This is a genomic window from Paractinoplanes ferrugineus (assembly GCF_016862195.1).
Taxonomy (GTDB): Bacteria; Actinomycetota; Actinomycetes; order Mycobacteriales; family Micromonosporaceae; genus Actinoplanes; species Actinoplanes ferrugineus.
Window position 1 is genome coordinate 1 of record NZ_BOMM01000048.1, and the last position, 52,839, is coordinate 52,839.

The window sequence follows — 52,839 nt, forward strand, 5'->3', positions numbered from 1 at the left end:
GCGTTAGAGCGCGGCCGGCAATGTCGTTCGTATGTAGTCGATAAGGTCGATCACGCACGCAGTGTCCTCGAATGGGATCAAGTCAGCGCGAAGCTGTGCCACGCGTTGCACCGCCCGCGCCGACGTAGTGCGAGCCGCCAGGTCGACCGCCTCGCGTCCTCGCGAACACGCTTCATCCACGCTCCCGGCGGCAGCCAACGATGAAGCAAACAGCGCGGTGTCGATGGCGAGCCGGCGCACCCGGCCGGCGCCAACACCAGCCACCGCCTGTTTGACCTCGTGCTGCGCGGTGCGATGCGAACCGAGGTCGAACATACAATGCGCCACCTCGTCCGACAGATAAGCCGGTGTGAAGTAGCCGATCCACTCCGGCCGCTCCGACCCCTCGCCCCGGGCGAGATGGCGTTCACCGGTGCGCAAGGCCGTCGAACAGCTCAACGCGTCACCGAGGCGGGCGTAGCAGCGAGCGATGACAGCCCACAGACACGCGTGAAGCACCTCCGGGGCCTCAGCGGGCAGCCCGCTACGCCCGATCTGCGCCATCCGCAGCCCATGGCTCGGATACCCACAATGCAGGGCGAGGTGGCCGAGGCTCACACCGAGCAGATACGCGCCGAACGTCCGGTTATCGCTCTCCATAGTCAGGGAAAGGGCATGGAGATAGTGTCGCTGCGCGACTCCGTCAGCACCGGAATCGACGGCTTGGTAGCCAGCCAATTCGCGGGCTCCCACCGCAATCCGGTAGACCTCACTCCGAACGGCCTCGCCATCATGCCAGCCATAGATCAGCCTGCGGACAGGAACGTCGATGAAGTCAGCCACCTGAGAATGGACTGCGCCAGCACCGAGACCATGGTCAAGATCGCGGAGGTTCTGCAGTCGCCGTGCGGCTTGGTCTACGTCACCAAATCCGATACTCAAAGTGCCGCGAAGCCCTGTGCGGGCCGGACGGCTGTCTCCGCGTAGCCACTGCTGCGCAGGCGCGTCGAGGGCGGCCGGCCGGAAGGGCACGTACGAGCTGGCGGGGCGATCCAGCGCAATAGCGGGATGGGAACGGTGAATAGCTTCCCGTGACAGCGGAGGCGTTATTTCACTAGGGCTACCCATGAATCCGACTGGACCCGCAACAGAATAACTCTCGGTTGGAGTTTCGCAGGGCGCAGCATATGCGGTAGGCACGTCAGCGGTCATCCCAAAATCGTCGACCGAGACAGCAGATTTCCGACGCTGTGTCGGAGCAGAGCGGGTGGGCCGCCGGCGCTCCGCGATCAAGCCGATGTCGGCTGCGTCCTTGACGCCTAGTACGGCGCAGAGCGCTGCGAGCCGCTCGGGGCACATCCCGCCGCCGATGCGTCCCTGCTCGATCCGCCCAATCGTGTTCTCATTCAAAGCCCCGTGCGTGCACGTCGCCAGGGCCGGTTCCCGGTTGGCGGCGTCCGCAACTTCCGGCCGTGACAGGTCCATACGCAGCCGGGCGTTCCAGAACAGCCTATTCGGAACAGGATCCCTCTTCGGCATTGCCGCGCCCCCGGTCGCCCCATCCGTGACTGGACCAGATCAGACATCATTCCAGCGCTTTACACCACGACGCAACCCAACATGTACGGCAGGCGGGACCTATCGCGTGAAACGACGCTGTCGTGACATACGCCGTCGGTCGGAGGCGCCGAAGAGTCGGCGCGGCAGAGACTTGCACGTTGATGCGCGAAGATGCGGTGCGGGCTCGATCGATCGGGTCCCCGGCGCCGCGCGGCTACTGTTCGCTGATGAGCGTGGAACCGAAGCGGGGCAGTGAGTGGACCGTTCATGGGGAGCGGGTGGTCGATGACTCGCGGCGGGCGGTGCTGAGTATCGCTGACGTGGAGCTACCTGATGGGGGCCGCTTCGAGCAGTACGTTTTGCGTATCCCGGCGGCGGCGATGGTCATCGTGCTCGACGACGACGAACGGGTGCTGATGATGTGGCGGCATCGTTTCATCGTCGGCCGTTGGGTCTGGGAGCTGCCCGGCGGCTATCTCGACCCGACCGAGGACTCCATGGCCTGCGCTGAGCGGGAGGTTGAAGAGGAGACCGGCTGGCGGCCGCGCAAGATGGAAAAGTTGATCAGCTTCCAGCCGATGGTAGGCACGATCGACCAGCAGAACATCGTCTACCTGGCCCGAGGCGCCGACTTCACCGGCGCAGAACCGGACATCAACGAGGCCGAGCGCATCGGCTGGATCCCACTGGAGGAGATCCAACAGCTCATCGATGACGGCACCATCGTGGGGGCTGGCTCCGTTTCTGGGCTGCTGGCGCTGCTGCTGCGGAAAGCGACCGGCAAACTCTAGGCGCTCGACAACACCGGCCGGGCGCGCTCGGTGAAGTCCTGCACTGCGGGGAGCCCGACGAACTTGGACAGGCGGTCGGCAAGGTCTGCCAGATAGTCGCGGGAGCGGGACGAGGACAGACCTTCGGCCGCTGTGACGGCGTCGATGCCGATGCGGGCTGCTTCCTCCGGCTCGCCGGTTTGGGCGTGGGCAACGGCGAGCAGGACGAGGTTGAATTGCCGTCCTCGTGCGTACTGCCGACCATCCATGTCGAGTGATCGGCCGGCGAACCGCACAGCGATATCGCCCCGCCCGAGAGCGGTGAAACAGTGGCCGAACTTGGCCGCCAGATACGACTCGTCGAAGTAGCCGATCCACTGCGGCTCGCTGGCCCGGTCAGCCCGGTCGAAAATTGTCTCGGCCCTGGTCAACGCTGAGGCACAAGCCTTCTCATTGCCTCCGACGGCGTGACCTTGTGCTTCGAGTACGGCCGACTCCGCCTCGATGGCGGCGATACCGGCCTGTGCCGCAGCGCGGCCGGCGGCGCGGGCCAGGTCCACCGCTTCCGCCGATGCGCTCAGGAACGCAGCCTGGTGACTCATCGCCGCCAAGATCTCCGCTCCCAGCGCCCGGTCACCGGCACCCGCCGCCAACCGCAGCGCCTGGATCAGGTAGCGCTGGGCCAGCCCGTGCATTCCCGCGTCGTACGAGGCCCAACCTGCGAGCTGCGTCGTCTCCGCGACTGCGGACCACAACTGACGGCCGATTGCCGCGCTGTAGCGACCGTTGACCAGGTCGGTGATCTCGGTGCTGAGGAACCGGACCAGGCTGTCCCGGACATGGCCGCCGCCGAACTGGTTGTCCAACGCCCGGTACGTCGAGGTCATACGGCGAACAGTCTCGACGTCGGCGGCACCGATCATCCGTTCACCGTCACCAGCTGGGTGCTCATCGAACGCCGACATCAGCCACCGCATGGCCGCAGGCAGAAACGCCGTCGCGTTGAAGCCCACCTGCCCCAACAGGTGCCGCCGCATGTCACTGTGCCAAAGGTCAACGGCGACGTCGATGCCGTGCCGCCAATCCAGCGCGAACTCCAGCCCCGACAGGGCGGCTTGGTGATGCTGGTGTTCGCGATCACCGGTTTCGGCGGTCTGACCGGCCTGCTCATTCCGCTGTGGTTCGTGCTGGCCATGGTCGGCCTCGCGATGCCGAACGCCCCGGCGATCGCGCTGTCCCGGCACGGGGAGGCCGCCGGCACCGCGGCCGCGCTGCTGGGCGCGGTGCAGTTCGGCATCGGTGCCCTGGCCGCTCCGCTGGTGGGCGCGATCGGCGTGGGCGCGGTCCCGATGGCGATCGTCGTGTTCGGCGGCATGGCCGCGGCGATGCTCACGCTGCACCTGGTCGTCCGGCCCCGGCAACTGCCGGTCGACCAGATCGACTCCGCGGTGGCCGTAGCGCACTGACACCGACGCGTTCCGCCGCGACTTCGCCGACCACGGTGAGGTCGGGGCGGCCGGCACGGTCCACCGCGCCGAGATGTCCTGGGGGAGCGAGCCCAGGCGTGAAACGAAGAGCCCGAGCCGGCGGACGGCCGGCTCGGGCTCCTGCCGGGTGAAGAGGATCAGAACGCGGTCATCGTGATGGTGGCCAGGCGCGGGTCACCGTCGTGGACCAGGGATTCCTGGTTCTGCACGTCGTCGAAGGCGAACGCGTACGCCTTGCCGTCGACCATGTTGTCGTGGATGACCTTGGCGTACAGGTCGGCCGGCTTGTTCTTGTAGAAGTCGGCCGCGGTGCCGCTCGGCTGGGTGTCAAGGGTGCCGAGCGTGCCCCGGGTCAGGGCCGCGCAGAGGGTGCGGGCGATCGGGCCGACGACCTGGTCGTTCGGGGCGCCCAGGGCGCCGTCGCAACCCCACACGTCGGCGGTGGAAGGCTTGGTGAACGAGGCCACCGGCTTGCCGCTGGTGTCGGTGAAGTTCATGACGTTGCCACTGGTCCGGCCGGTGAACTTGGTGTTCGGCCGGTCCCCGAACGGCACCACGGTGAGGGTCTTGCTCGCGTACGCGTTCCAGGCGCTGGTGATGTACGAGTCGTAGAACGTCGGGCTCATCAGGCCGGCGTCGGCGGCCTTGCCGGGGGCCAGCACGCGCAGCACGGTGCCGTCCGAGCGGGTGACGACGCTCTTCGCGAAGTCGGCGGAGGACTTGACGGCGTCGATGACGTTCTGCCGGCCGCCCGGCTTGAGCGTGCCGGTCGACAGCGTGCCGCCGGTGCCGCCGGTGACGCTCACCGTGTGCGGCACCGCGAACATGTCGACCTGCGAGCTGTTCAGGAACAGGCCGCCCTGGTCGAGGGTGAACTCGCTCCAGTCGAACAGGATGTCGTGGTTGGGGTCGCCGCCGGCCCACGGCGCGGGCTGCACCAGGCCGTCGGTGGTGAGGCGGAAGTCGAGTTTGCGCCCGAACGACATGTAGAGGCGGCCGGAAAGACCCTTCGGCATCTTGATCGTGGTGCTGCCGCCGTTGGCCGGGCCGGCGATCGACACGTCGGGGGCCGGAACCGGCACGGTCCCGCCGCCGGTCCACGCGGTGAACGCGCCGTCCTTGCTGACGTAGCCGAGCTTGCCCGTCGCCAGGTTGACGCCGAGCAGGTAGAGGAAGACCGCGTCGCCACGCCCGGTGTTGTTCTTGATAGTCACCGGGAGCAGGTCGGACGCGGGTGGCACGTCCTCTTTCGGGGCGTTGGTGGTGGGCGCGACGGTCGTCTTGGTCGGAGCCGGCGCGACCGTGGTGGGCGTGCCGGTCGTGGGCTTCGCGGAGGTCGGGGCGGTCGTCGGCGAGACGACCCCGTTGCAGGGCACACCGTTGATCTTGCAGTTGGTGGGCTGGCCGCCGGAGCCGACGAACCCGAAGGTCGCCTTGGCTCCGACGGCCAGCGTCCCGTTCCAGCTTCTGTTCGCGAAGACGACATGTCGCCCCGAGATGTTTGCCTCCGTGTCCCAGAAGCTACCGATCGCCGCACCCGCGGGCAGATCGAACTCCACCTTCCAGGCCGTCATGCCCGCCGCCCCGGTGTTGCTGACGGTCACCTCGTCCTGCCAGCCGCTGCCCCAGTCCGACACGGTGCGAAGGGATGCGGTCGGTGCCGCGGCCGAGGCCGGCAGGGCGATCCACGTCGTGGTCGCGGCCGCCACCGCGACCACGGCGCTGAAGATGAGAGTTCGTTTCCGCATCGTCGGGATACTCCAAAGGATCGGCTTGGGGGACTCGGCCATCCTCGGGAGCGGCCCGGCGACGCATCGAGCCGGAAGCGATCTTTTACGGTTCCGTTAAGGTCCTTCTGCCCGTTCAGCCGGGGTGGATTACCCGCGGTGCCACTTCTGGTTGGCGGTGCCCCCGCACTCCCACAGCTGCAGGCCGGCGCCGTCGTCACCGTTCCAGTCCTTGATGTCGATGCACTTGTTGGCCTGCGGATTCACCAGATCACCGGCGGCCGACAGGACGAACTGCTGGGCCGGGTTACCGCTGCAGCCGACGATCTGGATGACCGCCCCGTTGGCCGTCGAGCCCCAGGCGACGTCCATGCACTTGCCGTTGGACGTCTGCAACGTCCCGTTCACGAACGTCCACTTCTGCGCGCCGGTGCCGTTGCAGTTCCACATCTGCAGCGCCACGCCGTCGGCGAAGTTGCCGTTCGGCACGTCTACGCACTTGCCGTTCCAGTCGCTGATCAGCGAGGTGGTGCTGCCCCCGCCACCGCTCGTGGTCAGCGACAGTCCGTAGGTACCGAGGATCTCGTTCACCGGCTGGAACCACATCGTGCCGCCGGACGAGCAGTTGCCGCTGCCGCCGGACGTCACGCCCTGGGCCTGGTTGCCGGAGATCCACGACCCGCCGGAGTCGCCCGGCTCGGCGCAGGCGTTGCTGCGGGACAGGCCGGAGACGGAGCCCTGCGCGTAGACGATGGTCTCGTCGCGGCCGAGCAGGGTGCCGCAGCGCCAGCCGGTGGTGCGCCCGGACCGGCAGATCGAGCTGCCGACGGCGGCGTCGGCCGAGCCGGCCACCACCACGTTGCCGCCCGAGTAGTTGTTCACCCACGGCTGCGGCGTCCAGTTGCCGTTGGTGCGGATCCACGAGTAGTCGTTGCCCGGGAACGACGAGCCGGCGAACGTGCCCTGGCTGACGTTGTTGTAACCGAGCGTGGGACTGCCGGTGCCGCCGCAGTGCCCGGCACTGACGAAACCGCCGGCCACCGCGAAGCCGACCGAGCACAGCGTGTTGCCGTTGATCACGTACTGGTCGCCGCCGCGGATGTCGTACATCGGGCGCGGTTGCTCGGCGAGGGCCTGCACGGTGACCTCGGCGGCCCCGCTCGTCCGGGCGAAATCGGCGGCCGCCTCCTCCGCGCCCGGCTTCGCCAGGACCACCACCCGGTTGTCGGGGACATCCACATACCAACCCCGGACGTCCGCTTGCGCTGCGAGTGCCGCGTTCCGGTCCAATTTCGTACGGGTGGCGGCGAGCGAGGCGGCGTCATGGCGTACGAGGATCGGGGTCGCGCCTTCCGCCCGTACCGAAGCCTCGGACGCGGCGGAAGTCACCGCGACCGTGAGTTTCGACGCGCCGTCGGGGATCCACGCGCCCGCGAAGGCGGAGCCGAGCCGGGCGCGCAGCCGCTTCTCCACCACCGGCGCCGCCGCCTCGGTGCGCAGCCGTGCCGCGATCTGGCCGTCGTCGAGTTCGAGGTCGCGTCGCATCGCGGCGAGCATGCCCGGCGCGATGTCGAAATCCGCGGGAGCGGCTGATGCGGGTGTGGGGGACAGTGTGCCGGCAGTGATCGTGGCGACCACGATCGCGAGAATTCTTCGACGCATGGGGAGTCCTTCCAGCAGGGGAATGTGCGGAAGGAGAGCGCTCTCTTGATCGGAGTTTGTCTATCTCTGACAACGGTGTCAAGAAATCTTCGGGAAACCTGCCCGAGAGCACCGGAAGGTGCCCTCGCCGCCGATAGGCATCGCGTGCAAGGCTTGGGCTTTCCGGAAGATGGGGCACGGGGCATGGGCATGATCAAGGTCGTCGGACTGGTGTTGCATCCACGCCGCGACTGCGGGTCGGCGATCAACGCGATCGTCGAGTGGGCAACCCGGCGCGAGGTCACCGTCCTCGGGCTGCACGACGAGATCAACCGGATCGACTGCGACGCCGTCGCGGTCACTCAGGAGGAGATGGTCGAGCGGGCTCAGCTGCTGGTCAGCCTGGGTGGAGACGGCACCATGCTGCGCACCATGCGGGCCGTCGAGGGGCGTAAGACGCCGGTGCTCGGGGTCAACGTGGGGCGGCTCGGCTTCCTGGCCGAGGTCGACCTGCCCGACCTGCCGAACGCGCTGTCGGCGATCGACGGGCACAACTTCACCGTCGAGTCACGCACCGCCGTGCGCACCACCCTGCCCGACGGGCGGGAGGTGACGGCGTTCAACGACATCGCGATGGTGCGGGTGCCCGGCGACGGCCTCGCGGCGGTCGGCATCTGCGTCGAAGGTAAAAACTTCGTGAACTACGCGGCCGACGCGGTGATCGTGTCGACGCCCACCGGCAGCACGGCCTATTCGTTCTCGGCCGGCGGCCCGATCGTCTCGCCGAACGTCGAGGGCCTGATCGTCAGCGCCTCGGCCGCCCACTCGTCGTTCAACCGCTCCCTGGTGATGGCCCTGGCCGAACGCCTCGAGCTCAACGTGCTGCCGACCAGCGGCCGGCTCGCGATCGAGGTCGACGGGATCATCGAGGGCTACGCCGGCCCCGACGACAAGCTGGAGATCGCCCCGATTCCCACCGCCGCCCAGGTCGTCCGCCTCGGCGACACCTCGTTCTACGAGCGGGCCCGCCGCAAGCTGCGCGTCGAGGGCAGCGCCCAGGTCGGCCTGCCCGGCGCGACCGACGACGCCGTGGTGGTCGACAGCTTCGAGCGGCAGCGCTACGAGATCCTGCTCGGCGGCGAGACCGCCGGGGTGCTGCACTACCGGCGCCACGGCGGCCGGATCGACCTGATGCACACCGAGATCGAGCAGTCGTTCGCCGGTCAGGGCCTGGCGTCCCGCCTCGCCTCGGCCGCGCTGGAGGACGCCCGGGCCCGGGCCACCCCGGTCGTCGCCACCTGTCCTTTCGTCACCGGTTACCTGGACCGCCACCCGGAATACTCCGACCTGCTATCAGATGGGGCTTGACAGCATGGGCCATCCCGCCATCCTGACCGTCGACGACGACCCATCCGTGTCCCGGGCGATCGCCCGCGACCTGCGCCGTAAGTACGGCGAGAACTACCGCATCGTGCGTGCCTCCTCGGCGAGCGAGGCCCTCGACGCGCTCAAGGAGCTCAAGCTGCGCGGCGGCCGGGTCGCCGTGATCCTCGCCGACTACCGGATGCCGCAGATGAACGGCATCGAGTTCCTCGAACAGGCGATGGACCTGTTCCCCAATGCCCGCCGGGCGCTGCTGACCGCCTATGCCGACACCGATGCCGCGATCTCGGCGATCAACGTCGTCGACGTCGACCACTACCTGCTCAAGCCGTGGGACCCGCCCGAGGAGAAGCTCTACCCGGTGCTCGACGCCCTGCTCGACGCGTGGCAGGCCACCGGTGACCGCGAGGTGGCGGACATCCGGGTCGTCGGCCACCGCTGGTCCGAGCCGTCCTTCCAGATCCGCGACTTCCTGGCCCGCAACCTGGTGCCCTACCGCTGGTTCGCGGCCGACGAACCGGAAGGCCGCCGGCTGCTCGAGGCGGCCGACGCGGGCCCCGAAGCCATCCCGCTGGTGGTGACCGCCGACGGCCGCGCGATGGCCCAGCCCACCAATGCCGAGGTCGCCGAGGCGGCCGGGCTGTCCACCACCCCGGGGCGCGACTTCTACGACCTGGTGATCGTGGGTGGTGGGCCGGCCGGGCTCGGCGCGGCCGTCTACGGTGCCTCCGAGGGCCTCAAGACGCTGCTGGTCGAACGGCAGGCGATGGGTGGGCAGGCCGGCCAGAGCTCGCGCATCGAGAACTACCTCGGCTTCCCCGACGGCATCTCGGGGGCGCAGCTCACCGACCGGGCGCGGCGGCAGGCCGGCAAGTTCGAGGCCGAGGTGCTCAACACCCGCGAAGTCACCGGCCTGCGGCTGGACGGCTCGGCCCGCACGCTCACCTTCGCCGACGGCGGCGAGATCTCGGCCCACTCGATAGTGCTGGCCACCGGCGTCGCCTACCGTCCGCTGGTCGCCGACGGCGTGGCCCGGCTCACCGGTTCCGGCGTCTACTACGGCTCGGCCTCGACCGAGGGTCCGGCCTGCGCCGGTGCCGAGGTCTACATCGTCGGCGGGGCCAACTCGGCCGGCCAGGCCGCGCTGTTCTTCGCCCGCTACGCCAAGAAGGTCACCCTGCTGGTCCGCGGCGCCTCGCTCGAGGCCTCGATGTCCTATTACCTGATCCAGCAGCTCGGCCGGATCGACAACATCGAGGTGCGCACCGGCTGCGAGGTGATCGCCGCCCACGGCGAGGGTCACCTCCAGGCGATCACCATCTGCCAGAGCCCGGACCGCCAGGAAGTCACCGTCGAGTGCGGCGCGCTGTTCGTCTTCATCGGCGCCGAGCCGCGCACCGACTGGCTCGGCGGGACGGTCGCCCGCGACGAACGTGGCTTCGTCTTCACCGGGCCCGACCTGCTGGCAAACGGATCCCGTCCGAAGGGATGGGATCGGGACCGCGATCCGTTCTACCTGGAGTGCAGTGTTCCCGGCATCTTCGCCGCCGGCGACGTCCGGGCCAACTCGGTCAAACGGGTGGCCTCGGCGGTCGGCGAGGGCGCGATGGCCGTCACGCTGGTGCACCGTTACCTGGAGGGGCAGTGAGATGAGTGACACCCCGGTATTGGCCCCGTGCGAACCCGGCCTGCTTACGCCTGACGACCTGCGCACCCTGTTCCTGTTCGAGAAGCTGACCGACGAGCAGCTCCGCTGGATCTCCGACCACGGCTGCACCATGCACATGCCCGCGGGCGGCGTGGTGATCCGTGAGGGCGACCCGGCCACCCAGTTCTTCGTGCTGCTCAGCGGCACCATCGCGCTGTCCCGCCGGGTCGGCCAGGACGAGGTGCAGACCAACCGCACCGAGCAGCGTGGCGTCTACATGGGTGCCACCCAGTCCTACCTGCGCGACGACGGCGTGCCTCGCACCTACATGGGCGGGATGCGGGCGCTCGACGACTGCGACTTCTTCGTGATGAGCGCGGACGACTTCGGGCACATGATGCGCGAGTGGTTCCCGATGGCGATCCACCTGCTCGAAGGCCTGGTCATGGGGATGCGCACCTCGGCCGCCGCGATCAGCGAGCGGCAGCGCCTGCAGGCCCTCGGCGCGTTGTCGGCCGGCCTCATGCACGAGCTCAACAACCCGGCCGCGGCCGCCTCCCGGGCCACCGGGGCGCTCCGCCAGCGGGTCGCCGGCATGCGGCACAAGCTCGGCATGCTGGCCGCCGGCAAGGTGCCCGCCGACCGGCTCGACGCGCTCGTCGAGTTGCAGGAGGAGGTCATCGAGCGGGCCGCCAAGGCGCCCACGCTGACCGCCATGCAGGCCTCCGACCGCGAGGACGAACTCGGCGACTGGATGGACGAGCACCGGGTCACCGGCGGCTGGGACCTCGCCCCGGTCTTCGCCCAGGCCGGCATCGACGTCGACTGCCTCGACGACATCGTGGTCAAGGTGGGCTCGCCCGATCTGCTCGACCAGGCCATCCACTGGCTCGGCTACGCCCTTGAGACCGAGCAGCTGATGACCGACATCGAGGACGCCACCGGCCGGGTGTCGTCGCTGGTCAACGCGGCCAAGCAGTACTCACAGATGGACCGGGCCGCGCACCAGTGGATCGACGTGCACGGCGGCCTCAAGTCGACGCTCGTCATGCTCACCCACAAGATCGGCAACGGGATCGACGTGGTCAAGGACTTCGACCGCTCGCTGCCGCAGATCCCGGCCCACCCGGCCGAGCTCAACCAGGTGTGGACCAACCTGATCGACAACGCGGTGCAGGCCATGAACGGGGTCGGCACGCTGACGCTCAAGACGTACCGGGAGGACGACCATGTGGTCGTCTCCATCGGCGACACCGGACCGGGCGTGCCCGAGCAGCTCAAGAAGCGGGTCTTCGAGCCGTTCTTCACCACCAAGCCGGTCGGTGAGGGCACCGGGCTGGGGCTCGACATCTCCTACCGGATCGTGGTCAACGGGCACGGTGGCGACATCGTGCTCGACTCCAAGCCGGGGGACACCCGGTTCATGGTGCGGCTGCCGCTCACCGAGCCGTCCTCGGCCTGACGCCGGCCCCGCCCGGGGCGGTCCCGGTCAGGGACCGACCCGGGCCAGCAGGCCGTTGCACGCCACCTGCTCGACCGGGGGGCGTGGCTGCGGTGCGTCCTGCGGCCACCACTGCGACACCGACTGCACGCCCGGCTCGACCAGGGTCAGCCGCGGATGGTCGAACAGGGCGGCCAGCTCGGTGCCGGAACGGGCGGCGGTCTGCCGTTCGGCCGTCGCGCGGACGGCGGCGAACTGCTCCGCGCTCATGTATTCCAGGGTGACGTGGGTGGCGGCGACGTAGCTGCCCTCGGGCAGGGCGTCGATCAGCGTGGCGAGCAGCCGCTGGGGATCGTCGTCGTCGCGGATGAAGTGCAGCACGGCGATGAGCAGCAACGCGACCGGCCGGTCGAGGTCGAGCACCTCGGTCAGCTGCGGGTCCTCGAGGATCGTCCGGGGCTCGCGCAGGTCGGCCTCGAGATAGGCGGTGCGGCCCCGCGGGTCACCGGTCAGCAGGGCCCGGGCGTGCACCAGCACCAGCGGATCGTTGTCGACATAGACGATGCGCGAGCCGGGGTCGACCTCCTGGGCGATCTGGTGCGTGTTGGGGGAGGTCGGGATGCCGGTGCCGACGTCGAGGAACTGGCGGATGCCCTGCTCGGCCAGGAAACGGACGGCCCGGTGCAGGAACCAGCGGTTTTCCTGGGCGGTGAGCCGGATCGTCGGCATCTGCTCCTCGATGCGGTGGGCCGACTCCCGATCCGCCTCGAAGTTGTCCTTGCCGCCGAGCAGGTAGTCGTAGCGGCGAGCCGGATGGGCGACGGAGGTGTCGATCGGACCGGACTCCTGGTGACTGCTCATCGACCCTCCACTGTGCTCAGCCGTGGATCAACATCGTAGTACCCCGGCTCAGCCCTGCCGGGTGGGCCGGATGGTCAGGTCGCCGATCTCGACGTCGTCGGGCTGGTCGATGGCGAAGGCGATGGCCCGGGCCACCGCCACCGGGTCGATGCCGAGCTCGGCCATGCTGCGCCGGACCTCCTCGCGTACGGCCGGGTCGTCGACGGCGGTGTCGATGAGCTCGGTACGCACATAGCCGGGGGAGATCGACGTGGTGCGCAGGACGCCGTCGGTGTTCTCCTGGCGCAGCGCCTCCAGGAAGGTGCGGACCGCGTTCTTGGTGCCGGCGTACACCGCCTGGGTGGGAACGATCTTCAACCCCGACGTCGACACGACCGTGACCAGGTGGCCGCGACCCTGCCGGTGGAACGTCGGCAGAGCCGCGGCGATCCCGTTCAGGATGCCCTTGACGTTGACGTCCACCATCGCCGACCAGCCCGCCACGTCGAGCTCGGCCATGAGGCCGATCCGGGTGATGCCGGCGTTGCCGACAAGCACGTCCAGCCGGCCGAAGCGCTCGACGGCGGTGTCGACGAGCGCCCTGAGATCGGCGGGCTCGGTCACGTCGACCCGGATGGCGGCCGCGGTGCCGCCGTCCGCCGCGATCTCGGCGACCAGCTTGTCGAGTCGTTCGGTGCGCCGCGCGCCGAGCACGACGATCGCACCGAGGGAAGCGAGGTGGCGAGCTGTCGCCTCGCCGATGCCACTGCTCGCGCCGGTGATGGCGACGACCTTGTGGGCGATGGGCATAGCGGTCCTCCTAGAGTGGACACATGTCCGGTTACCCCGACAAGCATAGCGGACACATGTCCGCTTATCCGCCCCGGCGAGCTGACGCCCAACTGAACCGGGATCGGATCGTCCAGAAGGCCCGCGAGATGGTGCGTGAACCGGGCGAGCTCAAGCTCAACGCGGTCGCCAAGGCGTGCGGCATCGGCCAAGGCACTCTCTACCGGCACTTCCCGACCCGGGAGGACCTGCTGGCCGAGGTCTACCGCCACGAGGTCGACGAACTGGTCGCCGCCGCCCCGCTGCTCCTGGCGCGACACCAGCCGGTGGAGGCGCTCGCGGCCTGGTTCGACCGGGTGGCCGCCTACGCCCGGGTGAAACGCGACGTGTTCGCGGCCGTCGAGGCGGGCACCTGGCGTGACCTGGCCGCGCACAGCCTCGGCCCGATCGGCGAGGCGGTCGAACTGCTGCTGAGCGCCGGGCGTGCGGCCGGCCGCATCCGCCCCGACGCCGAGGCCCGCGACGTCATCGTGCTGATCAGCTGGCTGTCCCGGCTCGACGACGCCGAGCTGGACGCCCGCGGGGCACGGCTGCTCGCCATCCTCGTCGACGGCCTTCGCGCATGACGACGGCGGGCGTCGACAGCCTTCGCGCACGGAAAAGGCGGGCACGCGGCCGGGGCCGCGTACCCGCCTGATCAACGCACTCAGAGCAGGCCGCGGATGTAGGCCGCCTGGCCCGCGTGCTGCGCGTCGTCGTCGTAGACGCTGATCAGCCGGACCCCCAGGGTGACCGGCGGATCCCAGGCCTTGTCGACGACCCGGTCCAGGTCGGCGTCGGTGAGGCCGCTGATGAACTCCATCGTGCGGTCGTGCACCGAGCGGTAGTAGTCCTCCAGCACCTGGGCGCTCTCCGGGAGCACCGCCGCCACCTCCTCGGCCGAGTGACCGTAACCGGTGTCCGAGTCGTCGGCGGGCAGACCGAAGCGCTGCGCCCAGCCCCCGGTCGGATAGATCTGGCCGGTGCCGATCAGATCGGCCACGTGGTCGTCCTGCACCCGGGTCGCGTGCCAGATGAGCCACGCGATCGTGTTGGCGCCGGGAGCCGGAGCCCACCGCAGCTGATCGGCTGTCAGGCCGTGCACGGCGGTGTGAACCAGCTCGGGCAGGCGCCCGAAGGCGTCGGCCAGAATGTCCTTGGCGTCCATTCCCTACTCCGTCCCACTCGGGTTCTGCGTGTCCGCGCGCTGCGTGTCCGATTTCCCGGTACCCGCGGAGTCGCCGGTGCCGGTGCCGGACTTGGTGTCGCCGGCCGTGCCGTCGCCGGTTCCGGTGTCACTCGGCGCGGAGTCGGTGCCGGTCTGACCGCCGTCGCCGGTGGGGGACTGGGTGATCGGCAGGTCACCGGTCGGTGTGCTGCTCGGCTGATCGGGGTTGGGGGTGGTCGCGTTGTCGGTAGGCGCCGTCGACCCGGAGGGCGCCGGCGTCGGGTTCGTCGCCGGTTCCTTCGCTCCGCCGCTCTTGTCGGTGAACAAGCTGGTCAACGTGGCCCGGTCGCCGTTGCCGCCGCGGGTCGCGTCGGCGATCGACCGGCCCGCCACCAGCTCGGCGGCCGTCAGTGCCCCCATGGCCAGGACGAACAGTGCCCCGGCCACCATCGCGACCCGCTTCCAGCGGATCCGGCTAGGCGTGGACGGCTGCGACGGCTTCTCCTCCACCGCCGCCTCGACGGGCGGTGTGCCCACGGCTGCCGGCGCGAGGAACGTGCCCTCGATCTTCTTGCGGCCACGGTCGATCGAACGGTGGTAGATCTCCGTTCCCACCGAGCCGATCAGACTTGCCACCGCTGCGCCCGCGAGCGTGCCCGCCACGCCCAGGAACGACCCGATGACGGCCGCCGACACCGCTGCCAGCACACCGGCAATGGTCTTCGGGATGTCGATGCCGGACCAGATCCGGTCCGGTGCGTGCTCGGTCATGTCCTCCTCTGTCCTGTGGCCTCTACTCGGTTCTCCTCGACAAGGCTCCTAGCCTTTACCGCACGGCTCTTCGCTAAACCCCGACGCTCCGCCAGCACCACCCGCAAGGGGCGGACCACCACCCCTTCGGACTCCAGATGGAGCCGGGCCAGCCTGCGGTTACGTACGATGCCGAGCACCCCGACGAAGATCACGAGATACTGGACGGACATCGCGATCTTGAAGTCGGTGATGTCGTAGTCGGCCCGCCCGCCGGTGCGCCAGTCGAGGATGAGCCCGATCAACTCGATGCTGACGAGCGAGGCGACGAAGCCGCCTACGTTGACGACGCCGGTCGCGGTGCCGAGCCGGTTGGCCGGATTGAACGTACGCGCGTAATCGAACCCGATCATCGAGCCCGGACCGCCGAGCCCGAGCGCCAGCACCAGAAGCACCAGCACCGGCATCGGCGCGTGACCCGGCCAGGCCAGCACCAGGCCCCAGCCGATCGCGTTGATGGCGACGATGCCGAGCACGAGATAGGAGCGGCGCAGCGGGTAACGCTGCACGAGCATCCCGATGATCGGCCCGGCCGCCATGCCCACCAGCACGAACAGCGTGAGCAGGGCGCTCGCGGTCGGCCGGGCCAGGCCCTCGCCGGCGATCAGGAACGGGAAGCCCCACATCAGCGCGAACACCGTACCGGTGAACTGGGTGGTGAAATGGCTCCACAGCCCGAGCCGGGTGCCGGGGTGCCGCCACGCGCCGGCCAGATCGGTGCCGAGCTGGCGCACGGTGACCGGCGCGCCGCTGGAGATCTTGCGCGCCGGCGTGTCCCGCATCGCGGCGAACGCGACGATCGAGACGAAGACCCCGGCGCCGGCCGCGCCGAAGAACGCGGTGGTCCAGCCCGGACCGGCGAGCAACGCGGCGAGGGGTACGGCCGAGAGCACCTGCCCGGCCTGGCCGACGATCCCGGTCAACTGGGTCAGCACCGGCACCCGGCGGGCCGGGAACCAGCGCGGCACGAGGCGCAGCACACTGATGAACGTCATCGCGTCACCCGCGCCGACCAGGATGCGAGCGATCACCGCGCCCTCGACGCCGTGCGTGGTCGCCATCAGCCCCTGCCCGGCCGCCATGATCAGACCACCGCTGACCACCAGCCGCAACGAGCCGAACCGGTCGAGCAACAGTCCGACCGGCACCTGAAGACCGGCATAGACCAGCAGCTGAAGTACGGCGAACGAGGCCAGCGCGCCCGCCCCGACGTGGAACCGGTTCTGCGCGTCGAGCCCGGCCACGCCCAGCGACGTCCGGTGGAGCACGGCCACGACGTAGGCGGTGAGGCCCGCAGCCCACACCGCCCAGGCCCGCCAGCCGGGTCGCATGGACATGTCCTACCTTCCGCTCGCTCCTCACCCACGTACGGAAGCAAGCCTTCTCTTCCCGGGGTGGCCGGAACAACGAAACGGGGCCAAGGCCACACGTGCCCCTGGTCACCCCCGATCGAGTGACCGCCCGGCCGGCGCCGGGCCGGGCCCCTGGACGCGGCTGCGGCTTGACATTCCCGGTGGAGGCCCCACGGTTACCGGCATGACGATTCCGAAGGCGGGGACGGAGTGGCCGGGTGGGCGAAATGTGCGCGATCTCGGCGGCCGGGCGTTGCGCGGTGGCGGGCACACGGCTTTCGGGCGGGTGTACCGGTCCGGGGCGCCGGAGCACCTGACCGACGCGGGGTGGGCCGCGGCCAGGGCGGCCGGCGTGCGCACGGTGGTGGATCTGCGGAACGCGCCGGCCGAGACGCAGCGCACCGCGGACCACCCGGTCGTTGCCGCCGAGGCGCTGCGCGGGCTGGTCTTCGTGCCGGCGCCGACCGAGGATCCGGCCGATGCCGAGTTCCTCCGGGTGTGCGGACCCTATCTGGATCATCCGCGGTCCTGGTCCGACAACGTGCGCCTGGCCCCCGGCCGGGTCGCGGCCGCGCTGCTGGCGGTGGTGCGGGCCGACGGAGTGGTGCTCGTGCATTGCGCGGGCGGCCGTGATCGCACCGGGATGATCTCCGCGATGTTGTTGCACCTGGCCGGCGCGACCGAGGAGGCCATCATCGAGGACTACGCGGCCGGCTGGCGCGGGGCGGGCGCCTACTCGGGGCACGGATGGGTCTACGACCCCGACCGTGAGAGCTGGTTGCGGCAACGGCGCGGGCCGGTCGACGCCGAGCAGCTCGAGCGCGAGGTCGCGGCGCGGGTGCCGGCGCTGCGTGAGTGGGTGGCGACGTTCGACAGTTCGGCCCTCCTGGACTCCGCCCTCCTCGACCCGGACGACATCCGCGCTGTCCGAGCGTTGCTCGTGCCATGAGCTGCGGGGGGCTCCTGGGCGGCGCCGCAAAGTTGTCGTACCCGAGCCGTAAGTTGTCGGCATGACCGAGGATGCGCCCACCGAGACCGGTTTCGACGCTGCCGGCTTCGACGCTGCCGTCGAGCAGGCCCAGGCCGCCGCCAAGTCCTACTACGACACGGGCGACGTGCTGATCACCGACGCCGACTACGACGCGCTGCTCGATCGCATCACCGCGGCCAAGCATGCCCATCCGGATTGGGACGATCGAGGCGTCACCACCCGGGTGGCGGCCGGGGCGTCCAGCGGCGGAGATGTGCGGCACCCGGTGCCGATGATGTCGCTCGGCAAGGTCACCGGCGAGGACGAGGTCCGGGCGTTCGTGGCGAGCCTCGGCGGCGAGCCGTGCCTGGTCGAGGTGAAGCTCGACGGGCTGGCGATCCGGGTCGAATACAAAGCGGGGCGGCTCGCCCTGGCCGCGCTGCGCGGCGACGGCAGCACCGGGGAGGACGTCACCGCCCAGGTGCTGCGCGGGATCGCCGGTCTGCCGGCGCGGTTGGCCGAGGCGTGGACCGGTGAGGTCCGGGGCGAGATCTACATGACCGTCGGCGACTTCGAGACGGCCAGCGCCAACCGGGTCGCCGCCGGGGCCAAGGCGTTCATCAACTCGCGCGGGGCGGTGGCGGGATCGATCCGCAGCGTCGATCGCACCTACGAGACGCCGATGACCTTCGCGGCCTACGACATCTCCGGCGACTTCCCCGCGCACCGCGAGCGGATGGATCGCGCGGTCGAGCTCGGCTTCCCGGTGGCCGGGCAGCTCGCCACCGGCGAGGTTCAGGTGGCCGCCGACGCCGAGACGGCGCTCGCCGCCGTGGCGCGCATCGGTGAGTTGCGCCGGGGTCTGGAGTTCCCCATCGACGGCGCGGTGCTCACCGCCGATCTGGAGTCGACGCGGCGCCGGCTCGGGTCCGGCAGTCGCACCCCCTATTGGGCGGCCGCGTTCAAATATCCCGCCGACACCGGGTCGACGGTGCTGCGCGACATCGAGGTCCGGGTCGGGCGCACCGGGCGGATCTCGTTGCGGGCGGTGCTCGATCCGGTGTTCGTCGACGGCACCACGATCACCTATGCGACGCTGCACAACCCCAAGTTCGTCGAGGAGCAGGGTCTCGCGATCGGCCAGACGGTGGCCGTGTGGCGGGCCGGCGACGTCATTCCCCGGGTGACCGCGCCCATCGGCGAGCAGCCGCACGGCCTGACCCCGTGGACGCCACCCGAGACCTGCCCGCAGTGCGGTGAGCCGTGGGACAAGTCAAGCCTGCTCTGGCGCTGCCACACCGCCTCGTGCAGCGCCACCAACGCGCTCGAATACTGGTGCAGCCGCGAGGCCATGGACGTCGAGGGCGCGGGCGAGGCGCTCTGCGTCGCCCTGGTCAACGCCGGGCTCGCGACCGACGTCGCCGACCTCTACAAGCTCACCGAGGAGCAGTTGGCCGAGCTGCCGGTCGGCAACACCAAGGCCGGTGGCGTCGTGCTGCTCGGCAAACTCAACGCGGCCAAGGTCGTCGCCTCCCTCGAGCACAGCAAGACGCAGCCGTTCAACCGCGTCATCACCGGCCTGGGCATCCGGATGACCGGGCGCAGCGTCGGCCGCTGGCTGGCGGCCCGCTTCAAGACCATGGACGCCCTGCGAGCCGCCACCGTCGAAGAGATCGCCGAGATCGACAAGATGGGGCTGATCAAGGCCCAGCACGTCGTCGACGGCCTCACCGCCATGGCCGGCGTCATCGACCGGCTGGCCGCGGCCGGCGTCACCATGAGCGTGCCCGAGACCGCCGGCGACAAGCCCTTGGCGGACAAGACCTACGTCGTGAGCGGCAGTGTGCCCGGCTACACCCGCACCACCGTCAGCGAACGCATCGAACAGCTCGGCGGCCGCGCCAGCGGCAACGTCTCCGCCACCACCACCGCCCTGGTCACCGCCGAGACGACCACGGCCAAGGCGACCAAGGCGGCCAAACTCGGCATCCCGATCATCGACCCGGCCGAGTTCGCCAAGATGCTCGCCCCCACAGACTGAGCGCCCGCCGCCCGATGAAGGGTGGCCTGGTGACGCTCACCCGTTACCTGGCCGAGGAGCTCAGCCCGCGCGGCATCCGGGCCAATTCGGTCTCGCCCGGCTCGACCCGCACCCGCATCGGCGGCAACGCGTTCGAGCTCTACCCCGAGGTGATCCCCGGCCTGGCGGCGGAGACCGCGCTCGGCCGGCTGGGCGAGCCCGACGACATCGGCAAGGTCATCGCCACGTTGCTGGGCGACGAGGGTGGCTGGGTCACCGCCCAGGACATCGAGGTCTCGGGCGGCCTCAACCTCTGACGGGCCGCCCGCGTCACGGCGTCGCGGCCGGCGGCAGGCGGTAGGTGGAGACGTGTGCGGGCGAATCCGCGGTGAACGGGGCGCCGGCCCAGTCGGCGTGCCGGGACTCCAGCTCGAACCCGGCCAGCTGGGCCATCAGGTCGAGCTCGGCCGGCCAGACGTAACGGTGCGGCGACCGGAACAGCCTCGCCTGCCGCAACCCGTCGAACCAGAAGTGGTGCGAGACAAGACCTTGATTCAGTACGTCGTACGTGTGGACCAGCACGTATCCGTCCTCGGCACGATGCACCGAGCCGTCGCGGCCGGGCGGCAGCCCGCGCAGATCGGGCACGAACAGCTCGACCACGAACCGCCCGCCCGGCCCCAGATGCCGTGCCGCGTTGCGGAAGCACTCCACCTGCTCGGCCTGCGTGAGCAGATTGGAGATCGTATTGAAGACCAGATAGACCAGGGTGAACTCGCCGTCGACCCGGGTGGCGGCCATGTCCCCGATCTCGACCCGGAACGACGGCTCCTTTTCCCGCAGCCGCCCGGCCATCGCCTCGGACAGCTCGATCCCGGTGACCGGCACGCCGCGCGCGGCCAGCGGAATCCCCACCCGCCCGGTGCCGACCGCGAACTCCAGCGCCGCCCCGTCCCCGGCGAGCGCGGCAAGCCGATCCACCGCCGGATCCACCACCGACGCCGCGAACATCCCCTCGCCAGGCGTGTCGTACGTGGCGGCGGCTTCCTCGTCCCAGAGCATGCCGCCGACCCTACGGCCGGGCCTCATCGACGGCACCCTATATATGGGCCGCGGCCAGTTGATGCGCCGAACCACCGGCTCCGGGACGCGCGTTCTCGGCCTTGCTGAGTTCGGACCAGTCGAGCTGGAAGCCGGCGGCAGCGCTCAGCTGCCGCAGAAAAGCGCGCAGGGCGCGGCCATTGCCTTCATGGAACGGGTGCATCGAGTTGAGCTCCCCGTAGAAGTGGGCGAGGCTCGACAGTAAGGTCTCCCGATCGAGGCCGACGAGGTATCCCTCTTCGGCGAGTTCGGACAGGACGGCGCCGACCCGGTCGTCCACGAAACGCTATTTCTTCGGCGATGAGATCGTCGGCGGAGACAAGGCCCGAAGCTACGTCGCGAAGTCGGTCCTGCCACTCGTCGTCGAACTCCACACCTTCGAGAGCCGCGTTGGCGGTGGCAAGGGCGACCGCAGTCTCGGGGTCGGTCAACTGGCGCGAGTAATACCGTTTCATGAGGTCGGTGCTGAGCTTCGCGGAGGAAGACGCCGAGTCGGGAGGCGCGGCCCGGGGCAGCACGCCAGGGCAGTTCGCTGTGAGTCCTGCGGGACATTTCGACAGCGGAGAACTTGCCGTATTCGGCAGTGACCCGATCCACCGTCTCCAGCTGTGCCGGCGTCAGCCGGGCCGGATCTCCACCGATAAAGCACCGGGACGACGGGACCTTGCCGCCAAGCCTCGATATCTTCGTCGAACATCGGAACGCCATGACGCGCGAGGTGTCAACCCTGGCAGTAGTAAACGAGCTTCATGGTGGTGAGGCGCCCGACGCGGCCGATCAGCCCTTTGAACCGGATCCGGCGCCTGCCCGGGTCTGGTTCGAAGCCGACGCGGGGCTACAAGAGATATTTGCTGAGCCAGTCGATGGTCTCCTGGAGGTAGTCGGCCCGGGACTGCTGGTTGAGCAGTTGGTGGCCCTCGTCGGGGAACAGCAGATAGCGGTGTGGGATCTCGCGTGCTGACAGGGCGGCCGCGACCTGGGCTGATTCGATCACCGGGACGTTGGTGTCGTTCTCGCCGTGGATCAGCATCAGGGGTGCGCGCAGGTCGTCGATGCGGGTCATCGGGGACAGGTCGGCGAGCAGGGCGGCGTCGGTTTTCGGGTCGCCGTACTTGGAGACGGCGGCCGCGGCGATCCAGGGCTCGGTGTGCTCGTAGAAGGTCGCGAAGTCGGACATGCCGCACACGTCGATGCCGGCCCGGAACAGGTCGGGGAACCAGGTCAGGGCGATCAGCGTGAGGTAGCCGCCGTAGGACCGGCCCATGCAACCGATGCGGGCGGGATCGGCGACGCCGGAGAACACCAGGAAGCGTACGGACGAGCGCACGTCCTCGATCCCGGCGTAGCGCAGCCGGCCGTTGTCGGCGTTGACGAACGACCGTCCGAAGCCCGACGACCCGCGTACGTTCGGGGCGAACACCGCGATCCCGCGCGCGACCAGGGCCTGGAACAGGGGGCCGTGCCGGGGCCGCTCCTGGTCCTCGGGCCCGCCGTGGAACCAGAGGACGGTCGGGAACGGGCCGTCGCCGGCCGGGCGGAAGAGCCATCCGCTCAGCCCCAGCTCGTCGTGCGCGGAGTAGAACTCGAGGGTCGGCTCGACCGCGTCGGGGGCGGCCGGCGCCACCGACACCGGTTGCACGGCCCCGTCGGCGTAGACCCAGATGCCGCTGGGCTGTCCCGGCTTTTCCGCGGCGAAGCCGAGGGTCCGTCCGTCGGCGCTCCAGGTGAGGTCGGCGGCGACCAGTCCGGGCATCGGCACCGTCTCGCGGCCCTCGTCGCTGAGCGAGATCACCTCGATGGAGGAGGTGCCGCCCCAGACGTTCCAGAGCACGGCCACGCGGGAGCCGTCGGGCGCGAGGGCGAACGATTCCACCTCGGCCCGGTCGGAGGCGGCGAGCAGGCGGCCGGTGGTGACGAGCCGGGGCAACTCGTCGACCTCGGAGCGCATGATGATCCCGTCCGGGCCGAAGACGGCCTGCTCGCCGATCGCGACGAACCGGTCGGTGCCGGTGGCGAGGGAGCGTTCGACGACGTGGCGGGAGCCCCGGGGGCCCATTCGGAGCAGTGCCGTGCCGTCGAAGAAGTCGAGCAGGGTGATCAGCTCACCGGTGCCGACGACGGTGCGGGTGCCCGACGCCGGCTCGATGAGCAGGGCGGTGGTCAGGTTCTCGGTGACGACCAGCTGGGACCGGCCGGGCAGCCACCGCATGTTGTCGGCGGCGTCAGTGCCGAAGCCGGCCACCTGGTGCAGGCCGGAGCCGTCCGGCCGGACCAGCCACACCTCGTGGCGGGGTCCGCCGCCGGGGGCGGACAGGCAGGCGAGCCACCCGCCGCCGGTCGACCACAGCACCTGGGCGACCGGGGCGTCTCCGGTGTCCACCCGGAACGCCATTCCGGTGCCGACCTGCTGCACCCACACCTGCGGCCGGCCCCCGCGGTCGGACACATAGGCGCAATGTCCACCGTCCGGCGAGAGCGCGGGTGAGAAGCTGCCACCCGCCTCCGTCGGTAGACTTTCCGCCCAGCTCGTCGGCAGTACGCTGGCGTCCACTGGCCCTCTCGAATCCACTGGCCCTCTCAAATCCCCTTGTCCTGCAACCACATCTCCAGCAGGGCGAGCTGCCACAGCTGGTTCGCGCCGAGTGTCGTACGCGGCGTGTTGGGATCGGCGAGCAGCCGATCGACGTACTCCGGGCGGAACAGGCCCCGCGCCCGCGCCGCCGGTGCGAAAAGCGCGTCCCGCACCTTGTCGAGCATCGGTCCTTCGAGGTGCCGGATGCCAGGTACCGGGAAGTAGCCCTTCGTCCGGTCGATCACCTCATCGGGAACGACGCCGCGGGCCGCCTCCTTGAGCACTCCTTTGCCGCCGTTGGCGAGCTTCAGGTCGGGCGGGCAGGCCGCGGCCAGCTCGACGAGTTCGTGGTCGAGGAACGGCACGCGCGCCTCGAGCCCCCACGCCATGGTCATGTTGTCGACCCGCTTGACCGGGTCGTCGACGAGCATCACCTGCGAGTCCAGGCGGAGCGCGGCGTCGACGGCGGTGTCGGCGCCGGGCCGGCCGAAGCTCGCCGCGACGAACTCGCGACTGACGTCGCTCGCCATCAGCCAGTCGGGGCTGAGCTGTTGCGCGAGTTGCGCATGCGGCCGGTCGAAGAACTCGGCGGCGTACGCGTCGACCGCCCCGGACAGCGGCACGTCGGCGAGTGGCGGATACCAGCTGTAGCCCGCCAGGATCTCATCCGCCCCCTGCCCTGATTGTACGACTTTAACCGACTTCGACACATCTTCACTGAGCAGGTTGAACGCGATGCAGTCGTGACTGACCATCGGCTCGCTCATCGCCGCGACGGTGCGGTCGACCGCCGGCAGGAAACGATCCTTGCCGATCCGGATCTGGTGGTGCACGGTGTCGAACTGCTTCGCGACGATGTCGGAGTAGGCGAACTCGTCACCGCTCTCGCCGCCCGCCGCCTCGAACCCGATGCTGAACGTGGTCAGCCCACGCTGCCCCTGCTCGGCCAGCAGCGCCACGATATAGCTGGAGTCGATCCCGCCGGACAGCAGCACCCCGACCGGCACGTCGGCGACCATCCGCCGTTCCACCGCCACCCGCAGCTTCTCGTGCAGTGCCGCCGCCCACTCCGCCCGCGACAACGAGAGATGCCGGGTGAACGACGCCTCCCAGTACACGGTGTCGGTGAACCGGCCGTCCCGCTGATAGACCCGGACCGTCGCCGGGGACAGCTTCCGGATCCCGTTGACGATGGTGTGCGGGGCCGGCACGACCGAGTGGAACGTCATGTAGTGCTGAAGGGCCACCCGGTCGATGGAGGTGTCCACGTCACCGGCGGCGAGCAGGGCCGGCAGTGTCGACGCGAAGCGCACCCGCCCGCCGGTGGCGGAGTAGTAGAGCGGCTTGATGCCGAGCCGGTCCCGGGCGATCGTCACCTCGCCGGTGGCGTGCGACACGATCGCGAACGCGAACATGCCGAGGAAGCGCTTGACGCAGTCGGCGCCCCACCGGTGGAACGCCTTGATGATCACTTCGGTGTCGGACGTCGAGAAGAACCGGTAACCGGCCCCCTCGAGCTCACGTCGCAGCTCCTGATAGTTGTAGATGCAACCGTTGAAGACCAGCGTCAGGCCGAGCTCCGGGTCGATCATCGGCTGTGCGCCGGCGTCCGACAGATCGATGATCTTCAGGCGGCGATGACCCAGCGCGACCGGCCCCGAGGACCAGAGTCCGGAGCCGTCCGGCCCGCGCGACTCCATGCTGGGCAACATCCGCCGGACGGCCTCCTCATCCGCTGCGTTCCCGTCGAACCGGAGCTCACCGGCGATCCCGCACATGCGTCCTCCCCAACTTCACGACAACAACCAGGTGTCCTTGGAACCGCCGCCCCGCGACGAGTTGACAATCATGCTTCCGGCCGGCGCGACCCGGGTGAGGGCGGCCGGTGCCACCACCGACGGCGAGCCGGTACCGGTGAAGACGAAGGCGCGCAGGTCGACGTGCCGGGGTGTGAGCTGGCTCCCGTCGAAGACCGGCGCGGTCGACAGCCGCACCAACTCCTGGGCGACCCAGCGGTGCGGCGCCGTCCGGATCTGCTTGCGCACCGCGGCGATCTCCTCGGCCGAGGCGTGCGGGCCGATCAGGATGCGGTCCCCGCCGTACCCGTCGACCGGCTTGCAGACCAGCTCGTCCAGGCGGTCCAGGACGACCGCGAGCTGGTCGGGCAGCCCGCACAGATAGGTCGGCACGTCGGCCAGCAGCGGCTTCTCACCCAGGTAGTACTCGATCAGCCGGGGCACGTAGGCGTACACCGCCTTGTCGTCGCCGATGCCGTTGCCCATCGCGTTGGCCAGCACGATGGTGTCCGCGTGCAACGCGGCCACCAGGCTCGGCCCGAGCGGCATGCCGTCCGCGCCGGGCGCGTGCATCAGCGTGTCCTCGTCCATCCGGAGGTAGATCACGTCGACCCGGTAACGCTTGCCGTCGCGCAGCCGGTAGACGACGGTGTCGTCGACGAACAGCTCGGTGCTGCGGATGACCGGCACGCCCATCTCCTCGGCGAGCATCCGGTGCTCGAACCAGGCCGAGTCGTCCGGGCCGGTGCTGAGCACGACCACGTTCGGGTCTCCGCCGGCGGCCGGGCGGGCCGACTCGCGCAGGGCGCGCAGCAGCAGCGCCGGCGTCTCCTCGACGGAGATCAGGCCGGTCGGTTGCGGCAGCTCCGGCAGGACGCTCGCGGCGAGGCGGCGGTTCTGCATGGCGTACGCGATACCCGACGGCACCCGCAGGTTGTCCTCCAGCACGCACCACTGACCGTCCACGTCCCGCACCAGGTCGACGCCGGCCACCTGGGCCCGCACCCCCTGGTGCGCGATCAGGGCGCCGCTCGGCCGCAGCTCGGGCGAACCGTCGATGACCCATTCCGGGATGATTCCGTCGTGGACGGCCGCGCGTTCGCCGTACACGTCATTGACGAACCGATCGAGTGCCCGCACCCGCTGCACCAGCCCCGCGCCGAGCTTGCGCCAGTCCTCGGCGGGCACCACGCGCGGCACCAGGTCGAACGGGAACAGCCTGGTCGCGGCCTCACCGGCAACGCTGAACGTGACACCCCGGGCGCGTTGCTCGTCATCCTTGGTGTCCTCGCGCCGCCGCAGACCGGCCGAGCCGAGAGCGGTCAGAACATTCAGGACGCCGGTGTACGCGGGGGCGACCTCGCCGTCCGGGAAGGCTTCGTCGCCCTCCACCGCGTACGGGAAAAGGCCCGCCGGCACCACCTGGCCGACCGGCCCGATGCCGGTCGCCCCGCCGCGCGTGTCCGCCACGACCAGATCGACCACGTCGGAGATCCGGCCCCGCCGCGACATCGCCCGGCGCTGGCGGGCGGCCGAGCTGCCCCGGCTGAGCGCCCGCACCGACAGGTCGAAGACCTGATCCCAGTCACCCAGCTCCTCGAGCTGCGGCCGGAGCTCGCCGACCAGCGCCTCCACCGCCGCCGCGGCCGGGATCGGCGAGGGGGAGCGGGGCAGGTCGAGCAGCTCACCCTCGAGCCCGGACCGGGCGGCCCGCCACATCGCGGCCCGGTGCAGCGGCGGTCGGCTGACCGGCAGCGGCCGACCGGCTCGATGCTCCTCGCGGGCGCGCAGGGCAAGAGCGCGGAAAAGACCGGCGATGAGTACGACCGTGTCCACGTCCGGCGACGAGTCGGTGACCCGCAGCTCCACCGTCGGCACATGGGCCGACGGGCGGACGTCGAAATAGACCATCTTGGGGTCGGTGATCGTGCCCGACGCGATCAGGTCGGCGACCAGGGCGTCGTGCTCGGCGGCCGAATGCAGCACGCCCGGGTCGCCGGCGGTCGGCCAGCGCATCCAGACCAGCGACCGCACACTCGCGTAACCGGAGTCCTCACCCATCCAGTACGGCGAGCTGGCCGACACGGCGAGCAGCACCGGCAGAATCGGCATCACCCGCTGCGCCACCGCGACCGCCTCGTCCCGGTCCGGGATGCCGACGTGCACCTGAGCGCCACAGATCAGCTGCTCCCGGGCGAGTAGCTGATAGTCGTCGAGCATCCGGCGGTAACGCGACGTGGGCGTCACCGGGAGTGACTCCAGGTCGACGAGCGGAACGGTGCCGGTGGCGGCCAGGCCGAGCCCCATCGACTCGGCGACCGTGATCGCGGTCCGCCGCCGCCCGACGATCCCGTCCCGCAGATCGTCGAGCGTCGCGGCCACCGGCGTGTTCGTCTCCACCACCGAGCGGTGCAGCTCGGCCGAGAAGTGGTCCGGGTCGAGCCGGGCGAGAATCTCCGGCGCGCGCGGTACGAGCTCGCGGGTGGCCAGGTCGACGACGTGCAGCTCCTCCTCGACACCGAGCGTGAGGTCCGGGGGCGCGGCGGTGGTGCCCGCCGCGACCGGGAGTGACTCCGTCATGTAGACCGCCTAGTTCGTGTTGATGGCTGTCCCTCTGCCCGGAGCCTCGCCATCGGATGTGCCGAACACATGACGTGCCCATTTCACGCGTGGACCATTCATGACGTCGCCAACACACCCGCCCGCCAACCGGGGCCTTCGGCAACACCCTGTAACCTCGGCCCCGTTCCCGACCCAGCACGTGCGGAGGTCTTGATGAGCGGCAGTGTGGTCGTGGTCACCGGTTCGGCCGGCCTGATCGGCTCCGAGTCGGTGCGGCACTTCGCCGGGCTCGGCATGGACGTCGTCGGTGTCGACAACGACATGCGTGGCTACTTCTTCGGCAAGGACGGCTCCACCAAGTGGAACCTGGACCGGCTGACGAAGGAGGTGGGGGACCGTTACACCCACCACAACATCGACATCCGCGACCGCGACGGCCTGCAGAAGTTGTTCGCCGGCCTCGGCAAGAGCGTGGCGCTGGTCATCCACTGCGCCGCCCAGCCGTCACACGACTGGGCCGCCAAGGAACCGTTCACCGACTTCGACGTCAACGCCGTCGGCACCCTCAACATGCTCGAGGCCGTCCGGCAGAACTGCCCCGACGTCCCGTTCATCTTCACCTCCACCAACAAGGTCTACGGCGACCTGCCCAACTCGCTGCCGCTGATCGAGCAGGAGACCCGCTGGGAGCTGCCCGAGGACCACAAGTGGTACGGCGGCATCGACGAGACCATGTCGATCGACCAGAGCCTGCACTCCGTCTTCGGCGCCAGCAAGGTCGCCGCCGACGTCATGGTCCAGGAGTACGGCCGCTACTTCGCCATGCCCACCTCGGTCTTCCGCGGCGGCACCCTCACCGGCCCCGGCCACTCCGCCGCCGAACTGCACGGCTTCCTGGCGTACGTGATGCGCTGCGTGATGGAGCGGCGGGTTTATCACATTTACGGCTACAAGGGCAAAATGGTCAGAGATGCCATCCACTCGCATGACTTGGTGTCAGCGTTCGAGGCGTTTTACCGGGCTCCGCGAGTCGCCGAGGTCTACAACATGGGCGGCGGCCGCTTCTCCAACTGCTCCCACATCGAGGCCTTCAAGATCGCCGAGGAGATCACCGGCATCGAGGCGCGCACCGACTACGTCGACCAGAACCGGGTCGGCGATCACCAGTGGTGGATCAGCAGCACTACCCGTTTCGAGGAGCACTACCCGGACTGGAAACTGACCTACGACGTCCCCGCCATCCTCCGCGAGATGTACGAGGCCAACCAGGATCTCTGGAAGAGCTAGCCTTTTCGGCCTCTTTGCCTCTTTGCCCCTTTGCAACGCTCGCCGGTCGTGGTGACCCTTTTCCGCGGGAGCTGCGACCTAGGCGGCGGGCTGGCCGGGCGGCGGGCTGGGCGGGGTTACGGGCCAGGCCCGGCGGGTGCTGGCGCGGGGAGGCGCTGCGTGCCGCGCGAAGGGGGAGGGCGGGGTCTGCGCCGGCTCGGCGTGTGCCGCCCCCGGAGGTGGGACGCGCGAGGGCCTGGCTGGGTGGCGGGCGGGAGTTTGCTGTGGCTTGGCTGAGGAACCACGAGTCGGGCCGGTGGCCGGGCGGGCTTCCGTTACTTTTCGGACATGTCCGTCATGAGGGTTCTACGGCATGATGTTCCGGCGTCGATCGTGGTGTTCCTGATCGCGATCCCATTATCGCTCGGGATCGCGGCGGCGTCCGGGGCGCCGTTGCTCTCCGGGCTGATAGCGGCGGTCGTGGGTGGCCTGGTGGCCGGTGCGTTCAGTGGGGCTCCGTTGCAGGTCAGCGGGCCGGCGGCGGGCCTGACCGTGATCGTGGCGGGCACCATCGCCACGTTCGGCCTGGCCGGTACGGCGGCGATCGTGGCGGTCGCGGGCCTGGTCCAGATCGTGCTTGGCGTTTCCCGTCTCGGCCGGGCCGCGCTCGCCCTGTCGCCCGCGGTGGTGCACGGCATGCTGGCCGGGATCGGCCTGGTCATCGCGCTCAGTCAGGTGCACGTGTTGCTCGGCGGCGACGCGCAGAGTTCCGCCTGGCAGAACCTGCGGGATCTGCCCACCCAGGTCGTGGGCCACCATGGTGTCTCGATGGCGCTGGGGGCCGCGACCATCGCCGTACTCCTGCTGTGGCCCCGGATGAAACGCCTGGCCATGGTCCCGGCGGCGCTTGTCGCCGTGGTCGCGGTGACCGTGGTGGCCACCGTCACCGGAGCTGACGTGGAACGCGTCGACCTGCCCGACGAGCCCCTGTCCGCCCTGATCCGGCCCGCCTGGCCGGACGCCCCGCTGTGGGAGATCGGCGTCGCGGTCGCCACCATCGCCCTGGTCGCGAGCGTCGAGTCGCTGCTGTCCGCGGTGGCCGTGGACCGCCTGCACGACGGCCCCCGCGCCGACCTCAACCGGGAACTGGTCGCTCAGGGCGCCGCCAACACGGTCTCCGGCCTGCTCGGTGGCCTGCCCGTGACCGGCGTGATCGTGCGCAGCTCGGCCAACGTGGCAGCGGGCGCCCGCACCCGCGCCTCGGCCGTCCTGCACGGTGTCTGGATCGTCGTGGTGGTGCTGCTCGGGGCCGCCCTGCTCGAGGCCATTCCGCTCGCGGTGCTGGCCGCGGTGCTCGTCGTGGTCGGGTTGCGGCTGATCAGCCTGGCCCAGATCCGCACCTACGCCCGGCACCGCGAACTGCCCACCTATCTGGTCACGGCGGTCGGGGTGGTCGCCACCGACCTGCTCACCGGGGTGGCCGCCGGGCTCGCCTGCGCCGTGCTGCTCATGCTGTGGCGGCTGGCGCGCTGTGACATCCGCGTCTCGCCGGCCTGGACCGTGACGATCACCGGCACGCTCGCGTTCGTCGGTTCCGGCCGGCTCGCGCGGTCGCTGGCCACGCTGCCGCCGGGGGAGCACGTCACCGTCGAGCTGCACCTCGACTACCTCGACCACGGCGCGTTCCAGGTGATCGAGGACTGGCGGGAGGCGTACCTCAAGAGCGGCGGATCGGTCGACGTGCGAGAGACCCACGACGGTTGGTTCGCGCGCGCGACGGGCGGGCGCCTCGGCGCCGGGAAGAGCACGCCGCGGCGGTTCGGTTCGTGGTCGCAGTGGCAGGACCTGGACCGGCAGCGGCGGGACGCGATGGAGGCCGGGATCCACGAGTTCGAACGCAGCGTCGCCCCGCTCGTCCGGCCGCACCTCGCCGACCTGGCCCGCGACGGTCAGCAGCCGGAGCAGCTCTTCATCACCTGCGCCGACTCCCGCCTGGTGCCCAACCTGATCACCACCAGCGGCCCGGGCGACCTGTTCTGCGTGCGCAACATCGGCAACGTGGTGCCACCGCAGGGCGGCTCCGACTCGTCGGTCGGAGCCGCCATCGAGTACGCCGTGACGGTTCTGGGCGTCCGGACGATCACGGTGTGCGGCCACTCGGGCTGCGGCGCCGTACGCGCGATGATGGCCGGCGGCAACACCGGCGACCTGGGCCGCTGGCTGACCGGGTCGGCCACCGACTTCACCGGGTCGACCGACGAGCTGGCGTGCATCACCGCGAACGTCACCCGCCAGCTCGCCAACCTGCGCACCTATCCCGTGGTGCGGGACGCCGAGGAGGCCGGCGAGCTGGCCCTCGCCGGGATGTACTTCGACCTGGCCGAAGCGAAGATGTACGCGATCGACAGCCTGGGCCTACGCCCGGTCGCCGCTTGAGAGCAACTCCCGGAGCGACGTGGCCGGGCGGCCGATGAGCGTCTCCACATCGCTGGAGACGTGCGCCAGCTCCCCGGCCGCGATCGCGGTGTAGGTGCTGACCCACGCGTCGACCTGCCACTTGGGCGCCTGGTAGTGCTCCCGGGAGGCGTACGCCTCGGCAAGGCTCTCGTCGTGGTAGCGCACCGGCTTGCCGGTCGCCTCCCCGACGATCGCGGCGGCTTCGGCCAGGCTGATCGCTTCCGGCCCGGTCATCTCGTACGTCTTCCCGGCGTGCCCGGCCGGCTCCCGCAGCACCGCCACGATCGCGTCGGCGATGTCGTCCTGCGCGACGACGGCCGCCCGCCCGTCGCCCGCCGGCCCGCGGATGACCCCGTCCTCGCCGACCAGGAACGGCAGGAAGTCGGCGTAGAGGTTGTCCCGCAGGAAGGTGTAGTCGATCCCGCGGTCCCGGATGTGCTTCTCGGTGTGCCAGTGGTCGCGGGCGAGCGTGAAGGTGGCATCGGGTGCCGCGCCGGCGAACGACGTGTAGACCAGGTGCCCGACCCCGGCCGCCTTGGCCGCGTCGACGAAGCTGCGATGCTGCGCCACCCGGTCGGGGGTCTCCGCCCCCGACACCATGAGCACGGTCTCGGCCCCGTCGAGGGCGCGACGCACGCTTTCCCCGTCGGCATAGTCGGCGACCGCGACGTCGGCGCCCTGCGGGGCCCGGGACGCGTCCCGCACGAGGAGTCGGGGCCGCCCACCGATCCGTTGGGCAACCCGGCCGCCGAGGCGCCCGGTGGCCCCCGAAATAACGATCATTCCCATCCCCCCTTTCTACGCCGGCGGCGAGCTTCTCCTCCGTCGAGGTGGATTGAATCCAGGTAGATGGCATCTACCTCACGGGCTCTGGGCGGGCGCCTGTTCATCGGCCGGCGAGCTGAGCTGGCTCTCCTGCGCCGGTGAGGTGGTCTGGGGTCCGGACGACGTGGTGGCCGCATGGCCGGCCGGAGGTGCTAGGCGGGGCGGGGGCGGACGGTGTCGTCGAGGACCCGGGCGGTGGCCAGGACGTCGGCGAAACGGGCCGGGTCCAGGTCGAGGCCGGCCGGGATCCAGGTCACGTCGGGGCCGGTCATCGAGTGCAGGATGTCGTTCGGGGTCAGGCCCGCCTGCTGCAGGGCGCGGATCTCGCGCGGGTTCACGCCCGGGATCAGCGGGCCGTTGCCGAGGTCGGTTCCGTAGCGCACCTGGCCGCCGTACTCCAGGAAGCGCCGCAGGTTGGCGACGGCGGTGGCCGATTCCGGGGTCCGCTCGCCCCACCCGTGGATGTCGAGCGTGCTGATCCAGCGCATTCGTTCGGCGCACGCCTGCACCAGGGCGCGGTCCAGCGGCTCGGTCCACGGCGTGTGGGCGAGCACGTCGGCGCCGGCCTCGTAGGCGACCGCGACGGTGCCGGGGCCTTCGGCATGCACGACCACGGCCAGGCCGCGGTCGTGTGCGGCCTCGACGACCGCGGTCATCGTGAACAGGCGTAACTGGGGGCCGCCGGTGTGCGCGGTCACCTTGATCAGGGTGGCGCCGCCGGCGAACGCCTCGTCGACCGCCTCGGTGGCCTGGGCGGCGGAGTCGATCTCACGCCAGCTGCCGGGCGGCGCCCAGGCACGGTCGCTCGGATAGCCGCCGGGGGCGATCAGAAACGGACCGGCGTAGGTGATGCGGGGGAGGCCTCGGTCCTTGGCGGCGGCCAGTGCCGCGATCTCGGCGGGGTCGGAGCCGAGATCCCACACGCCGGCTATGCCACCGGCCCGGACCATGGCCAGGTCGACCAGGCCCGCGTGCACGTGGGCGTCGACGAGGCCGGGCAGCAGGGTGCCGGGCAGAGTGCGGACCGGCTCCGCCGCCGGCACCTCGGTGACCGGGGTGGCGGCGCCGCCCGGGTCGAGGCGCAGGGCCACGCCGGTGCGCAGCCGACCGTCCCACCACAGGGTGGCGGCCTGGACGTAGGAGGTCATTTCTCGAGCAGGTCGCGCAGGGCCGACAGGCCGCGGTAGACCTCGCCGAAGCTGGTCGACAGCGGGGCCGGGCCGATCCGCAGGCCGTCCGGGCGGCGGTAGTCGGGGATCACGCCGGCCGCCCACAGCGGCTCCAGCAACGCTTGGAAGCCGGGTTTGCGCAGCGTGACGTGACCACCGCGGCGCTCGGGCGCCCGCGGGCCGGCGACCTCGACGCCGAACGGCGCGAGCAGTTCGTCGGCCAGGTCGAGCGTGTAACCGGTGAGCAGCAGCGACTTCGCTCGCACCGCCTCGATGCCGGCCGCCGCGAGCATGTCCAGGTTGGCGTGCAGCGGCACCATCGCGAGGATCGGCGGGGTGCCGCTGAGCAGGGCCCGGCTGCCGGGCGCGGGCTCGTAGCCGGCGCCCATCTCGAACGACGCCCGGTGGCCCATCCAACCCTGGATCGGCTGCCGCAGGACCTCCTGCAAACCCCTCCTGAGGTACGCGAACGCGGGCGCGCCGGGTCCGCCGTTCAAATACTTGTACGTGCACCCGACGGCCAGGTCGACACCCCAGTCGTCGAGGTGGATCGGCACCGAGCCGACCGAGTGGCTGAGGTCCCACATGGTCAGCGCGCCGGCCTCGTGGGCGATCCGGTTGATCTCCGCGACGTCGGCGAGCCACCCGGAGCGGTAGGCCACGTGGCTGAACAGGACCAGGGCGGTGTGCTCGTCGATCGCGTCGGCGACCTGTGCGGGGTGGATGCCGGCGGCCGGGTCGACGGTGATCCAGACCAGTTCGAGGCCCTGCTCAGCGGCGATGCCCTCGAGGACGTACCGGTCGGTGGGGAAGTTGTCGGTGTCGAGCAGGACGCGCTTGCGGCCGGGGGAGCCGGCGAGCGCGGCCCGGGCCAGCTTGTAGAGCAGCACCGTGGTCGAGTCGGCGATCGCGACCTGGCCTGGGCCGGCACCGAGGGCCACTGATCCGAGTCGGTCACCGAGTTGGAGGGGCCACTCCATCCAGCTGTCCGTCCAGCCGCGGATGAGCCGGCCGCCCCACTGCTCCCGGATGAAGGTCCCCATCAGCGCGGCGGTCGCGATCAACGGCCGGCCGAGCGAGTTGCCGTCGAGGTAGGACACGACGTCGAACTCGTCCGGGGCGAGGAACTGATCGCGGTAGCCGGCCAGTGGGTCGGCCGTGTCGAGGGCGTCGGCTCGGGCGAGCAGGTTGATCAACTCGGGGCTCCGATCTCGGTGCGCACGGCGTACAGCTCGGGGAAGAATGTCAGGTCGAGGGCCGCTTTGAGGAAGTTGACCCCGCTCGAGCCGCCGCTGCCGCGCTTGAAGCCGATCGTTCGCTCCACCGTCTTGAGGTGCCGGAAGCGCCAGAGCTGGAAGTTCTCCTCCAGGTCGACGAGTTCCTCGCACGCCTCGTAGGCGCCCCAGTGCTTCTCCGGGTCGGAGTAGATCTCCACGAACACCGCGACCAGCTCCTCGTTGAACCGGTAGGGCGCGGTCACGTCGCGTCGCACCAGCTCGATCGGCACGTCGTAGCCGTGCCGGTGGAGGTAACGCAGGAACTCGTCGTAGACGCTGGGCGCCTCGAGGGCCTCGACGAGCAGCGCGCGGGCGGCCGGCTCGTCGTCGAAGATCCGCAGCATCCGCTTGTCCTTGTTGCCGAGCCGGAACTCGACCGCGCGGTACTGGTAGGACTGGAAGCCCGACGAGGTGCCGAGGAAGCTGCGGAACTCCGCGTACTCGCTCGGGGTCAGGGTGGCCAGCACCGACCACTGCTCGGTGAGCGTGCGCTGGATGTGCTTGACCCGGGCGAGGCCCTTGAGGGCCGGCCGCAGCTCATCGGCGGCGAGCTGGCGCTGGACCGCGCGCAGTTCGTGCAGCACCAGTTTGAGCCACAGCTCGGAGGTCTGGTGCTGGAGGATGAACAGCAGCTCGTCGTGGTGCTCGGGCACGCTCACCGGGTGCTGGGCGTCGAGGATCTCGTCCAGGTGCAGATATTTCCCGTACGAGAGATTGACCTTGAAGTCCCGGACTATGCCGTCTTCGAGGGGTCGTTGGTCACCGGCCATGCCCTGAAGCAGATCACACCCGTCAGACGTTGGCGAGGGAGCCGTCGGTAAGGATCGGACCCCAGTACACCCACTGACCGTCGTGCCTGACGAAACGGCTGCGCTCGACCATGTCGCCACGCTTGCCGTGGTCTCGGTAGTGGGCCCGGAACTCGACCACGCCCTCGGCGTCGAACATGCCGCCGCCTGTCGACTCGAGGATGTCGAGACCGACCCAGCGCAGGTGGGAGTCGGGTTCGACGAAGGCCGGCCGGGTGTCCGGGTGCCAGGAGCTCAGCACGTACGCGTCCTGGTCGAGCGCGAACGCCGAGTAACGCGACCGCATGAGCGCCTCGGCGGTGGCGGGCGCGTGTCCGCGGTGGGCGGGTGCGCAGCATTCGTCGTACGCCATGCCCTGATGCCCGCACGGGCAGGCGGTGGCCACCTTGGTTCGTCGCGACATGCCCTCGATTCTGTCAGCGGCGCACCGGCCGGGCCATGAAACCCGGCTGCAAGTACAACCGGCATAATCCAGCCGGACCGCAAGAAGAAGTTCGAATTTTGCAAGGAGCTGACGTAGGATTCCGCAGTGACCAAACGTCTTGCCGAGGTGGCGAAGAAAGCGGGCGTCAGCGAGGCGACCGTCAGCCGGGTGCTCAACGGGCGCAGCGGCGTCAGTGCGGCGACCCGGGCGTCGGTGCTGACCGCGCTCGATGTCCTCGGATACGAGCGACCGACGAAACTGCGCGGCGAGCGGGGCCGGCTCGTCGGTCTCGTCCTGCCCGAGTTGCAGAACCCGATCTTCCCGGCGCTGGCCGAGGTGGTGACCGCGTCGCTGGCGCAGCGGGGGTTCACGCCGTTGCTCGCGGCCCGCACGATCGGCGGGGTGCCGGAGCGTGACTACATCGAGATGCTGCTCGATCATCAGGTCTCCGGCGTCGTCTTCGCCGGCGGCTCGTACGCGCTGGCCGACGCCGAGCACAGCCACTACCGTGCGCTCACCGATCGCCGGATGCCTGTCGTGATGGTCAACGCCGGGGTCGACGACCTCGGGTTCCCGCACATCTCGACGGACGACGCGGTGGCCGTCGAGCAGGCGTACGGGCATCTGAAGTCCCTCGGCCACCAGCGCGTGGGCATGGTGATGGGCCCGGAGGACCACGTGCCGTCCCGCCGGAAGCTGGCCGCGCTCAGCAAGATCGCGGGCGACGACTGGCTGGTGGAGCGCACCAACTTCTCGATGGAGAGCGCCCGCCTCGCCGCCGGCCGGCTGATCGAGCGCGGCGTCACCGGCATGATCTGCGCGAGCGACGTGCTCGCGCTCGGCTCGATCCGGGCGGCCCGGCGGCTCGGCCGGGACGTGCCGAGCGACGTCTCGATCGTCGGCTTCGACGACTCCGCGCTGATGACCTGCACCGATCCGCCGCTCACCACGGTGCGTCAGCCGATCGAGATGATGGGACAGGCGGCCGTCGATCTGCTGGTCAACCAGATCGAGGGCAGCGGTGTGCAGCCGGACGAGTTGCTGTTCGAGCCGGAGCTGGTGGTGCGCGGCTCGACCGGGCCGGCACCGAGCTGACCAGCTGATACTCCGCATTGAGGGCGAGCCTGCGGGCTCGCCCTTTTTGTGCGGTACGTAAGTCGAGTTTTTTCTTCTTCCAGTCGGCTTCTTGCGGGTAACCGTTTGACTTTGTATCGTCACCTCCACGAAACACGACGGCGAGACCCAGGTCACACCGATTGCCGTCAGTGGCGAACGCGCAGCTCACCGAGGTCAGACATAAGAAGGGATGGACCGATGTCCGTACCGCAGTACCGGAAGGTTGCGACGCTGGCGCTCGTGGCCGGCCTGGGATTCAGCCTCACCGCCTGTTCCACCAAGGGCGACGACGGCTCCGGCAAGAACGCCGCCGGCAAGACCGTCATCACGGTCGACTGCCAGCCCGACGGTTCCCAGAAGGACCTGCTGAAGAACTGGAACGACGACGTCGCGGCGTTCGAGAAGGCCAACCCCGACATCACGATCAAGAGCGTCAGCGTCGGCCAGCAGTGCAACAACCCGCCGGACTTCACCGCCCGCCTCACCGGCGGCACGATGACCGACGTCTTCTACGGCTACATGACCGACCTGCAGCAGGTGCTCGACTCCGGCCAGGCGATGGACATCACCCAGTACGCGACCAAGGACAACGTCGCCGGCTGGGACAGCATCGACCCGGCGCTGAAGTCGGTGTTCACCGACAACAGCAAGATCTACGCAGTCCCGACGAAGAACTACTCGATGGGGCTGCTCTACAACAAGACCCTCTTCACCAAGGCCGGTCTGGACGTCAACAGCCCGCCCAAGACCTGGGCCGAGGTGCGCACCGCGGCCAAGAAGATCGCCGCGCTGGGCGGGGGCGTCTCGGGCTTCTCGGAGTACAGCGCCGGCAACACCGGTGGCTGGCACTTCACCGCCGAGCTCTACTCGCAGGGCGGTCAGATCCTCGCGGCCGACAACAAGAAGGCCGACTTCAACAACGCCCAGGGCAAGCAGGTCCTGCAGAACCTCAAGGACATGCGGTACGGCGACAACAGCATGGGCAGCCGTCAGCTCCTGCAGTGGGCCGACCTGCTGACCAACGCCGCGGCCGGCAAGGTCGGCATGTTCATCGGCGCGCCCGACGCCACCACCGCGATCGTTCAGCAGTTCCAGGGCAAGTACGACGAGTGGGCGATGGCCCCGATGCCCGGCCAGGACGGTGCCGCCAAGGGCACGCTCGGCGGCGGTGAAGGCTACTTCTTCCGCAAGGACCTCACTCCGGAGCAGGTCAAGGCCGGCCTGAAGTGGATCGCGTTCGAGAAGCTGACCCCCGGCAAGGGCCAGTTCGACTACGCCCGGGCCAAGCCGCAGAACCAGCCGGTGGGCCTGCCCCAGCCGCTGCTGTTCACCACCGGCAGCGACGCGCAGAAGCAGGAGCTCGAGGCCCGCAAGGCCAACCAGAACGTGCCGAGCGAGAACTTCGCGCTCTTCGAGGCCACCCCGGTTCCGATCAAGGGTGAGCCGGCCAACGCGCAGGCCATCTACGCGGTGCTCGACAGCGCGATGTCGGGGGTCCTGACCAACCCCAACGCCAACATCGACGAGCTGCTCAAGACCGCCGAGACGAAGACCAACCAGCTGCTGGCTTCGAACGGCTGATGTTTGCGGGGGCCGCGAGGCCCCCGCAGCTTCTAAGGAGTTTGCCTTGGCGACCATGACCATCGCCCCGGAGACCGGGCGGGCGCAACAGCAGCCGGCGAAGACCCGAACCCGAGGGGGCCGCAAGCTGCGGGACAACCTCACCGGCTACGCGTTCCTGATCGGGGCGATCTTCTGCTTCGCGCTGTTCTCCTGGTTCCCGATGATCCGCGGCATCGTGATGAGCTTCCAGCACACCAAGCGCGGCGTGACGAGCTGGGTGGGCCTCGACAACTACGTACGGATCGTGCAGGACCCGAGCTTCTGGACCGCGTGGAAGAACACCTTCTACTTCACGGTGCTGGCCCTGATCCTCGGCTACCTCGTCCCGTTCGTCGTGGCGATCGTGCTGAACGAACTGCGGCACGCCAAGGGCTACCTGCGGATCCTGGTCTACCTGCCGGTGATGCTGCCGCCGGCCTCGGCGCTGTTCCTCTTCAAGTACTACGCGTACGACCCGAGCGACGCCGGTCTGTTCAACGCGATCCTGAAGTTCCTGCATCTGCCCACGTCGGAGTGGATGCAGTCGCCGACCATGACGATGCCGGCCATGGTGCTCGCGTCGACCTGGATGAACATGGGCGGCGCCGTGCTGATCTATCTGGCCTCGCTGCAGAACATCCCGGGCGAGCTGTACGAGGCGGCCGAGCTCGACGGGGCCGGCATCCTGCGGCGCATCTGGAACGTGACGATCCCGCAGACCCGGCTGATCCTGGCGCTGCTCGCGATGCTCCAGATCGTCGCCACCATGCAGGTCTTCATCGAGCCGCTGATCCTCGCCAACGGCGCCGGCACCCAGGACTCGGCGACCTCGGTGGCCTACCTGATCTACCAGCACGGCTTCTTTCAGAACGATCTCAACGGGGCCGCCGCCCTGGGCGTGATCATGCTCCTGGTGCTGGCCGTCTTCTCCGCGTTCTACCTGCGGCTGACCACGAAAGAGGACTGAGGAAGATGTCCCGAACCCTCATTTCGCAGGCCCAGCTCCGGCGCGGCCGCGGCCGGATCCTCTACTGGTCCGTCCTGGTCGGCGTGCTCGCCGTGTGCACGCTGGTCTTCATCGGGCCGCTCTACTGGATGGTCACCGGCGCGCTCAAGAGCGGGCAGGAGATCGCGCGGACCCCGCCGACGCTGTTCCCGCACGACCCGCAGACGCGGAACTACACCGACGCGTGGAACAACCTGAACCTCGCCAAGCTGATGTTCAACACCTTCTACTACGCCCTCGGCGCGGTGTTCTTCCAGCTCGTCTTCGACACTGCCGCGGCGTACGCGCTGAGCAAACTGCGCCCGGTCTTCGGCAACGTGGTCCTCGGCGCGATGCTGGCGACCCTGATGATCCCGGCCATGGTGCTCATCGTCCCGCAGTACGTGACGGCGATCGACCTGCCGTTCGTGCACGTCAGCCTGATCGACTCGCCGTGGGCGCTGTGGCTGCCGCTGGTGGCGAACGCGTTCAACATCTTCCTGCTCAAGCGGTTCTTCGACTCGATCCCGGAGGATCTGATCGCGGCCGCCCAGGTCGACGGGGCGTCCCCGCTGCGCACGCTGTGGTCGATCATCCTGCCGATGTCCCGGCCGATCCTGGGCGTGGTGTCGATCTTCGCGGTCACCTACGTCTGGAAGGACTTCCTCTGGCCGAAGCTGGTCATGCCGTCGCCGGAGACGCGCACGCTCAGCGTCGGCATCTACGCCTTCTCCGGCGGCACCCCGATGAACGTGGTCGTCGCCGCCTCGGTCATCGCCGCCATTCCCACGGTGATCATTTTCTTGATCTTTCAGCGGAACATCATGGCCGGGCTGACCTCCGGAAGCCTCAAAGGCTAAAAATCAGCAGAATCTGGGTCCTTTTAACAAGAGGGCCGACTCACCCATGCGAGAAAGCAGGTGCTCGTGTCCACATCCGAGTGGTGGCGTAGCGCGGTTATCTACCAGGTGTACCCGCGGAGCTTCGCCGACGCCGACGGCGATGGCGTCGGCGACGTCGACGGCATCCGCGCACACCTGGGGCACCTGCGGGACCTGGGCGTCGACGCGATCTGGATGAGCCCGTGGTACCCGTCGCCGATGGCCGACGCCGGCTACGACGTGGCCGACTTCCGCGACATCGACCCGGTGTTCGGCACCCTCGCCAAGGCCGAGGCGCTCATCGAGGAGGCGCACTCGGTCGGCATCCGATTGATCGTCGACATCGTGCCGAACCACATCTCCAGCGAGCACCCGTGGTTCAAGGCCGCGCTCGCCTCGCCGGACGCACCGGAGCGGGACTACTTCTGGTTCCGTCCCGGTAAGGGGGCGAACGGCGACGAGATGCCGACGAACTGGCGGGGGGAGTTCGGCGGCACCACCTGGACGCGTACCCCCGACGGCCTTTGGTATCTGCATCTCTTCACGCCCGAACAGCCCGATCTGAACTGGGACCACCCCGACGTGCGGGCGGAGTTCGAGAGCATTCTCCGATTCTGGTTCGACCGCGGTGTCGACGGCATTCGGATCGACTCCGCCGCACTGCTCTTCAAGGACAAGACCCTTCCCGAGGTACGCGAGGGGGAGCCGCACCCGTTCCACGACCTCGACGAGGTGCACGACGTCTACCGGGCGTGGCGGCGGGTCGCCGACGAATACGCCGGCGACCGCGCCCTGATCGGTGAGGTCTGGATGCCGGAGGTCGAACGGTTCGCGAACTATCTGCGGCCCGACGAACTGCACGCGGCGTTCAACTTCGACTTCCTCGGATGCGCGTGGGAACCGCGACTGATGCGCGAATGCGTGGACCGCACCCTCGACGCGCACCGGGCCGTCGGCGCCCCGGCCACCTGGGTGCTGTCGAACCACGACGTCACCCGGCACGTCACCCGCTACGGCCGGCTCGACACCACGTTCAGCTTCGACAACAACCTCGACGGCACCACGGTGGACCTGTCGCTCGGCACCCGCCGGGCCCGCGCCGCCGCCCTGCTCTCCCTGTCGCTGCCCGGCGGCACCTACATCTACCAGGGCGAGGAGCTCGGGCTCTGGGAGAACGAGAACATCCCGCCCGAGTCCTACCAGGATCCGATGTGGGCGCGGCGCGGGCACAGCCGCGACGGCTGCCGGGTGCCGCTGCCGTGGAGTGCCGACGAGCCGCCGTTCGGCTTCAGCAGCGGCGACCCGTGGCTTCCCCAGCCGCCCGAGTGGAAGGACCTGACCGCGTCGGCGCAGACCGGCGACCCCAACTCGATGCTCGAGCTCTATCGCGCCGCCATCGCCCGGCGCCGGCTCGAGGATGGGCTGCACCGGCCCGCCATGGCCTGGCTCGACCTCGGCCCCGAGGTTCTCGCCTACACCCGCGGCGACCGGTTCGCCTGCGTGATCAACATGTCCGGCTCCCCGATCCCCCTGCCGGACCACGAGACCACCCTGCTCGCCAGTGGACCACTCGACGGTGACCGCCTCCCCCAGGACACCGCCGTCTGGCTGCGTTTGACGGCCTGACAGGGAGCACCGCCCCGGGGGCTTTTCACGGAAGAAAGGCTCGCTCCCGATGCCTCTTTTCACCAGACGACTGCTCGCTGTCGCGGTCGTCGTAGCCGCCACCCTCTCCGTCCCCACCGCAGCGTCCGCCGCCGGCCCGAACCTGGCGGCGGGCAAGACCTTCAGCGCCAGCAGCTACGCCGACGTCTACCAGGCCGGTAACGCCGGCGACGGCAACGCCAACACCTACTGGGAGAGCAACAACAACGCGTTCCCGCAGTGGCTGCAGGTCGACCTGGGCGCCGCCACCCAGGTCAACCAGGCGGTCCTCAAGCTTCCACCGGCCACCGCCTGGGCCACCCGCACCGAGACGCTCGCCGTGCAGGGCAGCACCGACGGGTCGTCGTTCAGCACGCTCAAGGCCTCGGCCGGCTACACCTTCAACCCGGCCTCGGGCAACAGCGTCACCGTCGACTTCACCGCGGCGGCCGCCCGCTTCGTCCGGCTCAGCTTCACCGGCAACACCGGCTGGCCCGCCGGGCAGCTGTCGGAACTGGAGGTCTACGGGCCGGCCACGGGCGACACCTCCGCGCCGAGCGCGCCCGGCAACCTGGCCTACACCCAGCCGGGCTCCGGGCAGATCAAGCTGACCTGGGCGGCGTCGACCGACAACGTCGGGGTCACCGGCTACGACGTCTACGCCAACGGGGTGCTGCGCACCAGCGTCGGCTCGGGCGTGCTGACCTACACCGACAGCCAGCCGGACAGCGCCACCGTCGCCTACTACGTGAAGGCGAAGGACGCGGCCGGGAACACGTCGGCGGCCAGCACCACGGTCACCCGTACCGGCACCGACACGCCGGGCGGGAGCAACCTCGCCCTGAACAAGCCGATCGAGGCGTCCTCGACGGTCTTCACGTTCGCGGCCACCAACGCCAACGACGGCAACACCGCCACCTACTGGGAGGGCAGCGCGTACCCGGCTCTGCTCACCGCCAAGCTGGGCGCGAACGCCTCGCTGCAGCAGGTCGTGGTGAAGCTCAACCCGGACAGCTCATGGGGTACGCGGCAGCAGACCTTCTCGGTCCTCGGCCGCGATCAGGGCTCGTCGTCGTTCACCACGCTCGTCGGGTCGGCGACGTACACCTTCAACCCGGCCTCGGGCAACACCGTGACGATCCCGGTCAGCGGGACCGCCGCGGACGTCCGGCTGTCGTTCACCGCCAACAGCGGCGCGCCGAGCGGGCAGGTGGCCGAGTTCCAGGTGATCGGCGTCGCGGCGCCGAACCCGGACCTGACGGTGACGGCTCTGACCTACTCGCCGTCGGCTCCGGTGGAGACGGACGCGCTGACTCTGTCGGCAACCGTCAAGAACATCGGAACCGCCACCGCCGCCGCTACCACGGTGAGCTTCTACGTCGGTATCACCAAGGTCGGTACGGCCAACGTCGGTGCGACCAGCGTTGGGGCCACCAACGTGGTGACGGCCAACATCGGGGCGAGAGATGCCGGCTCCTACCCGCTGTCCGCGGTGGTCGACGAGGCGAACACGCTCGTCGAGCTGTCCGACGCCAACAACTCCTACCATTCGCCCAGCAACCTCGTGGTCACCCCGGTCAGCAGCTCCGACCTGGTCGCCTCGGTGGTGTCCTGGTCACCCGGCAACCCGGCGGCCGGCAACACGGTCACGTTCTCGGCCACGATCAAGAACCAGGGTTCGGCCGCGTCGTCCGCCGGCGCGCACGCCATCACCCTGACCGTCCTCAACGGCTCGACCGTGGTGAAGACCCTGACCGGTTCCTACTCCGGCACGCTGGCGGCCGGCGCGTCCTCGCCCGCCCTCAACCTGGGCACCTGGACCGCCGTCAACGGCAAGTACACGGTTCGCACCGTGGTCGCGGTCGACGCCAACGAGCTTGCCGTCAAGCAGGCCAACAACACCGCCGACAAGCCGTTCTTCGTCGGTCGTGGGGCCAACATGCCCTACGACATGTACGAGGCCGAGGACGGCACCATCGGCGGCGGCGCGGCGATCGTCGGGCCCAACCGCACGGTCGGCGACCTGGCCGGTGAGGCGTCCGGCCGCAAGGCTGTCACCCTCGACCAGACCGGCTCGTACGTGCAGTGGACCACCCGCAACGCCACCAACACGATCGTCGCCCGGTTCTCCATCCCGGACGGCACGACCAGCTCCATCAACGTGTACGTGAACGGCAGCCTCAACAAGTCGCTCCCGCTCACCTCGAAGTACGCCTGGCTGTACGGCAACGAGACGGCGCCGCAGAACTCCGGCTCCGACCCGCGGCACATCTACGACGAGGCGAACATCCTGCTGACCGGGTCGTTCCCGGCCGGCAGCACGATCAAGCTGCAGAAGGACGCCGGCAACTCCGGCACCATCGCGATCGACTTCATCAACCTGGAGCAGGTCGCGGCGCTCGGCAACCCGGACGTCTCGAAGTACGTCGTGCCGGCCGGCTTCGACCAGCAGGCGGTGCAGAACGCGCTGGACACCGCCCGGCAGGACACCACCAAGCTGGGCGTCTACCTCCCCGCCGGGGACTACCAGGTCGCCAGCAAGCTACAGGTCTACGGCCGGCCGATAGTGGTGACCGGGGCCGGGCCGTGGTACACCCGCTTCAACACCCCGTCCACGCAGACCGAGACCGACGCCGGCTTCCGGGCCGACGCCGGGGCGAACGGCTCCACCTTCAAGAACTTCGCCTACTTCGGCAACTACACGACCCGCATCGACGGTCCGGGCAAGGTCTTCGACTTCGCCAACGTTTCCGGCGTCACGATCGACAACATCTGGGCCGAGCACGTGGTGTGCCTCTACTGGGGCGCCAACACCGACAACATGGTGATCAAGAACAACCGGATCCGGGACACCTTCGCGGACGGCGTCAACATGACCAACGGCTCGACCGGGAACCTCGTCGACAACAACGAGGCGCGGGCCACCGGTGACGACTCGTTCGCGCTGTTCTCGGCGATCGACGCGGGCGGCTCCGACGAGATCGACAACACCTTCTCGAACCTCACGTCGATCCTGACGTGGCGGGCGGCCGGTGTCGCGGTCTACGGCGGTTACGCCAACACGTTCAAGAACATCTACATCGCGGACACCCTCGTCTACTCGGGCATCACGATCAGCTCGCTGGACTTCGGCTACCCGATGAACGGTTTCGGGGCCAACCCGCCGACGGTGTTCGACAACATCTCGATCGTCCGGGCCGGCGGTCACTTCTGGGGCGGGCAGACCTTCCCGGCGATCTGGATGTTCAGCGCGTCGAAGGTCTTCCAGGGCATCCGGGTCAGCAACGTCGACATCGTCGACCCGACCTACTCCGGAATCATGTTCCAGACCAACTACGTCGGCGGGCAGCCGCAGAACCCGATCAAGGACAGCGTCTTCACCAACGTCACGATCAGTGGCGCCCGCAAGAGCGGCGACGCGTTCGACGCCAAGTCCGGCTTCGGCATCTGGGCCAACCCGCTGCCCGAATCCGGCCAGGGCCCGGCGGTCGGCTCGGCGACCTTCACCAACCTGCAGTTCAGCAACAACTACCGGGACATCGAGAACCCGACAAGCACCTTCACCATCGTGCGTAACTGACCCCGCTCCCATCCCCAAGAAGGAGAGGTCCGCGCCACGTCCGGCGCGGACCTCTCCGCGGCTAACCTTGCACCTCATGGAGACTGTTGTTCGGCCCGCCGGGCGCACGCTGGAATACCTGGTCGAGGGTCCCGAGGACGGTCTGGCGCTGGTGCTGCACCATGGCACCCCCGGGGCGGCGATCAACCGCGACGGTCTTTTCCCACCGGACGTACGCCTGGTGTTGATCAGCCGTCCGGGATATGCGACCTCCACCCCGAACCCTGGCCGTGACGTCGCCTCCGCCGCCGCCGACACGGCCGCGGTGCTGGACGCGGCCGGCATCGCCGAGTTCGTCACCGCCGGTTGGTCGGGCGGCGGCCCGCATGCGCTGGCCTGCGCGGCGTTGTTGCCCGGCCGGTGCCTGGCCGCCGCGACCATCGCCGGGGTGGCGCCCTCCGACGCCGAGGGGCTGGACTGGCTCGCCGGCATGGGCGCGGCGAATGTCGAGGAGTTCGGCGCCGCCCGGGCCGGTGCCGCCAAGCTCCAGGCCTTCCTGCACGAGGCCGCCGGACCGCTGGCCACCGTGCGCGCCGCCGACGTCGTGGAGGCGTTCGGCGACCTGGTTTCCGAGGTCGACAAGCGGGCGCTGCGCGAGGGCTTCGCCGACTACCTGGCCGCTTCCCTCCGCCACGCCCTGTCCGCCGGCATCGACGGCTGGCGCGACGACGACCTGGCCTTCTGCAAGCCGTGGGGATTCGCCCTGGCGGACATCGCGACCCCGGTCTCGCTGTGGCAGGGCGACCAGGACCGGATGGTGCCGTTCGAGCACGGCCGCTGGCTGGCGGCCGGCCTGCCGAAGGCCGAGGTTCACCTGGTGCCGGGCGCGGGTCACGTCTCCCTGCTCAGCAGAATCGACCAGATCGTCGCGACCCTGCGCCGCCAGGCCGCCGGCTGAGTAGAGCCGGCGGTCATCGCGTTCGCCGGCCTCAGGCCTCGGGTTTGGCCGGGCCCAGCTCGGCCAGCTCGGCTTCGAGGTCGGGCTGCGGGACGTCGCGCAGGTGGCGGTTGTGCCGCGGCTCCTGCTTGGTCTTCGAGTCGTTCAGCCGGCGACGCAGGTCGTCGCGGCAGTCCATGACCGCCGCGTGCAGGTCCTCCAGCGAGGACGTCGTGACGATCTTGTCGCGGCCGCTGATCCAGCACTCGAGGGTGACCTTCTGGCCCTTCGCCTCGCGGTCCTTCACCGAGATCTCGAGCTCGGTGGCGTCGGCGTGGAAGGAGGCCAGGCGGGCGTCGAGGGTGGCGAAGAGCTGGGTGAGCCAGACACGGTCGCTCTGGCTGAAGCCGGTGCCTACCCGCAGGCAATCCTCGACGGTGGCTGGGTTGCTTACCGCGCTCATGCGTCCTCCTAGCGTGGACAACTGGGACAAGGCGCCCATTGCCCGGGGAACGCGCTTCACAAACGCGTAGCGAGATTGTTCAATGTCTGGGAGCGCTCCCACCGACGCTCTCTCCCCGAAGGGCACATCCCCATGCGCCGACTTCTAGCCGCCCTCGTAGGTCTGGCCGTCGTGGTCGCCGGACTCGTTCTCGCCAACGGGTCCGCCTCCGCCGCGCCGGCCTTCAACTACGGCGAAGCCCTGCAGAAATCCATGTTCTTCTACCAAGCCCAGATCGCCGGGAAGAAGCCCTCCTGGAGCCAGGTCTCCTGGCGCGGTGACGCCGCGCTCAACGACGGCGCCGACGTCGGGCTCGACCTCACCGGCGGCTGGTTCGACGCCGGCGACCACGTCAAGTTCGGGTTCCCGATGGCGTTCACGACCACGATGCTGGCGTGGGGCGCGGTCGAATACCGCGACGCGTACGCGAACTCGGGGCAGTTGACCTCGTTCTTGAACAACCTGCGGGTGCCGAACGACTACTTCATCAAGGCGCACCCGTCGGCCAACGTGCTCTACGGACAGATCGGCAAGGGCGACGACGACCACAAATGGTGGGGCCCGGCCGAGGTGATGCCGATGGCCCGGCCGGCTTACAAGATCGACGCCACCTGCGGCGGATCCGATCTGGCCGGCGAGACCGCGGCCGCGATGGCCGCCAGCTCCATCGTCTTCCGGCCGACCGATCCGACCTACGCCGACAAGCTGCTCACCCACGCCAAGCAGCTCTACACGTTCGCGAACAGCGTGCGGAAGGCCTACAGCGACTGCATCACCGACGCCGCCTCGTACTACAAGTCGTGGAGCGGCTACCAGGACGAGCTCGTGTGGGGCGCGATCTGGCTCTACCGCGCCACCAACGACGCGACCTACCTGGCCAAGGCGGAGAGCGAGTACGACGCCCTCAACACCGAGCCGCAGAGCACGACGCACTCCTACAAGTGGACGCTCGCCTGGGACAACAAGCAGTTCGGCGCCTATGTCCTGCTGGCCGACTTGACCGGTAAGCAGAAGTACGTCGACGACGCCAACCGCTGGCTCGACTGGTGGACCGTGGGGGTCAACGGCGACAAGGTGCGCTATTCGCCGGGCGGGGAAGCTGTGCTCGACAGCTGGGGATCGCTCCGCTATGCCGCCAACACCGCTTTTGCCGCGCTCGTCTACAGCGACAAGACCGGTGACGCGACCCGCAAGATCCGCTACCACGACTTCGCGGTCCGGCAGATCAACTACGCGCTCGGCGACAACCCGCGCAAGTCAAGCTATCTGATCGGGTTCGGCGCCAACTCGCCCAAGAACCCCCATCACCGTACGGCCCATGGATCGTGGTGGGACAACTCGACAGTTCCCACCGAGACGCGACACGTGCTCTACGGCGCCCTGGTCGGTGGCCCGTCCACCAACGACGACGCCTACAGCGACCAGCGCAGCGATTACGTGATGAACGAGGTCGCGACCGACTACAACGCCGGGTTCACGTCCGCGGTCGCCCGGCTCTACCAGGAGTACGGCGGCGCGCCGGTGGCCGGCTTCCCGAAGGCGGAGACGCCGGACATGGACGAGATCACCGTCGAAACGACAGTCATGCAGAACGAGCCGCGGGACACCGCGCTCAAGGTGCTGATCTACAACAAGTCGGCGTACCCGGCCCGCGCCCTCACCAACTCGTCCTACCGCTACTTCTTCCGGCGGGAGGGCACGGCCGCGCTCGTCGTCACGCCCGGTTACACCCAGGGCTGCCCCGCGCCGTCGACGGCCAAGCAGTGGTCGGGCGACATCTGGTACGTCGAGGTGAACTGCGCCGGCTACCCCATCGCGCCGGCCGGTCAGTCCGCGTACCGGATGGAGGTGCAGTTCAAGGTCGGGGTGGCCGACGGCGGTACCTGGGACTCGTCGAACGACCCGTCCTACGTGGCCGGTACGGCGGTGAACAAGAACGTGCCGCTCTACGAGGCGGGCAAGCTCATCTGGGGCCAGGAGCCGGGCAACGTGACGCCGTCCCCGAGCGTGTCCACGTCGCCGACCGTCTCACCATCGCCGACCGGGTCGCCCAGCCCCACGGTCAGCCCCACCGTGAGCCCCAGCCCGACCACCAGCCCCACCGTCAGCCCCAGCCCGACCACCAGCCCCACGCCGCCGCCCGCGGCCGGCTGCAAGGTGACCTACGGGGTCAGCGACTGGGGGAGTGGCTTCACCGGCACTGTCACGATCGCCAACACCGGCACCACCCCGTGGACCGCGTGGAACCTGGGCTTCACCTTCCCCGGTAACCAGAAGATCAGCCAGGGCTGGTCGGCGAACTGGGTCCAGACCGGCGCCACCGTGGCCGCCACCAATGTGTCCTGGAACGGAGCAGTGCCGGCCGGTGGTTCGATCAGCGCTGGGTTCCAGGCCACCTATTCCGGCAGCAACGGGGCGCCCACGGCGTACACCGTCAATGGAATGACCTGCACCAAGGGGTGAGCCCCGCCCGGAGCTCACCCCGCGCTCAGGCCGGGGGTCAGACCTCGACCGGGGTGAGCTCCGCAAGCACCTTCGGCGCCGGATCGACCGTGCGCTTGGCCGTCGGCACCAGGAACGCGACGGCCACGGCGGCCACCGCGATGCCGCCCAGGATCAGGAACGACTCGGTGAAGCCGGACTCGGCCGGCAGGCCCCGCACGCCGGGGTGACTGGTGAGGACCGAGCTGACGAGCGCGGTGCCGAGGCTGGCGCCGATCGTGCGGACGTTGGTGTTCATGCCGGAGGCGACGCCGGTCTGGTGCATCGGGACGCTCTGCACGATCAGGCTGATCATCGACGAGTAGATGAGGCCGAGGCCGATCCCGAAGACGCCGGCGGCAACGGCCACCGCCGCCTTGTCGGAGTGCGCGAGGGCGAGCGAGAAGCAGGAGAGCGCGGCGAGCACCGCCCCGACGACCAGCTGGGACTTGCTGGGCAGCCAGCGGGTCAAGGGGCCGCTGAGCGAGCCGAAGACGGCCATCGTGACCAGCATCGGCAGCATCAGCAGCCCGGCGCCGGTGACGGTGGCGCCGAAGCCGTAGCCGGACGCCTTCGGCACCTGCATGAGCTGCGGCAGGAACGCGAAGATGCCGAACATCGCGGCGCCGAACAGCATCGCGCCCAGGTTGGTGGTCCAGACCGCGGGCAGGCGCATCATCCGCATGTCGATGAGGGGGTTGGTGGAGCGCAGCTCGGCGACCAGCCAGCCGACGAAGAGCACCAGGGCCGCGGTGAGCAGGCCGAGCGTGCGGCCGGACGTCCAGCCCCAGGCGGTGGCCTTGCTCAGCGGCAGGAGAAGGGCGACGAGCCAGCCCGAGAGGAGTACGGCGGCGAGCCAGTTGACCCTGCCGGGGGTGCGCACCGGCGAGGCCGGCACCAGGCGCCAGGCCAGCACGCCGACGACGGTGACGACGGCCATCGGGATCCAGAACAGCCAGCGCCAGTTGAGCGCGCCGACGATCGGGCCGGCCAGCACGATGCCGAGCCCGCTGCCGGTCGCGATGACGGCGGCCATCACGCCGACCGCCGAGGTGACGCGCTGGGGCGGGAACTCGTCGCGGATGATGCCGAACGACACCGGGAACACGGCGCCGCCCAGGCCCTGCAGGACGCGGGCCACGATGAGGGTGCCGATGTTGGGGGCGATCGCGGCGATCAGACAGCCCACCGCGATGGCGGCGAGGGCGACCAGGAGCGCCCGGTCCTTGCCGATCATGTCGGCGATGCGGCCCACCAGCGGGGTGGCCACCGAGGCCGCGAGCAGCCAGGCGGTGAGCACCCAGGTGACCGTGCCGGTGCTCGTGTGCAGGTCCTGCTGGATCGTCGGCAGCACCGGCGTGACCAGCGACTGCATCAGCGAGAAGGCGGCAGCCGCGGCGGCGAGCACCGTGAAGGTGGCGCGCGGCGAGGACTGATAAAGTCGAGGCATGCCTCCAGATTAGTGGAGGTATGCCTCCGGTTAGCAAGCCCTTTTCCTGTGTTGGGGGTCACGATGGTCACGGTCCGTCCCCAGCGAGCCGACGCCCGCCGCAACTTCGACGCGCTCCTCGCCGCCGCGCGCTCGGCCTTCGCGGAGAACGGCACGGACGCGTCCCTGGAGGACATCGCCCGCCGGGCCGGCGTCGGCATCGGCACGCTCTATCGCAACTTCCCGGCCCGGCGCGACCTGTTCGAAGCGGTCTACGTCGAAGAGGTCAACCAGCTGAGCGAGGTCGCGACGGCGGTCGCTTCGCTTCCGCCCTGGGAGGCACTCACGGTCTGGTTGGAGCGCTTCGTGGCGTACGCGGGAACCAAGCGCGCCATCATCGAGGCGCTCAACCGGGAGTCGGAGATGTTCGCCGCCTGCCGCCGCACCATGTACGCCGCCGGCGAGCCACTGCTGCACCGCGCCCAGAAAGAGGGCGCGGTGCGGACCGACCTCAGCTTCGACGACCTGCTGCGGATGGTGTCCGGGCTGACCTCAGGCTCGTACGTCGACGAGGCCCAGCGCTCCCGCGTCCTCGCCGTCGCGCTGGACGGCCTGCGGCCTCACTGAATCCGGATGGCCTCGCCGCTGCGGGCGCTCTGCCGGGCCGCGTCGAGCACCGTCATCGTGCGCACCGCGTCGGCCGGGTCGACCGGCACCTGGCCGTCGCCGCGCACCGCCCGCGCGAAGGCCGGGTAATAGGTGTCCCACCGGCCGCGCTCGCTCGCGACCCGCGCGCCGGTCTCGCCGCGGTGCACCCGCCCCCACAGGTGCTCGTGCTCCACACCCCAGCGTTCACCCAGCTGAGCCGGCGACTTGCCCGCCTTGAGCATCGCCTCCTGCCCGTCCATGCCGTTGTCGATCACATAGGCGCCGGTCGAGCCGGACACCCGGAACCGCGGACCCGGCGCCGCCTGTCGCCAACTGCCCCACAGATGCGACTCGACCCCGTTCACGTGGTGCAGGGCCGCGAAGAAGTCGTCGTCCAGCTCGCCGCTGCCGCGCATCTCCGCATACACCCGGACCGCCGGACCATGCAGCAGCAGCGCCTGATCGACCAGATGCGACCCGAAGTCCAGCAGCGTGCCACCCCCGGCCGCGCCGGGCTTGCGCTCCGGCGCCCACCGCTCGAACCGCGACTCGAACCGCCGGACCGGCCCCAGCTCGCCGTCGGCGATCAACTTCTGCACGGTACGGAAGTCGGAGTCCCAGCGCCGATTCTGATAGACGCTGAGCAGCACACCCTTGGCCGCGGCGGCGTCGACGACACCCTTGGCGCTCTCCGCGTCGAGCGTGAACGGCTTGTCGACCACGACGTGCAGGCCGAACTCGATAGCCTGCAGGGCCAACTCGGCGTGCGTGTCCGCCGGTGTCGAAATGGCCACCGCCTCCACGCCCGCCTCGACCAGGTCGGCCAGGCTGTCGAACGCCGCAACCGTGGGCCGCTCCGAGGCCAGCTCCGCCCGCCGCTCCGCCGACCTGGTGACAACCCCCACAAAGTCAACATTTCCGGCAGAAGCCAGCAGTGGGGCGTGAAAGACCCGCCCCCCGAACCCGTAGCCAACAAGCCCAAAACGCACCGCGTCGCTCATCCCGAAAGCGTCCCACACACCCACCCACCTTGCCGATCAAGGGGCAGGCCGATCCCGCCCTCCCGAACGCCGCAGAACAGCCCGAACTTGCCGGCTGCCCCGTCCCCCAGCCCTCGCCCCGCGTTGCTGGCGCGGCGCCCCCTCCGCCCAGCCCTCGCCCCGCGTTGCTCGC

At 69.6% G+C, this 52,839-nt stretch carries 41 protein-coding genes; 19 read left to right on the plus strand and 22 right to left on the minus strand.

Annotated elements, in window-relative coordinates; translation table 11 throughout:
* Window positions 1-3: 3 nt before the first annotated feature.
* Window positions 4-1,518 carry an NsdA family TPR-like regulatory protein gene (locus Afe05nite_RS45230; RefSeq protein WP_498371346.1) on the minus strand — a complete coding sequence of 505 codons (1,515 nt, stop codon included), beginning with the start codon at window positions 1,516-1,518 and terminating at the stop codon, window positions 4-6.
* Window positions 1,519-1,766: 248 nt separating this feature from the next.
* On the opposite strand from Afe05nite_RS45230, the gene Afe05nite_RS25885 reads away from it, so the two are divergent.
* Window positions 1,767-2,330, plus strand: coding sequence for an NUDIX hydrolase (locus Afe05nite_RS25885; protein WP_203819810.1), 564 nt, complete (start codon window positions 1,767-1,769; stop codon window positions 2,328-2,330).
* Here the strand turns inward: Afe05nite_RS25885 and Afe05nite_RS45235 are convergent.
* The 3 genes from Afe05nite_RS45235 to Afe05nite_RS25905 form a co-directional block, all read right to left on the minus strand.
* Window positions 2,327-3,832 carry an NsdA family TPR-like regulatory protein gene (locus tag Afe05nite_RS45235; protein ID WP_498371347.1) on the minus strand — a complete coding sequence of 502 codons (1,506 nt, stop codon included), beginning with the start codon at window positions 3,830-3,832 and terminating at the stop codon, window positions 2,327-2,329. The two genes, Afe05nite_RS25885 and Afe05nite_RS45235, sit on opposite strands and share 4 nt — an antisense overlap.
* A 101-nt stretch (window positions 3,833-3,933) precedes the next feature.
* A complete protein-coding gene (locus tag Afe05nite_RS25900; RefSeq protein ID WP_203819812.1) occupies window positions 3,934-5,544 on the minus strand; it encodes a beta-1,3-glucanase family protein in 1,611 nt (536 codons plus the stop codon).
* A 129-nt stretch (window positions 5,545-5,673) separates the two neighbouring features.
* Window positions 5,674-7,185 carry a ricin-type beta-trefoil lectin domain protein gene (locus Afe05nite_RS25905; RefSeq protein WP_239118192.1) on the minus strand — a complete coding sequence of 504 codons (1,512 nt, stop codon included), beginning with the start codon at window positions 7,183-7,185 and terminating at the stop codon, window positions 5,674-5,676.
* A 183-nt stretch (window positions 7,186-7,368) separates the two neighbouring features.
* Here Afe05nite_RS25905 and Afe05nite_RS25910 point away from each other — a divergent pair, with 183 nt between their 5' ends.
* Genes Afe05nite_RS25910 through Afe05nite_RS25920 form a run of 3 tightly spaced genes read left to right on the plus strand, consistent with a single transcriptional unit; the run spans window position 7,369 to window position 11,657 of the window.
* Complete coding sequence (locus Afe05nite_RS25910; RefSeq protein ID WP_203819813.1) at window positions 7,369-8,532, plus strand: NAD(+)/NADH kinase; 1,164 nt, start codon at window positions 7,369-7,371, stop codon at window positions 8,530-8,532.
* Window positions 8,533-8,536: 4 nt separating this feature from the next.
* The gene (locus Afe05nite_RS25915; protein ID WP_203819814.1) at window positions 8,537-10,195 is read left to right on the plus strand and encodes an NAD(P)/FAD-dependent oxidoreductase; all 1,659 of its coding nucleotides are present in this window, start codon (window positions 8,537-8,539) and stop codon (window positions 10,193-10,195) included.
* 1 nt (window position 10,196) lies between these two features.
* The gene (locus Afe05nite_RS25920; protein WP_203819815.1) at window positions 10,197-11,657 is read left to right on the plus strand and encodes an ATP-binding protein; all 1,461 of its coding nucleotides are present in this window, start codon (window positions 10,197-10,199) and stop codon (window positions 11,655-11,657) included.
* Between the two features lie 27 nt (window positions 11,658-11,684).
* On the opposite strand, the gene Afe05nite_RS25925 is transcribed toward Afe05nite_RS25920, so the two are convergent.
* Together Afe05nite_RS25925 and Afe05nite_RS25930 are read right to left on the minus strand one after the other, a co-directional pair.
* Window positions 11,685-12,497 (minus strand): SAM-dependent methyltransferase, encoded by an 813-nt coding sequence (locus Afe05nite_RS25925; RefSeq protein WP_203819816.1) that lies wholly within the window; start codon window positions 12,495-12,497, stop codon window positions 11,685-11,687.
* A gap of 48 nt (window positions 12,498-12,545) precedes the next feature.
* Window positions 12,546-13,286, minus strand: coding sequence for an SDR family oxidoreductase (locus Afe05nite_RS25930; RefSeq protein ID WP_203819817.1), 741 nt, complete (start codon window positions 13,284-13,286; stop codon window positions 12,546-12,548).
* A 23-nt stretch (window positions 13,287-13,309) separates the two neighbouring features.
* On the opposite strand from Afe05nite_RS25930, the gene Afe05nite_RS25935 reads away from it, so the two are divergent.
* Window positions 13,310-13,891, plus strand: a complete 582-nt coding sequence (locus tag Afe05nite_RS25935; protein ID WP_239118193.1) for a TetR/AcrR family transcriptional regulator — start codon at window positions 13,310-13,312, stop codon at window positions 13,889-13,891.
* Window positions 13,892-13,971: 80 nt separating this feature from the next.
* Here the strand turns inward: Afe05nite_RS25935 and Afe05nite_RS25940 are convergent, their stop codons facing one another.
* From Afe05nite_RS25940 to Afe05nite_RS25950, 3 genes are read right to left on the minus strand one after another with little or no spacing between them, the layout of a single operon-like run.
* Window positions 13,972-14,472, minus strand: a complete 501-nt coding sequence (locus Afe05nite_RS25940; RefSeq protein ID WP_203819818.1) for a mycothiol transferase — start codon at window positions 14,470-14,472, stop codon at window positions 13,972-13,974.
* Window positions 14,473-14,475: 3 nt separating this feature from the next.
* Window positions 14,476-15,243, minus strand: coding sequence for a hypothetical protein (locus Afe05nite_RS25945; RefSeq protein ID WP_203819819.1), 768 nt, complete (start codon window positions 15,241-15,243; stop codon window positions 14,476-14,478).
* Window positions 15,240-16,619, minus strand: a complete 1,380-nt coding sequence (locus Afe05nite_RS25950) for an MFS transporter (protein WP_203819820.1) — start codon at window positions 16,617-16,619, stop codon at window positions 15,240-15,242. The genes Afe05nite_RS25945 and Afe05nite_RS25950 overlap by 4 nt, the downstream gene beginning before the upstream one ends.
* 199 nt (window positions 16,620-16,818) lie before the next feature.
* On the opposite strand from Afe05nite_RS25950, the gene Afe05nite_RS25955 reads away from it, so the two are divergent.
* The 3 genes from Afe05nite_RS25955 to Afe05nite_RS25965 all read left to right on the plus strand — a co-directional run bounded on the left by Afe05nite_RS25955 (window position 16,819) and on the right by Afe05nite_RS25965 (window position 19,941).
* Window positions 16,819-17,583: a tyrosine-protein phosphatase gene (locus Afe05nite_RS25955; protein WP_203819821.1), complete on the plus strand. Its 765-nt coding sequence runs from the start codon at window positions 16,819-16,821 to the stop codon at window positions 17,581-17,583.
* 61 nt (window positions 17,584-17,644) lie between these two features.
* Window positions 17,645-19,645: an NAD-dependent DNA ligase LigA gene (ligA, locus tag Afe05nite_RS25960; protein WP_203819822.1), complete on the plus strand. Its 2,001-nt coding sequence runs from the start codon at window positions 17,645-17,647 to the stop codon at window positions 19,643-19,645.
* A 14-nt stretch (window positions 19,646-19,659) separates the two neighbouring features.
* Complete coding sequence (locus tag Afe05nite_RS25965) at window positions 19,660-19,941, plus strand: SDR family oxidoreductase (RefSeq protein WP_275407510.1); 282 nt, start codon at window positions 19,660-19,662, stop codon at window positions 19,939-19,941.
* A 13-nt stretch (window positions 19,942-19,954) separates the two neighbouring features.
* On the opposite strand, the gene Afe05nite_RS25970 is transcribed toward Afe05nite_RS25965, so the two are convergent.
* The 5 genes from Afe05nite_RS25970 to Afe05nite_RS25990 form a co-directional block, all read right to left on the minus strand.
* Window positions 19,955-20,686 (minus strand): class I SAM-dependent DNA methyltransferase, encoded by a 732-nt coding sequence (locus Afe05nite_RS25970; RefSeq protein WP_203819823.1) that lies wholly within the window; start codon window positions 20,684-20,686, stop codon window positions 19,955-19,957.
* Window positions 20,687-20,723: 37 nt separating this feature from the next.
* Window positions 20,724-21,005, minus strand: a complete 282-nt coding sequence (locus Afe05nite_RS25975; protein WP_203819824.1) for a Fic family protein — start codon at window positions 21,003-21,005, stop codon at window positions 20,724-20,726.
* Window positions 21,006-21,560: 555 nt separating this feature from the next.
* Window positions 21,561-23,171, minus strand: a complete 1,611-nt coding sequence (locus Afe05nite_RS25980; protein ID WP_239118195.1) for a S9 family peptidase — start codon at window positions 23,169-23,171, stop codon at window positions 21,561-21,563.
* Window positions 23,172-23,302: 131 nt separating this feature from the next.
* Window positions 23,303-25,075, minus strand: a complete 1,773-nt coding sequence (locus Afe05nite_RS25985; protein ID WP_203819826.1) for an N-acetylglutaminylglutamine amidotransferase — start codon at window positions 25,073-25,075, stop codon at window positions 23,303-23,305.
* A 15-nt stretch (window positions 25,076-25,090) separates the two neighbouring features.
* Window positions 25,091-27,673, minus strand: a complete 2,583-nt coding sequence (locus tag Afe05nite_RS25990; protein WP_203819827.1) for a carboxylate--amine ligase/circularly permuted type 2 ATP-grasp protein — start codon at window positions 27,671-27,673, stop codon at window positions 25,091-25,093.
* A gap of 195 nt (window positions 27,674-27,868) precedes the next feature.
* Here Afe05nite_RS25990 and Afe05nite_RS25995 point away from each other — a divergent pair, with 195 nt between their 5' ends.
* The gene (locus tag Afe05nite_RS25995) at window positions 27,869-28,942 is read left to right on the plus strand and encodes an NAD-dependent epimerase/dehydratase family protein (protein WP_203819828.1); all 1,074 of its coding nucleotides are present in this window, start codon (window positions 27,869-27,871) and stop codon (window positions 28,940-28,942) included.
* 327 nt (window positions 28,943-29,269) lie between these two features.
* Window positions 29,270-31,357: a bifunctional SulP family inorganic anion transporter/carbonic anhydrase gene (locus Afe05nite_RS26000; RefSeq protein WP_203819829.1), complete on the plus strand. Its 2,088-nt coding sequence runs from the start codon at window positions 29,270-29,272 to the stop codon at window positions 31,355-31,357.
* Here Afe05nite_RS26000 and Afe05nite_RS26005 read toward each other — a convergent pair.
* From Afe05nite_RS26005 to Afe05nite_RS26025, 5 genes are all read right to left on the minus strand, one after another.
* Window positions 31,337-32,161: an SDR family oxidoreductase gene (locus tag Afe05nite_RS26005; protein WP_239118196.1), complete on the minus strand. Its 825-nt coding sequence runs from the start codon at window positions 32,159-32,161 to the stop codon at window positions 31,337-31,339. The genes Afe05nite_RS26000 and Afe05nite_RS26005 overlap by 21 nt on opposite strands.
* Window positions 32,162-32,355: 194 nt before the next feature.
* Window positions 32,356-33,351, minus strand: a complete 996-nt coding sequence (locus Afe05nite_RS26010) for an amidohydrolase family protein (protein ID WP_203819831.1) — start codon at window positions 33,349-33,351, stop codon at window positions 32,356-32,358.
* Window positions 33,348-34,568, minus strand: a complete 1,221-nt coding sequence (gene kynU, locus Afe05nite_RS26015) for a kynureninase (RefSeq protein ID WP_239118197.1) — start codon at window positions 34,566-34,568, stop codon at window positions 33,348-33,350. The genes Afe05nite_RS26010 and kynU overlap by 4 nt, the downstream gene beginning before the upstream one ends.
* On the minus strand, window positions 34,565-35,419 hold the full coding sequence (gene kynA, locus Afe05nite_RS26020) for a tryptophan 2,3-dioxygenase (RefSeq protein ID WP_203819832.1): 855 nt from the start codon (window positions 35,417-35,419) through the stop codon (window positions 34,565-34,567). The genes kynU and kynA overlap by 4 nt, the downstream gene beginning before the upstream one ends.
* A gap of 22 nt (window positions 35,420-35,441) precedes the next feature.
* Window positions 35,442-35,861 (minus strand): YchJ family protein, encoded by a 420-nt coding sequence (locus Afe05nite_RS26025; protein WP_203819833.1) that lies wholly within the window; start codon window positions 35,859-35,861, stop codon window positions 35,442-35,444.
* Between the two features lie 126 nt (window positions 35,862-35,987).
* Here Afe05nite_RS26025 and Afe05nite_RS26030 point away from each other — a divergent pair, with 126 nt between their 5' ends.
* From Afe05nite_RS26030 to Afe05nite_RS26060, 7 genes are all read left to right on the plus strand, one after another.
* A complete protein-coding gene (locus Afe05nite_RS26030) occupies window positions 35,988-36,977 on the plus strand; it encodes a LacI family DNA-binding transcriptional regulator (RefSeq protein ID WP_203819834.1) in 990 nt (329 codons plus the stop codon).
* A 219-nt stretch (window positions 36,978-37,196) separates the two neighbouring features.
* A complete protein-coding gene (locus Afe05nite_RS26035; protein WP_203819835.1) occupies window positions 37,197-38,579 on the plus strand; it encodes an ABC transporter substrate-binding protein in 1,383 nt (460 codons plus the stop codon).
* Between the two features lie 55 nt (window positions 38,580-38,634).
* Complete coding sequence (locus Afe05nite_RS26040) at window positions 38,635-39,567, plus strand: carbohydrate ABC transporter permease (protein WP_203819847.1); 933 nt, start codon at window positions 38,635-38,637, stop codon at window positions 39,565-39,567.
* Window positions 39,568-39,572: 5 nt separating this feature from the next.
* Window positions 39,573-40,445, plus strand: coding sequence for a carbohydrate ABC transporter permease (locus tag Afe05nite_RS26045; protein ID WP_203819836.1), 873 nt, complete (start codon window positions 39,573-39,575; stop codon window positions 40,443-40,445).
* 60 nt (window positions 40,446-40,505) lie between these two features.
* Window positions 40,506-42,092 (plus strand): glycoside hydrolase family 13 protein, encoded by a 1,587-nt coding sequence (locus Afe05nite_RS26050; protein WP_438868878.1) that lies wholly within the window; start codon window positions 40,506-40,508, stop codon window positions 42,090-42,092.
* Window positions 42,093-42,141: 49 nt separating this feature from the next.
* The gene (locus Afe05nite_RS26055) at window positions 42,142-45,690 is read left to right on the plus strand and encodes a galactose-binding domain-containing protein (RefSeq protein ID WP_203819837.1); all 3,549 of its coding nucleotides are present in this window, start codon (window positions 42,142-42,144) and stop codon (window positions 45,688-45,690) included.
* A 76-nt stretch (window positions 45,691-45,766) separates the two neighbouring features.
* A complete protein-coding gene (locus Afe05nite_RS26060; protein WP_203819838.1) occupies window positions 45,767-46,627 on the plus strand; it encodes an alpha/beta fold hydrolase in 861 nt (286 codons plus the stop codon).
* A 31-nt stretch (window positions 46,628-46,658) separates the two neighbouring features.
* Here Afe05nite_RS26060 and Afe05nite_RS26065 read toward each other — a convergent pair whose 3' ends face one another.
* On the minus strand, window positions 46,659-47,069 hold the full coding sequence (locus tag Afe05nite_RS26065) for an HPF/RaiA family ribosome-associated protein (RefSeq protein ID WP_203819839.1): 411 nt from the start codon (window positions 47,067-47,069) through the stop codon (window positions 46,659-46,661).
* A 132-nt stretch (window positions 47,070-47,201) separates the two neighbouring features.
* Here Afe05nite_RS26065 and Afe05nite_RS26070 point away from each other — a divergent pair, with 132 nt between their 5' ends.
* The gene (locus Afe05nite_RS26070) at window positions 47,202-49,571 is read left to right on the plus strand and encodes a glycoside hydrolase family 9 protein (protein ID WP_203819840.1); all 2,370 of its coding nucleotides are present in this window, start codon (window positions 47,202-47,204) and stop codon (window positions 49,569-49,571) included.
* A gap of 37 nt (window positions 49,572-49,608) precedes the next feature.
* On the opposite strand, the gene Afe05nite_RS26075 is transcribed toward Afe05nite_RS26070, so the two are convergent.
* Complete coding sequence (locus tag Afe05nite_RS26075; RefSeq protein ID WP_203819841.1) at window positions 49,609-51,039, minus strand: MFS transporter; 1,431 nt, start codon at window positions 51,037-51,039, stop codon at window positions 49,609-49,611.
* 63 nt (window positions 51,040-51,102) lie between these two features.
* Between Afe05nite_RS26075 and Afe05nite_RS26080 the strand changes: the two genes are divergently transcribed.
* The gene (locus tag Afe05nite_RS26080; protein ID WP_203819842.1) at window positions 51,103-51,645 is read left to right on the plus strand and encodes a TetR/AcrR family transcriptional regulator; all 543 of its coding nucleotides are present in this window, start codon (window positions 51,103-51,105) and stop codon (window positions 51,643-51,645) included.
* Here the strand turns inward: Afe05nite_RS26080 and Afe05nite_RS26085 are convergent.
* Entirely contained in the window at window positions 51,639-52,667 is a 1,029-nt protein-coding gene (locus tag Afe05nite_RS26085) for a Gfo/Idh/MocA family protein (protein WP_203819843.1), read from the minus strand. The two genes, Afe05nite_RS26080 and Afe05nite_RS26085, sit on opposite strands and share 7 nt — an antisense overlap.
* Between the last annotated feature and the right edge of the window lie 172 nt (window positions 52,668-52,839).

Bases quoted from the DNA above. Each gene is read 5' to 3' on its own strand.
- Afe05nite_RS45230 (WP_498371346.1), bottom strand. From the start codon at position 1,518: ATGCCGAAGAGGGATCCTGTTCCGAATAGGCTGTTCTGGAACGCCCGG.
- Afe05nite_RS25885 (WP_203819810.1), top strand. From the start codon at position 1,767: ATGAGCGTGGAACCGAAGCGGGGCAGTGAGTGGACCGTTCATGGGGAG.
- Afe05nite_RS25900 (WP_203819812.1), bottom strand. From the start codon at position 5,544: ATGCGGAAACGAACTCTCATCTTCAGCGCCGTGGTCGCGGTGGCGGCC.
- Afe05nite_RS25905 (WP_239118192.1), bottom strand. From the start codon at position 7,185: ATGCGTCGAAGAATTCTCGCGATCGTGGTCGCCACGATCACTGCCGGC.
- Afe05nite_RS25910 (WP_203819813.1), top strand. From the start codon at position 7,369: ATGGGCATGATCAAGGTCGTCGGACTGGTGTTGCATCCACGCCGCGAC.
- Afe05nite_RS25915 (WP_203819814.1), top strand. From the start codon at position 8,537: ATGGGCCATCCCGCCATCCTGACCGTCGACGACGACCCATCCGTGTCC.
- Afe05nite_RS25920 (WP_203819815.1), top strand. From the start codon at position 10,197: ATGAGTGACACCCCGGTATTGGCCCCGTGCGAACCCGGCCTGCTTACG.
- Afe05nite_RS25925 (WP_203819816.1), bottom strand. From the start codon at position 12,497: ATGAGCAGTCACCAGGAGTCCGGTCCGATCGACACCTCCGTCGCCCAT.
- Afe05nite_RS25930 (WP_203819817.1), bottom strand. From the start codon at position 13,286: ATGCCCATCGCCCACAAGGTCGTCGCCATCACCGGCGCGAGCAGTGGC.
- Afe05nite_RS25935 (WP_239118193.1), top strand. From the start codon at position 13,310: ATGTCCGGTTACCCCGACAAGCATAGCGGACACATGTCCGCTTATCCG.
- Afe05nite_RS25940 (WP_203819818.1), bottom strand. From the start codon at position 14,472: ATGGACGCCAAGGACATTCTGGCCGACGCCTTCGGGCGCCTGCCCGAG.
- Afe05nite_RS25945 (WP_203819819.1), bottom strand. From the start codon at position 15,243: ATGACCGAGCACGCACCGGACCGGATCTGGTCCGGCATCGACATCCCG.
- Afe05nite_RS25950 (WP_203819820.1), bottom strand. From the start codon at position 16,619: ATGTCCATGCGACCCGGCTGGCGGGCCTGGGCGGTGTGGGCTGCGGGC.
- Afe05nite_RS25955 (WP_203819821.1), top strand. From the start codon at position 16,819: ATGACGATTCCGAAGGCGGGGACGGAGTGGCCGGGTGGGCGAAATGTG.
- ligA (WP_203819822.1), top strand. From the start codon at position 17,645: ATGACCGAGGATGCGCCCACCGAGACCGGTTTCGACGCTGCCGGCTTC.
- Afe05nite_RS25965 (WP_275407510.1), top strand. From the start codon at position 19,660: ATGAAGGGTGGCCTGGTGACGCTCACCCGTTACCTGGCCGAGGAGCTC.
- Afe05nite_RS25970 (WP_203819823.1), bottom strand. From the start codon at position 20,686: ATGCTCTGGGACGAGGAAGCCGCCGCCACGTACGACACGCCTGGCGAG.
- Afe05nite_RS25985 (WP_203819826.1), bottom strand. From the start codon at position 25,075: ATGTGCGGGATCGCCGGTGAGCTCCGGTTCGACGGGAACGCAGCGGAT.
- Afe05nite_RS25990 (WP_203819827.1), bottom strand. From the start codon at position 27,673: ATGACGGAGTCACTCCCGGTCGCGGCGGGCACCACCGCCGCGCCCCCG.
- Afe05nite_RS25995 (WP_203819828.1), top strand. From the start codon at position 27,869: ATGAGCGGCAGTGTGGTCGTGGTCACCGGTTCGGCCGGCCTGATCGGC.
- Afe05nite_RS26000 (WP_203819829.1), top strand. From the start codon at position 29,270: ATGTCCGTCATGAGGGTTCTACGGCATGATGTTCCGGCGTCGATCGTG.
- Afe05nite_RS26005 (WP_239118196.1), bottom strand. From the start codon at position 32,161: ATGATCGTTATTTCGGGGGCCACCGGGCGCCTCGGCGGCCGGGTTGCC.
- Afe05nite_RS26010 (WP_203819831.1), bottom strand. From the start codon at position 33,351: ATGACCTCCTACGTCCAGGCCGCCACCCTGTGGTGGGACGGTCGGCTG.
- kynA (WP_203819832.1), bottom strand. From the start codon at position 35,419: ATGGCCGGTGACCAACGACCCCTCGAAGACGGCATAGTCCGGGACTTC.
- Afe05nite_RS26025 (WP_203819833.1), bottom strand. From the start codon at position 35,861: ATGTCGCGACGAACCAAGGTGGCCACCGCCTGCCCGTGCGGGCATCAG.
- Afe05nite_RS26035 (WP_203819835.1), top strand. From the start codon at position 37,197: ATGTCCGTACCGCAGTACCGGAAGGTTGCGACGCTGGCGCTCGTGGCC.
- Afe05nite_RS26040 (WP_203819847.1), top strand. From the start codon at position 38,635: ATGACCATCGCCCCGGAGACCGGGCGGGCGCAACAGCAGCCGGCGAAG.
- Afe05nite_RS26045 (WP_203819836.1), top strand. From the start codon at position 39,573: ATGTCCCGAACCCTCATTTCGCAGGCCCAGCTCCGGCGCGGCCGCGGC.
- Afe05nite_RS26055 (WP_203819837.1), top strand. From the start codon at position 42,142: ATGCCTCTTTTCACCAGACGACTGCTCGCTGTCGCGGTCGTCGTAGCC.
- Afe05nite_RS26060 (WP_203819838.1), top strand. From the start codon at position 45,767: ATGGAGACTGTTGTTCGGCCCGCCGGGCGCACGCTGGAATACCTGGTC.
- Afe05nite_RS26065 (WP_203819839.1), bottom strand. From the start codon at position 47,069: ATGAGCGCGGTAAGCAACCCAGCCACCGTCGAGGATTGCCTGCGGGTA.
- Afe05nite_RS26070 (WP_203819840.1), top strand. From the start codon at position 47,202: ATGCGCCGACTTCTAGCCGCCCTCGTAGGTCTGGCCGTCGTGGTCGCC.
- Afe05nite_RS26075 (WP_203819841.1), bottom strand. From the start codon at position 51,039: ATGCCTCGACTTTATCAGTCCTCGCCGCGCGCCACCTTCACGGTGCTC.
- Afe05nite_RS26080 (WP_203819842.1), top strand. From the start codon at position 51,103: ATGGTCACGGTCCGTCCCCAGCGAGCCGACGCCCGCCGCAACTTCGAC.
- Afe05nite_RS26085 (WP_203819843.1), bottom strand. From the start codon at position 52,667: ATGAGCGACGCGGTGCGTTTTGGGCTTGTTGGCTACGGGTTCGGGGGG.